Below are 57,671 nucleotides of genomic sequence, written 5' to 3'. Positions count from 1 at the left end.
GACGAGCAGTTTAACCTGAGCGAAGAGGCCATAGCGCGCGCGCTGCATGTACTGCAACAGTTTGCAGCCACGTTACAGGACTTTGATAAACACAGTGTGCAAGTGGTTGCCACTTATACACTGCGTAACTGTCGCAATATCCGTTATTTTTTGGCCAAAGCAAAACAAGTTTTTCCTTTTAAGATCAATGTCATTTCCGGACAAGAAGAAGCTCGTCTCATCTATCAGGGTGTGGCAAACCACATTCACAGCGACGACAACCGTCTGGTGATCGATATCGGTGGTGGCAGTACCGAACTGATCATTGGTAAACATCTGGATCACAAATTACTCACCAGCCGAAATATTGGCTGCGTGACGCTCAGTAACAGTCATTTCAAGGATCTTAAACTGACGGCCAAACGCTTTGCCAAAGCCGAAATAAAGTCGGAGCAGAACATCGAGGCCATTTCCGCCAGTTACCGCAAGGCCGGCTGGCAAACCTGCATCGGCACGTCGGGCACCATTAAAACCTTATGTGCCATCGCTCAGGAACTATTTAACCAGGATACCCTGACCCTCACAGTGCTGGAACAGATCAGACAACGTCTGATTGAAGCCGATTCCCTGAGTGCGCTGAATCTTAAAGCGCTGCCCGAAGAGCGGTATGCCAGTATTGCAGGCGGACTGGCTATTCTGATCGGGGTATTCAGGCAACTCAACATCGACGAGCTGAGTTACTGTGATAACTCATTACGCGAAGGCCTGTTGCAGGAAATGGCGCAAAATGACGAGTTTGATATTCGTGCCCGCACCATCAGCGCGGTCGGAGATCATTATGCCGTTGATAAGCAACATGCAGAGCATATTTGCGACACCCTGAACCAGATGTTTGACATGGTGCGAGCACATTGGGCACTCAATGAAGTCGATCTGCAGATGCTGCGCTGGGCCGCGCGACTACACGAAGTGGGACTGGCAATAAACTCGTCAGGGATCCACAAGCACAGTGCCTACATAGTGTTAAATGCACAGCTGCCGGGATTTACCCAGGATCAACAACAGCTGCTGGGCACCTTGATCCGTTTTCATCGCAAAAAAATCAAACGCGCAGAGCTATCGGCCTTAGTGGAAGCCGATCTGACACACTTTGCTCGCCTGCTCACCTTGTTGCGCCTGGCTATTCTGGTGCATCAAAAACGACAAATTGATCAGGTGGCTAAGTTCACAATAGAAGCGCTGGATAACAGCCTGCTGCTGACGTTCGAGCCCGACTGGCTGGCTCAGCACTCTCTGTTTGTAGCGGATCTACAACAAGAACAGGCATACTGGAAAACGCTGAATATGACGCTTATGTTCCCGACAATGAGTTAGTACCAACTTACATTCACTCACGTTAAATGTGAAGGAACAAATATGACGCTAACGGTGTTAAAAGTTTCTCCGCCGGAAACAATTAGGACTCAGGCCCGTAAACGGGCCTAGGCGACTTCTTCTTTTACAACGGCGTAAATTTCATCAGCATAGACACGACTGTCCAGTGCCAGCGAAAAGAGCAATTCGATACTGGACGCCGGGCGAATGGCATTGAGGATCAGTTCGGCTTCCTGAATATTATTGCGTTCAACTTCAATCGCCAGACGCAACGCCCCACCGATCAAACCCTTATAGCTTAACAGCGCGCTGCTGAGGTCCGGATCCAATGAAAACTCATCGACAATAACGGAAAGCTCTACATCCAGTACAGCATCAAGCACCGACATCAGACCAATCAGGTAGCCTTGTTGTGCCATTTCATCGCCGCCTGGCAGCAAGAATTGTTCAAGAAACTTCGCCCGTGCCAGGCCAAGCTTAGTCAGTTCACTGGGCTTATCTGCACCCAGTTCACTTAAAGCCAGTACTTTGACGAACTGACGGATCGCATCCTCCCCCAGATAGACTACCGCCTGGGCGATAGAGCGGATCTCAATTTTATCTTCACCTGCTTTAGCATTAGCAAGCTTAAGCACTCGTGCCGTCAGGCTCAGGTCTTTGGAGATCCTTTGCTGAATTTCTTTAAAACATAAAGACTGCTTGGCGGTACAACGTAATAAGTCCAGAACCACCAGTTTTGACGGTTCAACATTGCCATGGTTCAGCATTTCCGGTACTGCGAAGAAAAAGCCCTGGAAGTAATCTGCCCCGGCACTTTTGATAAAGCTGTAGTGCTCCATGGTTTCAATCCGCTCGACAATCACTTTTGCATCAGGAAAGCGACGTTTGAGCTTTTTCAGCATCATGGTGGTTTTTATCACCGGCTCAAGGACTTCTATTTTAATGTAGTCCATCAGTGGCAGCAGCACTTCCCAACGCTCGTCACCATCGTAGTCATCCAGGGCAAAACGATATCCCAGCTTTTTTAGTTTAGTCACAGTGGTGACCAGCTCTGATAAATTCGTGGAGCGCTCGACAATTTCGATTACCAGCCCTTGTGGCCGGAGTAATTTGGGAAGTTCTTGCAGTAAAGTTTCATCTGACAGATTGATAAAGGCAGGCGCACCGGCAGCCAGCCGCTCGACACCAATAAAGAGCAGAGAATTAAAAAACAGCCTGCCTGTCGCCTGGCCATCGCTGACCCCGATAGGAAAGGCGTTATTGTGTGAGTCCCGATACAACAATTCATAGGCAGCCACGCTCTGTTCACGATTGAATATGGCCTGGCGTGCTATATATTGCACCGTGTCTTTTTTTGACTTGGCAATATGACCGCTCATTAACATCCTTAACTCTTGTACTTTAAAGGCTTCCGTTGTCCCAGCATATGAAAACTCACGCCCTTGAGCAATCTATTTTCTCACCATTGTGGTAACAACAAAGTTACCTCAGGTGGTTGCCGAGACTGTCACTCTTTTACTATTATAGGTCTTATGAGTGTTACACTTATTTCGCATTTTTGCATCCTGCTTTTTCTTATCCCGTTGCTTTTTAGCAGTCAGGGGGTTGCAGCTTTGTCTGAGCATCACAGCACGACTCAAACGCAACATACTCTAAAATATAGTATCAGCGGCTCAGGCACGTTTTACCCCTACTTTACTAACGACCCCCATCATCCGGGTATCCTGCCCGATTTAGTCGCGCGCATACTGGCTCAGGCATCGGTGCAAGGCGAGAATATCGTACTGCCAGCAAAACGCACCAACCGTTATCTCGCGAGCGGTAAAATCGACTTCGACCTTATCAGCCCCGCCTGGCTAAACTCATCCCAACGCACCGATCCGCGGTTTGTTTTTTCAGAAGCAATTCTGCCTATTCGCGAGTACGTTATAACACGCACACCCGTAGGGCCTCTCACCAGTTTGTCAGGTCAAATGGTCGGTACAGTGCGTGGTTACTATTATCATGACGATGATGTTTTTACCCGAGTAGACTTTGAGTCCGAGCGCGCGTTGTTACAAGCGCTGAATAAAGGGCGGGTGGAGCTGGCCATCGTTGGCGACTTGCCCGCAAAATACTGGTCAGAACAGGACAAGGTAAATTTGCACTTCAACCAGTTACATTCACAGGGCCTGCTGCATATTCGCCTGCGAGCCGAGCATGCCCATCTGTTGCCCCGACTCAACCGGGCGATTCTGACACTTCAGCGATCGGGTCAAATCGCCCGGATAGAAACCTACTATCTGGAGCATGCATTCACGGGCAGGGATCAGGGCGAGTAGGCTGACACAAAATCAGCTTACTCGGCCACCAACTGTTCACAGCGGAAAAACCCGGAGTCTGAGGATAAGCACGTCACCAGTTCAGGCAAGACTTCATCCATGGTCGCTTTGAGTGTCCACGGCGGGTTGATGACAATCATACCGGATGCTGTCATGCCACGCTCTTCGGTATCCGTCTCGGTAGCCAATTCAAATAACTGGATGTTTCTCACACCGGACTCAATCAGAGTCTGTTCCATCTGATCGATCCGCGCACGATCCACAACCGGATACCAGATCATATAGGTCCCCGATGCAAAACGTTTGTGTGCCTTGATAATAGAGCGAGCCGCAACCTCGTAATCAGACTTGATTTCATAGGGTGGGTCCATCAGTACACAGGCGCGACGAGATTGTGGCGGTACCAGTCCCATCAGGCCTTTAAAGCCATCTTCCCCTTTCACCCGCAAAGAGCGCTTATGCCCTGTATTTTTTTCCAGCAGCTTGAGATCCTGTGGGTGCAATTCAAAAAACCAGCCTTTGTCCTGTTTACGCAAAAACTGCTCTGCCACTTTGGGCGAGCCGGGATAATAGGCCAGAGTGTCGCTATTCAGTGATTTAACCAGTTCAACATAATCCTGAATCGCACCCACCTGGCCGGAATACTGCCACAATTTCGCAATGCCCAGCAGATACTCTTGTGTCTTTTGCGCATCTTTGGCTGCCAATTCGAATAATCCGGCACCAGAATGCGTATCGATATAATCAAAAGGCTTATCTTTACGTGTCATATATTCCAGCACTTGAGCCAGTACCAAATGTTTAATGACATCGGCAGGGTTACCTGCATGAAATGAATGTCGATAACTGAGCATTATCCGCTCCTAATTAGGTGGGCATTGTCCATTTCTTTGGCGCATAAAGCCGCGCTTTCTAAGCGCTTCGGCTGAACCATAAATGAACAAAATTGTTAGTATTGGGTATTATCGCTTAAAACGAGACAAAAATCAGCATAACCTGCCCTAATCACTAGCTTTGCAGCGCACTTTGCTTTACATTTGCATGACATAATCACAGTGATAATGAGCGCATTTAAAATGAAAGAAATTCTCCCTCAACTCGAGCAACTGATTGATCAACTTATTGCACAAAACAATACTCTGGCTGAGCAGGTAAACACACTCAAAGAGCAAAACAGCAAATTAATTGATGAAAATGAGACGCTGCAGCTTGAAGTACTGGAAAGCGAAGAAAAGCAAAAAGAAACCAGCTCTACACTGAGTGGGTTGTTAGAAAAACTGCAGAGTGCTAGTCAGGCAGGCTAATGTCAGAATCGCCCGAACAGGTCACCGTCACCCTGCTGGGAAAAAGTCACCAGTTTTCCTGCACGCCAGGACAACAACAAGCACTGATTGATGCCGTAGGCCTGCTTAACGGGCGGGTCGACGAAATGCGTCAGCGCGATACAGTGCGCAGCGATCACAATGCCTTGTTGCTCGCTGCATTACACCTGTGTCATGAATTGCTGGCATTGCAAAGTGATACCCAGCAAGTGGAACAAACGCTACAACAGCTGACTCAACGTATCAGTACTCAGATGGAACGTGCTTAAGTGCTTCGCCTGGTCTGTGTATTCTTCACCACACTGATGCTGGCGCCAACAACGTTTGCAGCCAACTGGCATACGGTTTCTTCTCAGATAACCCTGATAGAACCACAAGCAAAAGCCCGCTTTATCTTACCGAATATGGCGCTTATACAGGGCAAAAACTGTAGCGCCCTGATAGACAGCCACGGAGACTTTGTGGCGCTGGAACAGGTGATTAACCAACTCAAAGAACGCCTGAACACCCCTTTGTGTTATTTAATCGCCACTACCAGCGAGACCCACCAGCTCACCGGGCTGGCACTATTAAAACAGGCATTTCCGAATGCCAGCGTACACCTGCCAAAGGCGCCACAGCTCACAGATCATACGCTGCGAGTAGCACTGGATACACAGCTCGATAACTTTGCCAAAAGCATTGAGCTCAGTGAGCAAAGACTGAGTAAGTTATCTGCTGAACAACAAGCTGCATGGCCACAACGGCTGGCGCTGGCCAAACAACGGCTGGCCCGCTGGCAAACGTTGCAAAGTACGGCTGTCACGAACGAGACTACAGCGCAAGCTGATTTGGAACTGGGTGGAGTCACATTAAAACTCAGCCAGTTTCACGGTCAAAGCGGCTACGACCTGAGCGTATTCAGTGTGCAACATGGCGCTTTATTCGCAGGACAGAGCGTAAACCTGCTGCCCTATGTCCGCAACACAAGTTGGCACTCTGCTCTGCTTGCCTTGCAGCACAGCCCTCAACTCGACTGGGTCTTGCCTGCTTTTGGTAAGCCCTACAAAGCCCGACAACTCAGTGTGCCAATCGCATTTTTAACGCTGGCACATCAACAGGCTGCGCAGGAAGATACCCGTCTCCCCAAAACACTCTCTTCTCTTTATCAGGACTTGCCCTACAACCAGATGCAATTGACTCAGCATTTCTCTCAGGCTGTCAAAGTTCTGGCCCGCAAGAAGACTTTGAATAAATAATCACCAGCAAGTATAGTGGACCTTATGAGAGATTCAGGCCGTTTTTTCTATGTCTTGGTGGCGCGTACTTAGTTCGTTACGCTGCGGTGTCATCGTCTTGTGCTCAGTGATGCTGACAGCATGTCTCAGCTCCCCGGAACGTCATGCTACCCCCGCGGATATCAACCTGGCGTTGAACCTTCCCAGCGAGGAGTTGCCAGCACCCGAAGCTGAGCAATCGGGCGCCACTGCACCTTTGCCGGTGATCACTGAACAGCCGCAGCAATATCAGGAGCTCTGGCAATATATCGCCGCAAACCTCAGCTTTGATATTGCCCCCAATGCACGCCTGCAGAAGCGGGTTCAATGGTATCTGTCACAACCCAATTACTTGTTGAGCGTGAACGAACGGGCTGCCCCTTATCTCTACCACATAGTGAAAAAAGTGGAACAACGCAAACTGCCGATGGAATTGGCACTGCTGCCCTTCGTAGAAAGTGATTTCCGGCCCACGGCACGCTCTTCTCAGGGTGCCGTCGGAGTGTGGCAACTGGTTGATGCAACCGCCTACCATTTTGGCCTGCAAAGCAATGACTGGTATGACGGCCGTCAGGATGTACTGGCCGCAACCGATGCGGCACTTGATTATTTAAATTATCTGCGACAGAGGTTTAATGGTAACTGGTTACATGCACTGGCAGCCTATAATTCCGGTGAAGGACGAGTCAAAGCTGCGATAAAATACAACCAAAAGCACAAGCGTAGCAGCCATTTCTGGCACCTGAAACTCCCCAGAGAAACCGCCGACTATGTGCCAAAATTGCTGGCTTTGAGCTACCTGTTACAGCATCCAGAAACAGGCCTGAAACGTCCCAGTTTACCCAATGAAGCGCAAACGACCGTGTTAGACGTAGGGCAAGCGTTTAACTTTGGTATTTTGGCTGCATTACTCGACATTGATAAGCAGCAACTACATCAGCTCAACCCTGGATATTTACGTCATCAGAGTCCGGCTGACGGGCCATTTAAAGTACTATTACCTATGGATCAACAGCAGCTGTTCGCCACCGACTTCTACCGCCGTCAGTTCAGCACGCACTATCAGGTAAGACTCAATGACACCCTGTACGGTATCGCCAGACGACATAACACCAGCGTTGCGCAGTTAAAACAGCTCAACAATAAAACCCGGGATCTTATTCGGGTTGGTGAAACACTGCTGATCCACCGCGCTCATGCCAAAGACGACCTCACAGTGGATTATGAGATCAGCCCCTATTTACAGCAACAACGGCCAGCTAAAGTCGCAACCTATGAAAAACACCATGTGATTCAGGAAGGAGATTCTCTTTGGGCCCTCAGCCGCCAATACCAGGTGCCGATGAAAGATTTGCTCGACTGGAATCAACTCACAACGCAAAGCCTGCTATCCCCTGGCGATACGCTGATCCTTCACTTGCCAGTAGAAGCCCCTGCAACGCCTCAGCCTAACGTAGGTACAGGGAGCGGCAAAGATTACCTCGATGAACTAAAAACACTGGTCAAGCCGAAAAGCGATCCGTAGAATGCCTGACACTACAACACTACGAAAATGAAGAGATTACTATGCAGATCGCAAAAAATACTGTGGTTGAGTTCCACTACACCCTGAGCGAAGCCGGTGAGCAGCTGGAAACCAGCACCAATCAGGACGCACTGGTATACCTGCACGGTGCCGAAGGTATGTTGCCAGGCCTGGAAGCTGGATTAGAGGGCAAAGCGGCAGGCGATAAACTGACCCTGACTCTGGAACCAAAGGATGCCTACGGTGAGTATCAGGAAGGCCTGACTCAGCGCATCCCAATTAAACACTTGCAGGGTCTGGGCAACGCTAAAGTCTGGAAACCAGGTATGACAGCTATTGTTGAATCTAACCAAGGCCGCCACCAGGTACAGATCATTAAAGTAGGCCGTTTCAACGCAGATTGCGATCTTAACCATCCTTTTGCAGGCAAAACACTGACCTTTGACATCGAGATCTTGTCTGTGCGCGAAGCCACAGCGGATGAAGTGGCGCATGGCCACGTACACGCTGAAGGTGGCTGCGGCCACAACCATTAAGGAAAACACATGCAAAAAGTTGCCATTGTAACCGGTGGCAGCGTCGGCATTGGTAAAGCCATTGCCGAACGTCTGCTAATTCAGGGCTATCAGGTGTTCAATTTGGACATTCAAACTGCATCACATGGAGAATATCGCCACTGTGACGTCAGTGATGTAAGCGCAGTGCACGATACCATCGCAGACATCATTGCCACTACAGGACGTGTTGATGCACTGGTGTCTAACGCAGGTAAACACCTCAGCGCCACCATAGAAGACACCGATGAACATACCCTGGATCAGCTTTTTGCCCTCAATGTCAAAGGAGCCTACAGCGCCATTCAGGCTGTGCTGCCAACCATGAAAGCGCAAAATGATGGCAGTATTGTCCTGATCTCCTCTGATCAGGCTTTAGTAGGCAAGCCTAACTCGTTTGCTTATAACCTGACCAAGGCTGCACTGGCCTCCATGGCCAAGACCACAGCACTGGATTATGCGGGCTATAATATTCGCGCAAATGCGGTGTGCCCGGGCACCATAGAGACACCTTTGTTTCATCAGGCTATCGATCGATACTGTGAAAAAAGCGGTGCCGATAAGCAGGCTATTGTCGCTGAAGAAGCGGCGCTCCAGCCATTGGGCCGATTAGGCCAGGCAAATGAAGTGGCAGCCCTGGTGGCATTTTTAGTAAGTCCCGATGCCAGCTTTATTACCGGCAGTTTGCAAACCATAGACGGTGGATATACAGCACGATGAACAAAATTATTGACCCGCACCTTCACTTTTTCTCACTCCGGCAGGGTCAATATCACTGGCTGAAACATAACCCGCCTGGTTGGCCTAATCTAGACCTGATCAGGCAGGACCACCTGCCCGATGCGCTCTTCAGTCTGAGTGACTTTTCTCTTGAAGGGTGCGTCCACATTGAGGCGGGGTTTGACAACGAGCAACCACAACGCGAGCTGGACTGGCTGGCACAGCTACTTCCGGCCACACGTTATAAAGCAGTTAGTTATGCACAAATCGACGCCCCAGCGGCACAGTTTCGTCGTCAGCTGGAAGCACTAAAACACCCCAGTTTGGTAGCAATACGCGACATCACTGAGGGCCAGGATGCAGCACGCCTGCTCCCCCCCCAGGTTGCCGATAATCTTGCCTTGCTGAGTGAAAATGGACTGCACTTTGAGGCCCAGTTTGAGCTCACTCAGCATAATGTGGTGACGCACCTGTGTAACATTGCACGCCAGCTACCAAATTTACGTATTATGCTCAATCATAGCGGGCTGGTGGGTCAGGCAGACAGCTGGCTGGAAAATGCGGCCTTACTGGCAGCACTCCCTCATTGCGCTATCAAATTTTCAGGGCATGAATTGCTGGCAAGCCCTTTGCCTTTACAGGACCAACTCACCAGCTTACTGGACTTATTTGGCACGGAGCGAGTCATGTTTGCCTCTAACCACCCGGTGTGCCTGATCAGACATGATTACCAGGGTGTCTGGCAACAGTATTTAGCCCTGTGCCGGCACGACGATGCACTCTGGCATCAGCTCAGCTACGCCAATGCCAAAAATTGGTATGGGTTTAACGGATCTTAACGAGATCGTATTCGGCCAGACTCGGGACTATGCTTTGTAGCCGGGTCTCTGTTTTGTCTAAGGCGTTAAGACATTCACAGTATTCATCTGCCTTTTCTTCCAATTGATAGGCCTTCTTCTTAAGCGACTTGTCGATTTCACTGGATATAATTTCCATGCGCTGGCCCATGTCGCTGAAACGATCTTCAATATTGCCTTCTCTGGCTTTAAACGCGTCCCCGACAGACACCAGTATCGCCCCCAAAGATCCATGTACAGCGGAATGGATCCGCTCGCTGATCTCCTTGGTAAAAAAGTCATCAATCTTAGAGAGGGACTGCGGCGCGATAAAATAGAAGTCTTCACCACGCTTAAACTTATCCATCAATGCGCGCTCAACATATTGCAGCTGGGTTTTCAGCACTTCCGGATCGTTGTCAGACATGCCCTCTACGACCTGCTCTATGGCGCTCAAGCCAAGATTGACACCGTCTGTCGCCAGATTAACCAGTTCAGGAACAGTGTCGCGGATCCCAAGTGCATATTCATTCAGCAGCAGAGTGTCCTGATCACTAAGCTGGATCCATTTACCTTTGATAAGCAGCTGATTATCATTGTTGATCTGCACCCGGGTCTGATTTTTATCGACGATGCGAATGACCGAATCTGTGATGATCAAGCCATGGCCCAGTTCGACATCACATTTACCTGCCGCCTGAGAAAGCGCCGGCATTAGCCATAAAGCGGATATAAATAAGAATTGTAAAATGCGTACACAGAACACGTGCTACCTCCACCTTAAGATAATGTGAGCGTAGCAAATTTAGTGAGGCCAACCCACCTGTTTGCGGCGGGACTGGCCAATTTTTGCGCCTAACGGCACCAAATGTGCCTCAATGAACGTCTGTGCTACTCGCAGAATGCGTAGCGAACCAGCCTGACATAAGCGGTGGAGTTCTTACTAAACACATTGCTCACTTTACCATCGCCAAAAGAGAACAGCCAGGCATTGCCTGGCGTACCTTCCACTGTGGTACTGGACCAGTAGTTTTTCTCCAGGGTTGCGAGAAAAACTTCCTCGTTAATAGCGGGCTTGACGCAGCGATGCTCTACAATGCTGGCCAACTCCTTCACATTGGGCAGGTGCCAGTCGCTGTAACCGGCAAATTCCTGCGCGTTGGCAGTTTGTAGTGCCTGTTGCCAGCTCAGCTCTTGTGCAACATTATCGCAGCTGCCACTGTCACTATTGTAAATCTGACCGAATGAACAGCGCTGCCACATCAGGTTAGTTTGCTTATCACAGACGGTACCATCGTCTTTTATTTCAAACTGTGCCTTTGGCGTGGTGTCAGGTACCAAAGCTGCTGACGCACAAATTTGTGAAGCAAGCGCGCTATAGCTAAAGCTGGCAGACGCGATTGCGGTTAAGATCAATGCTCTCATTAGTCTTCCTCCCCGTAGCGACGCACCAGTCTGACATAAGCGGTTTGCGACTTATTGCGTGTCACGTCGTTGCCGGTTTTCATGTCAATAACCAAAGCCCGAACCAGGTTTGCATCTTTTCCGTCAGTCCCGTCCACACTCGTCTGAGTAGTCCAATAGTACTGGTGCCCCAGCAATGCCTGATCCGGCACATTGGGGAAGTAAGTGGGGTCAAGCAAATAGTCACTACTGCTGTTGTGATCGAGCAAATTTGCCAGCTCCATATAAGTCGGCAGACGCCAGTTATTACCGCCACAGAAACTGGCTTCATTCACCGCGTCGATCAGGGCTTGTACACCGCAATAATCATCCTGCGGGCAAGTCGAGTTGGGTGCGCCTGGTGTGACATTCGCTTTGCCCGCCAGGAACCAGGTGTAGTGGTTTTGTGCGTTACGCACACTGGTGTTGGGCAAGCTCCCCGCGGTCGCTTCTTTGACCTCCCAGATCAACCCCGTGACATTGTCCAATACACAAGCAAAGCTGTCTTCACTATTTGGTAGCGGTTCAAATTCCTCACTAAACTTCGTAAAGTCAAAAGCCTGGTTGCCCTGACCACTTTTAGGGATAAACTGCACCACGGCATCCCGTCCAAGCTCAGCGTCCTGCCCCGGAAAATCACTATTGCCACAACTGATCTGTGCTGTGTTGTTGTAGCATAAAGTGGTGCCGGTATCATTTAGGTTGCCAAGCGGCTTAGGCAGGATCTCTACGTTTACGGTGTCTGTACCGGTACGCTGTGCGCTGTCGGTCAGCGTCACTTTAAAGTCTATCGAAGTGGCCTGATTACCGCTTTTAAGCGGCGCCATAAAGGTGGTTTTACACGCTCGCTCATCTGCAAGGGTGACAGCACTGCCATTACTTACCTGCTCCCACATACAGGAAAACTGACCATCAACCGTGACACTGCTGCTGGCATCCAGGGTTACCGTGTCGAGCTCCTGAACTTGCTGGTCGCTCCCCGCATTGGCCAGTACCAATTGATCATTTGCCAACAATGAAAGCCGCTTCGTTGTGGCACCGGTCCCCCCTTCGTCGTCGGTCACGGTGAGTTCCCAGATGACCGAGCTTGGCGAGGCCAGCAAGGGATGTACAAAACTCAGAGTGGCCTGATCGGTGCGCTCGGTGGTAATGGTACTGGGCCCATCTAGCATCTTCCACTGATAGGCTACTATGCTACCATTTTCATCCCGGTCACTGGAGTCCACGCCCGACAGGGTGATGGTATCAGCATATTTGGAAGTCCCGCTTTCTGGTGCGGTTTGCGTTATTTGAGCTTTAGGATCTAAATTAACGGACAAGACTGTGACAATCACAGTATCGCTGGCCGAGGTGCCATCCGGTGCTGTGTAACTGACTTTAAGTTCAACCGGGCTATTTCCTTTAACATCCGGTGCGGTCACTGTCAGCTCCTCACCTTCTTGCGGAAAACCCTCAATGTCCGGGCCTGAAATCACCTGCCAGCTAAACACACCACCGGAAGGAGAACCCAGCGCTTTGAGTGTAAATTCGATTTTTTCATTGACGGTGATATCTAAACCCGCGTTCACACTGACGCTGATATTCGGGCTTTCATCACCACCGGAGCCGCCACCGCATGCGCTTAACACACTCGCAAACCCCAGAGCCAATACTGACTTCTTCAGCATGGTAACTCCCTAAAACGTGACTTATTCATTGTGCAGCATGTCAGTGCTGCCAACGGACGATTGTACCAAAACCAGGGGATGGTGCACTGCAGGCAAGGTCATCCCCTGCTCTGCATGCAAGTGTGGTGTACGTTGAAAAGCTTAGAGGTAACTATCCTGGTGGATCCGAACAAATAACTTAGTGCCTATTTTGCTGTAATCTACCTTGTACTCACGCCCGTCAAGCGCCTGAATAAACAACAGTCTCTTTACTTCACCAAACACATCCACGCTGGCCACGTGAACTACCTCTAAGTAACGCTCTTTGGCTTCGCGACGGTTTCTTGGCAGTTCTTCTTTGAACGGCACTAAACCGGTCGGAGTCACCTTAATCTTTGGGTGATTTTCTCCATTCACGACAACTAAATCGAGCTTTTTCTCTTTATGGATAATGGTGTTGCGACCACTTTTAATAAAAGCTTTCTCAAAGCTCATGTATTTATCCTGTTACTTCATTGCTGAGGTAGCCAACTCACTATGCAAGTTTTTGACCACCTCTTCGGGTGATAACTTCCAACGATTCATGACAGTGGCAAATTGCCAGATATCCCTGTCGAGTACGTTAGCAGGCAACATCAAGTCGTAGCCTGTCAGCGTTTTAAAGTTCTGCATCCGATTTGCGAACATCGCCATTAATCCAGAATATGCTTGTCCACTTGGAGAGGTGTAATTCGCCTCTTCGATCAGCCATTCTGATGGGCAATTGCCATTACTGCAATGTATTTTAACAGCTTGTAAAAAAATATTCCGCTGTTCTATCAGTAATTTTCCAGCCAACCTGGGTGTCAGGTCGGATAAAAATACATCGATATCCTTTAGTTTAATACCTACAACATTTAACTCAAGCGTTTCAACTCCTTGAGTGACACTTGGCACGCCACTTGAGTGAAAATTATGATGCTCGAGCAAGAATTCACCAAACTTATGATAATAGACAAGCCGCTGCGGACTCATTTCGATACTATAATAAGGCTGCTGACTTTTTAAAAAGCCAAGCATAATCGCAACTATCGCGGCGCTTGCCAGTGCAATTTCAAGCAAACTGATTGGCGTTGCCCGTAAGGTAACAAAGACCATGATAATAACCAGCGCTATTGCACCAACCAGCATAAACTCAATGCTGTGGCGATTGGCCAGCGCACGTAATCTGACGGGTTCAACCATAACTATAAAACCACAAATAAAAACCGTACATAATGATCCCCCAGAACACCATTTTACGTATTTTCATACACCTCGGGCATGGTTTCTTTTTTTTCATAATGCCTTAATTTTTGGGTACAAAGTTCAACATACCGTGGGCCATATTGCTCGCTTTTCGTTTAACGCACAAATATACAGGACGTTCGACAATATGCTCTATTTGGAATTTTTGTACACTAAAGCCCCGCAGTCAACGAGAATCAATTATGCGCGCCAGTCAATCGGGTAAAGCCCTCTTTCCTTTTATAATTTTAGTGCTTATTGCACTTTGCGGCTATCTCTATTTACCTGCCAGCAATGGCAAAAGCAAATCATTTTCCGGCGCCCCGACTCAGGTTGCCGCGGTGACGGTCGATCAGCAAAGCCGAGACATTACCATTAACGCGATTGGCTCAGCCCGTGCGAATCATGCTCTGAACATCACCAGTGCACAAAGCGATTATATCAGTGCGTTATACTTCGATGATGGGGACAGGGTAAAACAAGGTGATAAACTCGCCCAACTGCAAGATTTGAAAGAGCAGCTAGCAGTGCAAGAGTTAGAGGTCAATCTTAAAGAAGAACGCCGTCAGCTCAAACGCTTAACTGAATTGTCAAAAACTCAGTCCGCTGCTCGTTCACAGTTGGACAGTCAACATGCCGTTGTCGATGCGCTGGAAATTCAGTTACAAACGGCTCGAACAAAGCTGGCAGAAATGGCCATCTATGCGCCCTTTGACGGTATACTGGGTCAGCGTCTGGTATCGGTGGGCAGCTTCGTCAATAACAACAGTGTACTGACCACTCTGGACGATATCAGCATCATCAAAGTTGACTTCCAGGTACCTGAAAAATACCTTGCTCAGCTTAAACTTAACATGCGCGCAGCTGTATCCAGCGATGCCTACCCAGAGAGCACATTTGAGGGCATCATTACACATATCGACCCACGCATTGATGATGCAACCCGCAGCATTCGCGTGACAGCCAGCTTCGACAATCCAAAAGATTTACTCAGACCCGGTATGTTGTTGCATGTCTCGCTCTTTTTGGGCGAGTTAAACGCCCTGATGGTGCCGGAAAAAAGCCTGATCCCGAGACAGGATAAACACTTTGTCTTCACCATTAACGACGGCAAGGCAAAACAACAACAGGTTAATGTCCTGTCTCGCTTCCAGGGCTGGGTTGCTGTTGATGGATTGTCTGCAGGTCAGCAGATCATCACTGAAGGCACCACCAAGATTCGTAATGGCAGCACCGTTGTGGTTAAGGGGTAAAACGTGCGGATCACAGATACAGCCGTAAAACGGCCGGTTTTTGCCATTGTCATTAACTTATTACTGCTGACCTTTGGCTTGGTTGCTTTCACTATGCTGCCACTGCGCGAGTACCCAGACATCGAAACACCAATTGTCAGTGTTAGTACCGATTATACCGGTGCGTCTGCAGAGGTCGTAGAAACCAAAATCACTCAGGTGCTGGAAAACCGTATCTCAGGTATTGAAGGGATCAAAAGCATCACCTCTTCCAGTCGTAATGGTCGTTCAAACATCACCATTGAATTCAACATTGATCGGAATATTGATGCCGCCGCCAATGATGTGCGAGAGCGGGTATCAAGGGCGCTGGACCGGCTGCCTGAGCAGGTTCGTCCACCTGAGGTTTCCAAGTCTAACAGTGATGAAAGCCCCATAGCCTGGTTCGTGCTGAACAGCGAAACTATGGATACGCTGCAACTATCCGACTATGCCCAGCGCTTTATCGTCGACAGATTGGCGGTGGTGGATGGTGTGTCAAACGTACGCATCGGTGGCGAACGTAAATATGCCATGAAGATCTGGTTGGATCGTCGCGCAATGGCAGCCCGAGATATCACCGCCAGCGACATTGAACGTGTACTACGCAACGAGAACGTCGAGCTGCCAGCTGGTGAAATTGAATCGCTGGACCGCGACTTTGCCGTACGTATCGCCCGCAGCTACAAAACCCAGGAAGACTTTAATAATCTGGTGATTAAACGCGGCGCTCAGGGTTACCTGGTGCGGCTTGGCGAAGTCGCTGACGTCCGCCTGGAAGCAGCAGATGTTGAAAGTACTTTCCGCGGTAACGGTAAAAACATGATAGGTCTGGGGATTGTTAAACAAGCCAAAGCCAATACACTGGATGTCGTCGACAATGCCCGTAAAGAACTGGAGAAAATCAAACGTAACCTGCCAGAGGGCACTACCATTCAGGACAGTTACGATTCCTCCGTGTTTATTCGCGAATCCATTATTGAAGTGTATCGCACACTGGCCATCGCCATGGGACTGGTAGTCTTAGTGATATTCCTGTTTTTAGGTAACATCCGCGCCACCCTGATACCCGCAATCACGGTACCCATCGCGTTGATTGCCACTTTTACCTTCTTGTTTGCTATGGGTTACTCCATTAATCTTCTGACACTACTGGCGCTGGTGCTCGCCATCGGCCTGGTGGTAGATGACGCAATCGTGATGCTGGAAAACATCCACCGTCGTATCGAACTGGGCGAACCCAGATTGCTGGCAGCCTATCGCGGAGCACGAGAAGTGGGCTTTGCCATCATCGCCACCACCTTAGTGCTGGTTGCCGTTTTCGTCCCTCTGGTGTTTATGGAAGGGCGCATCGGTGCCCTATTTACCGAGTTTGCTTTGGCAGTCAGTGCGGCCGTGATCTTCTCTAGCATTACGGCACTTACCCTGTCGCCCGCTTTGTGCTCTAAAGTACTCAAAGCCAGCAATAAAGAAAGTAAGTTTTCTCAGTGGATGGACAACCAATTTGGTCGCCTGGAGTCTGCCTACCGTAATGTGATCAGCGACAACATCACTCGACGTTACAGCTTGATGCTGACACTCGCACTGGCTGGCTTTGCAAGCTACGCCTTGTTCCAGCAGATCCCATCAGAACTGACCCCAAAAGAAGACCGGGGGACTTTTTTCATTATGATGAATGGCCCTGAAGGCGCCAGCTATGAAAATAATGCCGCTAATATGGCCGAGATTGAACAGCGCCTGCTGCCGTATGTCGAAAATGAAGAACTGAGCCGTGTTCTGGTGCGTGTGCCTGGCTGGGGAGGCCGAGGTGGTGTGGCTATTGTCGGTATGCCTGACTGGGACGAACGTAAACGCTCAACCTGGGAAGTGATGGGTGAGATCAGTGGCCAGATGCGTGAAGTCACCGATGTGCGTGCCTTTGCCATTATGCGCCGGGGCATAGGTGGAGGGGGTCAGTCCCGCCCTATCGAGTTCGTTCTGCAGGGGAATGACTATGACGAACTGGTAGACTGGCGTGATCGTATTCTCAACCGTGCCCGCACGAATCAGGGGCTGGTCAGACTCGACCACGACTATAAAGAAACTTTCCCACAGTTTTTGATCAGCATAGACAAACTCAAGGCCGCCGATCTGGGCGTCTCGGTCAGCGACATTGGCCGCACCTTAGAAACCATGCTGGGCCAGCGTCGTGTTACGACCTTTATTGACCGCGGTGAAGAGTATGATGTGATCCTCAAAGGGACCAAAGCAGACTTTAGTGCACCACACGACATCGCCGACATTTATGTCACTTCTCGCAGCGATCAACTAGTGCCGCTGGACAGCCTGATCACTATTCGCGAAGAGGCCACGGCTTCACGGTTAAATCGCTATAATCGAATGCGAGCCATTACAATTACTGCAAACCTGGCACCAGGTTATACACTGGAACAGGCACTGGATTTCCTGAACCAGGTTGCAGCGGAAGAAAATGACATTGACGGGGCCGTCGACTACAAAGGCGAATCTCAGCTGTTTTATGAAGGCGCGTCGGCCATGACCTACGTCTTTATTTTGGCTCTGACCGTGACTTTCCTGGTACTGGCCGCACAATTTGAAAGCTTTGTTCACCCACTGGTGATCATGCTGACGGTACCACTGGGCCTGGTCGGTGCTATGTTTGGCCTGTACGCCACCGACAGCTCGCTGAACATCTATAGCCAAATCGGGATAGTGATGCTGATTGGACTCAGCGCTAAAAATGGTATTCTGATTGTTGAGTTTGCCAACCAGCTCAGAGACAAAGGTGTAGCATTCGAACAAGCAATCATCGATGCTGCGGTGCAACGTCTCAGACCCATAATCATGACCTCACTGACCACAGTGATGAGTGCCATTCCGCTGGTGCTGGCTTCAGGCCCGGGCTCTGAAAGCCGTATGGTGATCGGGGTGGTCGTGTTTGCCGGGGTGAGTGTTGCGACCATCTTAACGCTGTTTGTGATCCCCTGTGCGTACAGCATGCTGGCACGCCGCACTCAGTCACCACAGGCAACCAGCGACAAGCTGCTGGAACAGCATGACGCCCACCCGCAAACACAACAGGAACGGGAGATTTAATGATGAGCCAGCAAATTGCCACATTTGGTGGCGGCTGTTTTTGGTGTATTGATGCCGCCTTTCGCAGAGTCCGGGGTGTCACGCAAGTAGCCTCTGGTTATGCCGGCGGTCATACCGACAATCCGACTTATGAGCAGATCTGCACCGGTCGAAGCGGCCATGCTGAAGTCGTTCAGCTCACCTTTGATCCCCAGCAGGTAGACTTTTCTGTGCTGCTGGAGATGTTTTTTGCGCTGCATGACCCCACCCAGCTAAACCGTCAGGGCAATGACATAGGTACTCAATACCGCAGCGTGGTGTTTTATCATAGTGAAGAGCAGCAAACGTTAACTCAGCGCTATATTGATGCGTTAGCGCCCACTATGGGCGCGCCCATAGTGACCGAAGTGTCAGGCAAAACACACTTTTATCCTGCTGAGCAGTATCATCAGGATTACTATACCAATAACCCTAATCAGGGTTACTGTAGCGTGATGATAGCGCCTAAATTAGCCGCATTCGCTGAGAAGTTTGCCACATACCTGGACGAATGAAATCCGCCCTTTAGATCAAAAAAGGAGGCTAATGCCTCCTTTTAACTGACGTTTAGAAAGTCACGCGAGCACCCACGTAAACCTGACGGCCTGGCGGCTGATAAGGCAGTAAAGCCCCATCTGGCGTTTTACCGGCAACTGAGTTGAAGTATGTTTTATCAGTCAGGTTTTCCACCCTCATTGTAAGTGCAATCGGTTCAAGCAACTGGTAATTGGCACTCAGATTAAATACCGTATACGACGGCAGGTCGGTATCAAAGTAGCTGATCGACGGACGCTTATCGCGGTACTGCATAGCCAGTCTCACATCTAGTTTATCCCACTGCTTAGACAGGACATAGTTGAACGCTTTACCAGGACGGCGAGGTAAATCTTCACGCTTTTCCTGGTCTCTGGCATCCATTAAGGTCAGGTTAGCTGCATGTTCCAGACCCAATGCTGAGAATTGTGCACTCAGCTCAATGCCTTTCATCTGTGCACGACCCACATTGGCGGGAATATACTTGCTGGTTTGTGCATCAAATTCATTGCTGATCAGGTTATCGATACGATTGTCAAAAATGGCCACATCATAGCGCACATTGGCGGTATCTACCGTCACACCTACTTCATTATAAGTACCCTCTTCCGGTTTGATTTCGCTATTTGGTAAGTACCAGGGGCTGTCTTTGACAAACGCATTCGTCAGGCTGGGCGCGCGAAATGCGGTGCCATGGTTAACCCGAAAAGTAACGATATCCGACGCTCTGAAGCCAAGGTCAGCGGTATACGTATTTGCGCGACCATGGTGCTCATAATCATCACTGCGTGCGACGGCGTTCAGCAACCAGCGACCTTGATCGTAAAACGCGGCCGCAAACACAGCCGTGTTATCTCGCTCAGCAATCGAGAACTGAGCGCTCGATGAAGACAAATCTTCATTCAGACGGCTCACGCCCCCCATCAACTGCAGAGACTGCGTCATTTTATAACGGGCACGGTACTCAATTTCATCTCGCTTAGTGCTGTAAATGTCATTTGGCGGGGGTGGCGTACCGTCATCAGGCAATACAGACAGGAACTGTGTATTTTCCTCCTGTGCCAGACTAACAGACGCTTCCTGGCTCAACACATCCGATTGTTTCTGCCACACAAGTTTAGTGGTGTAATTATCAAACTCGTAAGCATCGTTGCCATAGGAGGAATCATAGTCTGCCTCCCCTTCGCTGCGCTGTGCATGCAAAGCAAGCTGCCCATACTGAGCCAGATCATAATTCAGTTTTACACCCATATTGGTGTTGTCATAGCCGTCACGATCATGCTCTTTGGTCCGAGGAAATGCCGGATCTTTGGCCGTCACGTCGTAACCATCTGTGGTTTCATAGCCAAAATGATAATTGACCGTCAGTTTATCTGCCTCAAACTGCCCAGCCAGTTGAGCGCCGCCATAGTTGCGGCTGCCAGAGCTCAATGCCAGCTGATGCCCTTTCTGTTCCCGGGTAATAATGTTGATCACCCCAGCAACCGCATCTGAACCATGAATAGCGGCACGCGCCCCCTTGAGGACTTCGACACGTTCAATACTGTTAACCGGAATATTGGTAAAAGACACGTCACCCGAGTTTGCATCACTAATACGCACGCCATCAACCAACACTAAAGTGTATTTAGTCGCCGCACCACGCACAAACACACTAGCTTTTTGGCCGTAACCACCACTGCGTACAACATCGATACCTGCGAGGTTGTTCAGCAATGTCGGCAGGTCACGTACGTTAGCTCGTTCGATTTCTGCACGCTCAACCACTGCCACAGACGTCAGCGTATCTACACTGGCTTGTTCGAACTTGTTCGCCGTAATCGTAATATGTTCAATGTCTTGTGCGCAAAGCGCAGAAAAAGGTAACACAGCCAGCAGAGCTGTGGTTAAAGCAGATTTTTTAAACATGAGTTCCCCTGATCCACGCCCACCGCGTGAACTACAACTATTGAGTGTGTTTCAGGGCCGGTTTCCGGACTTACCTGTAACCGCCGGAGGGACTGTCACAGGTTCACCGTTGCGGGGGCAGTGCTGGACTATTACCGACTCCATAGGCAGTCACCAGCTTCCCGATTATTCAGATCTTTGAGAGACTCCAGGCTCCTGATCTGACACCCTGAAAAGTTGGCGCTATTGTCGGAGATTTGAGAACAAAAATCAATGGACGTCTAGCATGCTAAAGTATTGGTAATATTTAGCATGCCAGATGTAAGAAGGTAAGCTGAGAGGTTAATCTCGGAAGTTTTTAAACTGGAAAGGCTGACCAAGTTCGGCACCGCGGATCAGCTGCATGGTTTCCTGCAGATCGTCACGCTTCTTGCCAGTAACACGCACGGTTTCACCCTGAATAGACGCCTGTACCTTAATCTTAGAATCTTTAATGGCCTTAACCACTTTCTTCGCCATCTCTTTGTCGATCCCCTGTTTCAGCATCACTTTACGTGACACATACTTACCCGACTTTTCAACGTCTTTCAGCTCAAAGCTGGCCACGTCCAGACCACGTTTTGCGGCTTTGCCTACCAGCATGTCGAATAATTGCATCACTTGCTGCTCAGATTCACTTTTTAACGTGATCACTTCGTCCTTCAGGTCAAACGACGCTTCTACACCACGAAAGTCAAAACGCGTGCTCAGTTCACGATCCGCGTTATCCACCGTGTTTCTCGCTTCAGTCATATCAATTTCAGACACAATGTCAAAAGAAGGCATATCTAGCTCCTGGATAATGTTTTTCCGGATTATAGCAACCCAAAGGCTGTGACGCGACCACACTCTCAGCGCTCGTTTTCAAATTTGGAACTGACAGTCCCTGCTTCATCCTATTTTCAGATTTCGATGATATACTGGCCTTTTAATCCCTGATGATTTGGAAGTATTTGTGGCACGCCGACTCTACCAATGCCTGTTATTACTCTCTCTGGCTGTATGCACGTTTCTGTTCGCTAAAGAAATTCAGGCCAGTCAAATTGTGAAATTCGCTCATGCAGATAAGGTGGCACACTTTGGCGTGTTTTTTGTCCTGGCGTTTTTCTCTCATCATGCGTTTCGTTTTCGGATCTGGTTTCACCTGATGCTTCTTACATTTTACGGAGCAGGGATCGAGTGGATGCAAGACTCCTTACCCTACCGACAAGCTTCGTGGGGGGACTTTATGGCTGATGTCGCAGGTGCCATAAGTTACTTTTTTGCTTACTGGGTTTATTGCCGTAAAACCGGAAAGCCCTATGTCTGAAGTATTCATTGTCGGCAAAGGGGCAGTCGGTTTATTACTGGCCGAGCGACTGGCAAAAACCCATTCCGTTACCCTGATCACAAGATCGCCAACACAAACCGTTTTTGCTCAACATGCCGAATGTACTCGTCCTCTCGCGGTCAAATGCCTGAGCTGGCAGGAGCTGGCAAAACGCAACATCCGCATTGCTTTGTGCATCGTGCCCGTCAAATCGTATCAACTCAGCGCGGCATTTACGACGCTCAAACCACACCTGAATCCGGATGCCAACGTTATTTTCAGTCATAACGGGATACAGGCACTTGAACCTGTTACCGCTGAATTATCAGCTCAGCAGGGGCTGTTTTTTCTGTCCACCAGTATGGGGGGCTGGAAACCTAACGCTAACACCGTCGCGTTCACCGGCCCGGGTTTAAGTGTCTTTGGTCCCTGTAATCCGGTGGCTCAACAGCGAGTTTCGTCGCTGTTTGATACGCTGATAAAGCCTCACTTTACCCCCGCACAATTGTCCGACGATATTCAGCTACTACGCTGGCAAAAGCTGTGTGTTAACCTGGCCATTAATCCGCTCAGTGCCCTGTCCGGACAGAAAAATGGTCGCCTGCGCGCGCCCTGTTATGCGTCGGAAATTTTGGGAGTGCTCAGTGAAGCGTGTGCCGTTGCCAACCACATTGGTGTGCCTCTGCAACTGCATGAAGAGCTACAACGGGCGTATCAGGTTATGACGCTCACTGCTGACAACTTTTCGTCCATGGCACAGGATGTGAAACACCAAAGACGTACTGAGGTAGACGCGATGTGTGGCTATATTGTTGAGCAGTCAAAGCAATATGGACTATCCGTGCCGCACAATATGACGTTATTAAACCGTGTGCGAGCGTTGCATCCGGCTGAGAACAAAGCAGAGTTGGGCTGAGCATCAACGCTTTGCTCAGCCACGGTAGAAGTGAGGGTTGTGCTATGGACGATAAACCCTGACGTTAGCAAAGCCATTTTCATGCAGGATCAAAGCTTGCAGCTGACTCATTACACCTTTACTGCAGTACAAGTAATAATCTTTGTCCTGAGGCAAATCACCAAACTTGGTCGCCAGACGGAAAAATGGCAGATGGATCACTTCAATACCATCCAATTCTAATGGTTCGGCATCTTCTTCTTCCGGTGAGCGGATATCCACCACGACAGCACCTGCCGGTAACTCGCTGACACTCTCAGCTTCTTTAACTTCTTCTTTCGCTTCGGCTTCAATCTCACGAATGTCTTTCACAACGGCATTTTCTACCACAGTGTCCAGCACATCAAAGTCAAACTTGCTTTCTTCGGCCTCGATTTTTTCCAGCTTGGCTTTTACTGTTGGCTTTTTCGAGATTACACCACAGTACTCCGGCATCGACTCAGCCATTTCACAAGTCCCAATCTGGCGCGCAATACGAATGATCTCTTCTTTATCATATTGGATAAGAGGACGTAAAATCAGTGTCTCGGTGACGCGATCAATCACATTCAGGTTTGCCAGTGTCTGACTGGACACCTGACCAATACACTCACCGGTGACCAAAGCCTGAATACCAAAACGCTCCGCCACAGCGGACCCCGCTCGCATCATCATGCGCTTTAGCACCACGCCCATCTGGCTGCTTTCAATGTTTTCCAGGATCTCGGCGACCACAGGCTCGAAGTCCACGGTAATAAAGCGTACTTTATGGGTTGAGCTGTATTGCTTCCACAGATAGTGGCTGACCTGTTTCACCCCAATCTCGTGCGCCGCCCCCCCTAAGTTAAAGAACAGGAAGTGGGTTCTCGCGCCTTTGCGGATCATCTGGTAACTTGCCACACCAGAGTCAAAGCCACCCGACATCAAAGACAGTACATCTTCCTGCGTTGGCAATGGGAAACCACCCATGCCCAGATGTTTAGTCGTTACGATATAAGCACGGTCGCCTTTTACCTCAATTTTAACCGTCACATCCGGTTTGCGCAGCTGCACGCGTGCACCCGGCACATGCTGGTTCAGACCGCCGCCAACATATCTTTCAACATCACTGGAGGTAAAGTCATGATCGCCCTGACGCTTAACTCGTACACAAAAGGTCTTGTTTTCGATCTGCGGGCCAACCAGAGGTAAGGCTTTTTGATAAATGTCGTCCAGGGTTTCAAAAGTGGTTTCCTGTACTTCCAGAAACTGAACAATGCCGGGGATACGACCAAGGCCACTGATGAAGGCTTTGCGGATTGCAGGGTCTTCACTCTGCGTCACCACCGTAATATTGTCCCAGTTGTTCTTTACCGTCACTTTTTCATCAAAGCGGCAAAGCACCAGTTTAATGTTTCGCTCGAGTACCATAGTAAAACGTTTGCGAACCGATTTACTTTTGATCACGATTTCGGGGTGCAGTTTGACGATAAATTTAAACATAGAAGTCACTCTTGGTTTGGACATGAATGCGCAATTGGCGCGCCGACAACGGGCGCGCGATTATAGCAGACTTATTAAAGACTAGGAAATATACAGAGGATAACCAGCTTTTTCTGGTGCGGGCTCAGGCAATACTGGGGAGTGCGGCATCTGCCATTGCCTGGTAGTGCTGTTGTAGTTGTTCGATTTTGTCCCGGCTGAGCGTAGTGGCGTAAGGTTTAAACAACATTAATACCTTCACAATGCCATTATAGATATCCTGTTGTTCTAACACGCCAGTCATTCTGCGCGCTTTCACATAGGGCGTCCAAAAGCTCACTACCATTTTTAGCATATGTGCTAACTCATTGGCATCGTCGTTACTGATGGCAATCACATCCACCTCGCGCAAACCCAGGACGACCGCTTTCACTTGCTCGAATAGCCGTGCCTGAAAGGCGATATAGTCTTTTTTCAGCACATCATCACGCGCCAGGATATCGTTCAGGTTGTCGTAGAAAAAGTGGTAACGCCACATCAGTTCAAACAACGAATCCAGATACTGAGTCAGCTGCTCAACCGGCTCGTCATGAGCTGCCAAGGGCTTAAAGTGGGTACTCAGGTGTTCACTGTACAAGGCAAAAATATTGCGAATAATGTCTTCTTTGTTTTTAAAGTGGTAATACAGATTACCAGGACTGATCCCCATGTTAGAAGCGATGTGATTAGTAGTGATTGTTCGCTCGCCATGTAAGTTAAATAAGGCGATACTGGTACGAATAATTTTTTCCTTGGTGTTCATATTCGGTTCTCTGATAACACGTAATTAATGAGGCAATAATGACCGTTCGGTTATAACGCACAGTGAAAATAGCACTAAATGGGAATAACATTAAATTTTCATTTTGAAATCAGACCAGTGATATTGTGCCGCAAGCTTGATAATATAAACCAAATTTGAATTGTTATGATCTAAACATGCAAGTTACCGCTTTATATCCGGGCACCTTTGATCCACTCACCAATGGACATGCCGACTTAATCAAACGCGCGGCCAAAATGTTCGATACTGTCATTTTAGCCATCGCACACAACCCCAACAAAAAACCCTGCTTTACTTTGGAAGAACGTGTCGCTTTGGCCAAAGAGGTCCTGGCGGCACATAACAATGTTCAAGTCATTGGCTTCACCGGGTTGCTGGTCGATTTGGCTAAACAACAACAGGCCAATGTGCTGATCCGTGGGATCCGGGCAGTTTCCGATTTTGATTATGAGTTTCAGCTGGCCAACATGAATCGCCGCCTGTTCCCTGAGCTGGAAAGCGTGTTTTTGACTCCATCCGAGAAAAACTCTTTTATTTCATCTACTTTAGTCAAAGAAGTGGCCTTACATCATGGTGATGTCAGTGAATTTGTCAGCCCACTGGTGGCCAAAGCCCTTGAGGAAAAGTTACACGGATGAAACTCAACTATTTAATACTCAGTAGTCTTGCACTGGCTTCAGCACAGGCCGTATCTTCCCCCTGGATTGATGCACAGCAAAGTCACCTCAAACACTCTATCGACCTGCTGGTCAGTGCAGGTGTGATTCAACGACCGGTCAATCAGTACCCGCTGATGTGGAATGGTCTGGTGGATGATCTCTCGGGTGTAGACAGCGAACAATTACCGGCAGACGCACAGTTTGCCCTGCAACATCTCAATCATGCATTGCGTCTGGCAAAACAAAGTAAAAACTCTGGCTTTTTGACTCATTACAGCGATGAACAGTCAATGCCAGCGGGATTTGGACGACAAACTCGTTCACGCAGCGGCGTGAGCAGTTATGGGCAAATCAAGGGAAGTAATGTCAGTGCGCGGGTACAGGTGAACTATGCGGACAATGCGCAGGATGGTAAGCAGGTTAACCATCATGGCAGTCACCTGGCTGTCTTGCTGGGGGACTGGGCAATCAGTGCCGAACGGCTAGATTACTGGTGGGGCCCGGGCAATGAAAATGCCCTGCTGCTGTCTAACAATGCCGCGCCCATGAAAGCGCTGCGCGTTAGCAGAGCAAATACCAATTACAGTGGGCCAAGCTTTTTGTCCTTTGTCGGTCCCTGGCAAATCACAGCCATTGCAGCCAAACAGCACCCCCGATTAGCGGTGGATGAAGAAAAAGATTTCTGGGGAGTCCGCGTGTCTGCTTACCCCTTACCCGGGCTTGAAATTGCGTATTCAACCACCGCCAGTGATTTTGTCTATCAGACTACCCCAGATGATGAGTCTGAAAATCAGCAGCGCCTGAGCAGTGTAGATTTCAAATACTCATCGCGCATAGCAGGGTTGCCTGTGGCCGTATATGGCGAGATGAGCGGAGACAATGACAGAGGTGTTTTACCAGAACATCGCTTGTTTACTATAGGTGCAGAAGCATTCTGGGGCACACAGGAATACCGTGTGAAGTCTTACCTTGAGTACAGTGATACTGAGACAGATTGCCAACCGCAGCAAGCCAGCTTCCAGTGTCATTTTGTGACAGCAGGTAAGGGGAGTGATTATTTTGAACGAGACCGCTGGCTGGGTGCTCACATGGGCCCCCAAGCCAAATCTGTCAGTCTGGGCGCTGATTATTACGGTGTAGGTGGCTATGGTGGTTATGCCAAATTGAAGCGGCTTGAATTTGGCGCGCTTGATGTAGACAGAGATTTATTGCAGGTAGGTTACCAGCAGGGACTGTTTAATGGTTTATTGAAAGTCGACCTAGCGTACTGGCGCGATAAAGGCGCGACTGACTCAAATAACGAAACATCCGCCTCAGTTAGCTGGGAATACCGCTTCTAAAATCCGCAAAAAGCGCCCGAACGGGCGCTTTAGCTAATAACAGTGGGTTCAGGCCACAAACTGGCAGGGAATACGCGCGGGCTCTGCAACCTGCAACATAAACTCCATTGCCACTTCATCACAATTGTTTTTACGCAAACACAGCTCACAGTCTTTCATTACTTTTTCAGGAAGGCTGTCCTTATTACACCCACTAAAGCCTTGTTTATCAAAAAAGCCTGGCACCCGAGTCAGTACAATAACGCGCTTCAGTGCCAGACGCCTGGCCTTATCCAGCAAATGCGATACCAGCAACTGCCCCTGGCCTTTCACCTGCACCGACGGGTCGACCCCGAGTGAACGGATCTCGGCCAGACCCGTGTCATAAATGTACAGCGATGCACAGCCGGTCACCTTGCCATCGACCTCGGTCACAGCAAACTCATTGATACTGTGGATCATATCGCTTTTGGCCCGGGGCAGGTTTTCACCTACCTTAGCCCAGTATTGGATCAGTCCGGCAATGGCTTCTACATCGTTTAACGTGGCATCACGAACCGTAATTTGCTGTTTTTTTTTCACTGCACTGATGGCTGCTGACACTTGCTGTAAAGAGGTTCCCCCTTTGGCGTTGCGTGCCGCAATACAGGCATCCAGTTGCAGTACCGGGTAGACATCCTGGTCGACCTGCGCACACACAGACTGAAATTGAGCCAGACTCAGATCTTCGAGGTTTTTACCCTCGCTCAACGCCAGTTGTACCAGCTGACCAACAATATGGTGCCCTTCACGGAACGGGATCCCTTTTGCCACAAGGTAATCTGCCAGCTCAGTAGCATTTGCATGTCCGCCCTGCGCTGCCTGTTTGCTCTTGTCGCCATTGACCTTAACACTTTCGATACAGGACTGTGCCATATGCAATGCTGCCAGCCAGGTTGGCATGGCATCGAATACGCCTTCTTTGTCTTCCTGCATATCTTTGTTGTAGGCCAGCGGCAGTGCTTTTAGCGTCATCATCATGGCGCTGAAGGCCCCAAACACACGGCCGATTTTACCCCGGATCAACTCCAGAGCATCGGGGTTTTTCTTTTGCGGCATCAAAGAGGAGCCAGATGTCACATTATCTCCCAGCTCAATAAAGCCTGCCTCGCCAGAGTTATAAAAAATCATGTCCTCGGCAAGTCGTGATAAATGCAACATAGAAATAGACGCACAACTGAGTAACTCCAGCACAAAATCTCTGTCAGATACCGCATCCAGACTATTGCGCGTGGCACAGCTAAACTCCAGCTCAGCAGCCAGCTGCTCTCTGTCGATATCATAGGCGGTACCAGCCAGTGCACCGCTGCCAAGCGGGCATTCGTTCAGGCGTGTTACGGCATCCTGAAGACGCGATGTATCACGCTCCAGCATTTCCACATACGCCATACACCAGTGACTAAATAACACAGGTTGTGCCCGTTGCAAGTGGGTATAGCCAGGTAAAACCGTACCAAGCTCCCGCTCTGCCAGCGCAACAAATGCCGCTTTTAACATGTCCAGTGCTTCAAGGATTTTGTAAGCGCTATCACGACACCATAAACGAAAATCGGTGGCCACCTGATCATTACGACTACGACCTGTGTGCAGCTTTTTGCCCAGATCGCCAACTTTGTCAATCAGACGCGCCTCAACGTAAGAGTGAATGTCTTCATACCCAGCCGTCGCTATGGCGTGCGGATCCGCATTGGCTTCTTCCAGTAACGCTTGCAACGCCGCGACCAGTTGAGCATGCTCATCGCCAGTCAGGACCTGAACCTGTTTGAGCGCGCCCGCCCAGGCAATCGAACCAACAATATCCTGCTCTGCCAGCTGATAGTCAAACGGTAAGGAATCGTTAAATTGTTTAAAGGCCGCATCCGGCCCAGACGAAAAGCGTCCACCCCACAGTGCCATGTTACTTTACTCCTCTGCTCACCGTTATTTAACCGACTTTTGCTTGTTCAGTGCCGCAATGCGACTCGACAACGAGAACAAGCGGATAAAGCCTTCGGCATGAGACTGGTCATACACATCGTCCTCACCGAAAGTCGCAAAATCTTCGCTGTACAGGCTGTTTTGCGAGCGCTTTTGTACCGCGCTGACCTGACCTTTATACAGCTTCAGAACCACCTCACCGGTGGCCACCTGAGCCAGTGACTGAGCCGCCGCCAGTAAAGAGTCTTTTAACGGTGTAAACCAACGCCCGTCATACACTAAGTGAGCAAACTCACTGGCCACCGTTTCTTTCCATTTACGACTGGCTTTGTCCAAAACCAACTCATCAATGGCCTGAAGCGCCGCCACCATAACCGTGCCTCCCGGGGTTTCGTAACAGCCCCGCGACTTCATACCCACCAGGCGGTTTTCGACAATATCAATACGGCCCACGCCATGTTTGGCGGCAATTTCGTTAAGCGTCAGCAAACATTGATAAGGTGTCAGAGGCTGGCCATTGACCGCCGTTACCTGACCGGCCTCAATCTGCACACTGACCAGTTCAGCCTCATTGGGTGCCTGCTCAGGCGAAGCCGTCCAGGTCCAGACCTGGTCGCTGGGCTGATTCCAGGGATCTTCCAGTTCGCCACCTTCATGAGAAATATGCCAGGCGTTGGCATCACGGCTGTAGATTTTGGTTGCGGATGCTGCACAGGGAATATTGCGCTCGGCCAGATAATCCAGCAACGACTCCCGACTAGATAGTGACCACTCACGCCATGGAGCGATCACCTCCAGATCAGGCGCAAGCGCGGCAAAGCAAGATTCAAAACGCACCTGATCATTGCCTTTGCCGGTACAACCATGAGACAGTGCATCCGCACCCACTTTGCGAGCGATCTCAACCTGTGCTTTGGCGATAATTGGCCGCGCCATGGAAGTGCCCAGCAGATAAGTGCCTTCGTATACCGCACCGCTTTGCAAAGTCGGGTAAATGTACTCACTGACCAGCTCGGCTTTCAAATCGACGATGTGACACTCACTGGCACCAGATGCAAGCGCTTTTTCTTCAACGCCCTGAAGCTCTTCATCCCCCTGGCCGACATCGGCCACAAACGCAACAACGTCGCAGCCGTAGTTTTCTTTTAACCAGGGCACAATGGCCGACGTATCCAGACCACCTGAGTATGCCAGAACGACTTTTTTGATATTTTTCATGATATTTTTACCTTAATTCTTGAATCTTATTGGCTCAGACGAGCTGCTTATTCATCAGCGCCAGTAACAGAGCATTTTGTGCATACATGCGGTTTTCTGCCTGTTGCAGGATCCGCGCTTTAGGACCGTCCATCACCTCTGAGGTGATCTCATAGCCCCGGTGCGCAGGCTGGCAATGCAGTACTGTACTGGCCCCGGTTTGTTCGAGTAGTGTTTGATTAAGCTGATACGGCATAAAGGTGGTTTTTGCCTGCTCCAGTGACGTGTCGCTGCCCATTGAGACCCAGGTATCTGTGTACAAAGCGTTGGCACCGACTGCGGCTTCAATGCGATCACTGATCATCACAGACGCGCCATTTACCGCAGCAATTTGCTCTGCCTGTTTTACTATTTGCGCATCAGGCGAATGTCCTTTGGGGCACACAGCGACAAAATCTGCCCCCAGCGTTGCCCCCAGCAGCAATAAAGATTGGCAAACATTGTTTCCCTCACCCAGATAAGCCAGTTTTATCTGGCTGACATCGCCAAATACTTCCTGCAAAGTCAGAAAGTCTGCAAGCGCCTGACATGGGTGGTATAAGTCACACAAGCTGTTCACCACCGGGATATCAGAATGCTCAGCCAGCACCTCAAGGGTGTGATGGGAAGAAACACGCGCCACCAATGCATCTGCCCAGGTAGCAATGTTCAGCGCAAAATCCTGCACGGATTCACGGCTGCCCATTGCGCCGTTTTGCTGATCCAGATAGACCGCATGGCCGCCAAGCTTGTTGATACCAATGTCGAACGACAAGCGGGTTCTGAGACTGGGTTTTTCGAATAAAGTGACCACAGATTTGCCCGCCAAAGCATGCGCAAATTCCTGTGGCTGCTGTTTGATATCGCTTGCCAGCGCAAGGAGTTTCAGAGCCTGGCTTTTATCAAATTCCAGACCGGTAATAAAGTGAGTCGACATAAGGCTTCCTAAGGTAAAATGTGAGTACCGACGTGCTGCCCGGCTATCAGGGCAACCAAGTTATCTGGCTTTTGCCAGCTGGAGATGTACACCCCACGTCGTAAATGTCGGGCAGCGTGAAGACTGGTCTTAACTTTGACCTCCATCCCGCCCACAATCACCTTCTGTGCTATCAGTTGTTCTATCTGTTCACTATTTAGCTGTGCTAGTGGTTGGCCAGCCCCGTCCAGTACCGCTTCTACATCGGTCATAAAGATCAGTTCGCCGCCCAGCTGATGTGCCAGCGCAGCCGCCGCTTCATCCGCGTTAACATTAAACAGCGCACCATCTGCCCCTATGCCAATTGAACTCACCAACGGCACTCTGCCGGTTGCCAGCAGCTCGGGGACCAAGCTGTCATGATGCGGCTCACAGGTACCAACTTGCCCCAACGCCTTAAGCTTTTGCGAAGTCATCAGGCCCGCTTCATATAAGCTGATCCCAACGGGATTTAAACCCGCCGTGATTGCCTGGGCCATTAACTGCTTGTTTGCACACCCGGCAAGCGCACCGACAATATACGGCATTTGCTCTTTGGGGCTGATCCGTAACCCCTGATGCTTAGCCGTGGCAAACCCGGCATCACTCAACCAGCTGTCTACCAAAGCACCACCACCGTGGACCACCACAAAGTCGTGCGTGCTGTCTTGTTGTGCTAATAAATGAAGTGCTTTGAATAAGTCATGGGCGGCGTGTTCTGAGTTAAGCACTGCGCCACCCAGTTTAATCACCCAGATTTTTTTATCTGTCATAAGTTACCCCATCAACCCTTGTTCATGCGGATACTGACTGGCCAGATTCATACACTGCAGTGCCTGTCCTGCCGCGCCTTTCAATAGATTATCTATGGCCACTGTGACAATCAGTTGCTGCCCCTGCTGCTGCCAGCCAATATCGATAAATGCACGGTTTGCCACCCCTTTGATCGAAGGCATGTTTGCACCTTTGAGGCGGATCAGCGGCTCGTCTGCCAGCACCTGATAGGCTTGTGCAACCTGATGCTCTGAAACGCCCGGCTTGAGTGAGACATAAATGGTTTCCAGAATACCCCGTGGGAAATTCCCCAAATGCGGAGTAAACAACACGGGGTGATCAAGGTAACGCTCAATTTCCGGAGTATGCCGATGGTTAAACAGGCCATAAGGCGCCAAAGATACTTCGCAAAAATGGGTAGTGAGGCTGGCTTTGCGGCCCGCACCGGTCACACCCGATACGGCATTGATGATAATGGTGCTGTCACTAAGTAAGTCAGCCTGCTTAAGCGGTTTAAGTGCGTTCAGCGCGGCGGTTGGATAACAGCCAGGCACTGCCACCAGCTGAGCTTCGCTCAGTGATTCGCCATACCATTCCACCAGGCCGTAACGCGCTTTGTCCAGCCATTGTGAGTAAGGGTGGCTGAAGCCATAGTATTGTTCATAATCGGTGCTGCTTTTGAGCCGGTAAGCCCCCGACAAATCGAAGACTTTTTTGCCCATTTTCAGAAAGGTTTGAGCCAGCTCGACGCTGACTTTATGGTCAGTACAAAGGCAGACATAGTCGACATCGCTGTCGGCTATGTCTGCAAACGTCTCATCCGTCAAAGGGAGCAGGGAGACATCAAGTAAACCTGTGTGTTCAGGATATAACTCACTCAGATATTTCCCTTTATCCAGGCTATTTGCTGATACATAACAGCCACTCAGTTTCAAACCCGGGTGACGGGCCACCAAACTGGCCAGCTCTGCGCCGCTATATCCGCTGGCGCCAACAATTGCTACGTTAAACATCGATAACTCTTATAAATTAGTAAACACAAAACCCATATATCTGCTATTGATGATGTTATCGTCGCATTGTTGCACCCTCTATATTTATGCTGAAAAAATGAATTGATATTCACCTTACATACATATAGATTTTTATGCAACAGGTTTGAATAAATATTTTTAGGATACTGCAATGTCATTACCCGACTTTAAAACTATGTACCGCGAGCTGATTGCCCGGCCCTCTATCAGTGCACTCGATCAGACGCTCAACCAAAGCAACCAGGCGGTCATTGAACTGCTTGCTCAGTGGTGTGAACAACTGGGTTTCAGTACCGAAATCACCGAGCTCCACGCCGCGCCGGGCAAGTTCAACTTACTCGCCAGGAAATGTCCGCCGGGCCAGGCAGACCAAACCGGTGGCCTGATGCTCGCCGGACACACAGACACTGTGCCCTTTGATGACAGCCGCTGGAACTTTGACCCCTTCACCCTCAGCGAACGGGACAATCGTCTGTATGGCTTAGGGAGCATTGATATGAAAGGCTTTTTTGCCTTTGTATTGAAAGCGCTGGAAGATCTTAAAGACATACCACAAAGCGCCCCGATCATGATCCTGGCCACCGCAGATGAGGAGATCACCATGGCAGGCGCGCAGGAGGTTGCACGCCACAGCAACCTGAAGCCAGAGCGCTGTATCATTGGTGAGCCGACCGACATGGTTCCTGTGTACACCCACAAGGGACATATGTCTTCGGCGATTCGGGTAACGGGTCGTTCGGGGCACAGTTCCGATCCGGATCGAGGCTTAAATGCTATCGAGATAATGCAGCAGGTGATGACCAATCTGTTACAGTTAAAAGAAGACTTAAAGAATAAATATTCACTTGAGGATTTTGCAATTCCTTACCCGACCTTGAATTTAGGTCATATTCACGGAGGCGACAATGCCAACCGAATTTGTGGCTGCTGCGAGCTGCATATTGACCTTCGTCCCCTGCCCGGACTCAGCATCGCGGAACTCCAGGCCTTGTTACTGCAGGCCGTTGCTCCGATCAATGCGCGTTACCCCAACAGCGTGTCAGTGATTGACTTGCACGACCCTATTCCCGCCTTTCATGGCACACGGGATTGCTCCTTAGTTAAACTGGCTGAAAAAATTTCAGGTCAACAGGCTGTGGCCGTGAATTATTGTACAGAAGCCCCCTTTTTACAGCAGCTTGGTTGCGAGACGATCGTAATGGGACCCGGCTCCATTGCGCAGGCCCATCAACCAGATGAGTATCTCGCGATGGAAAAAATCAAACCCAGCCAGCAGATCCTGACTGAGTTGATCAGGCAACAATGTTTTGCTTAGCGCAGTGTAATAACATGTAATTGCAAGACGCCCCCTCAGCAACTATACCTGAACAGATGTAACACATAATCGGTATCAGCCTGCCAGCATGCGATCCGTCTATCGCAGCTCAGAGCAGGCTTTTACCTGTTAAAGATGTGCCGTTGCTTTATGGCTGCGGTGCATTCTGGCCGTTCGGGGCCATCGACTGTCAGCATAGGACGCCGCAGTATCTGTCTACTGGCAAGGAAGGGGCAAAAGATGTGCAAACCACTCTGTCATACCAATTACCATGGCCTGTGCCATTGTATCTGTCGTGATCTAAGCCGCTACTTACACAGCATGCGGACCGTCGCTTGCTGTGCTGTTTTCCTTCCTCTGATGTGTGCCGCTCGTACATTTCTCTTATCACTTAATCAGGGGCAAACTTATGTACAGACTGACCGATTTTTATCGTCTCAGTGCCACTCTGACTGGCTACGATCTGGTCGAGTTACAAGGCACGGGCGTGGGTCCCACTTACTGCAAAACACTCAGTCAATGGGTTCGTCAGGACGTGATACAGGAACTTTATCACCGGGCTGAGGAGATTGGTTCACTCGAGTGTGATTCCAATCAGGCACAATTTTACGACCGAATCTGGAACTGCGCCAAACTTGGCCCGGTTGCCAGAAACATCATCAAGATGTGGTATCTCTCCATTTGGTATCAGCTGCCTGCCGACTGGAATGCCCTCTATGGGGTGGATGATTTCAGCTCCGATAAGAAGCCTGTTGAAGACTATGTCATCTCCAGCAATGCCTATATCCAGGGCCTGGTTTGGAATGCCCTGGGCAGTCACCCCATGGGAGCAAAACAACCTGGGTATGGCACCTGGGCCTTTCCCGGCCAATCAGCGAAACCTCTTAATCTGGATTAGGAAAGCAGCATGACACATCATCATACAGAATACGACGTGGTCATCGTCGGGGCCGGCATTGCAGGCGCCATTATGGCTAAACAGCTGGGAGAACAAGGCAAAAAAGTCCTGATCCTGGAAGCGGGCACGGGCACCGATGGACGTTTCTTCGATCAGGGCAAAGAGAAAGGCTATGAGTCTTATATGTCGCGTTTCTTCACTGCCATGGCCAAGATCCCCAACGCCCCGTATCCCAACAACCCCAATGCCCCGCAACCTTTGGTCACCGATATTCAAAAGCCACCATTGGATAAACCCGTCAGTGATCATGGCTATTTTGTCCAGTATGGTCCTGACCCGTTTGCCAGTACCTACACTCGTAGTGAAGGCGGCACCACCTTGCACTGGCTGGGCACCTGCCTGCGCATGCTGCCCGAAGACTTTGAGCTCAAAACACGCTTTGGCCGTGGCCGGGACTGGCCCATCAGCTATCAGGATTTACAACCCTGGTACGAAATCGCGGAACAACATATTGGGGTCTCGGCCAATGCCGATGTGCAGACCTATCAGCAGATTGATAACCCCAGCGTACAGCTACCGTTTGAAGAAAATTACGATTATCCGATGGAGCAAATTCCGCAGAGCTTTTTGGATCAGTATCTGGCCAAAGGGCTTCAGGGCATGCAAGTTGAAATTGACAACCAGCCCTACCCCATTGATGTGGTTGCAACCCCTCAGGGGCGTAACGGCATGCCGAGGGGTGATTATCGCCCTGTGGGGGCAGTAGGAAACCCGGATCTGGGTCAACGCTGTGCGGGTAATTCTAACTGTGTGCCTATCTGTCCTATCCAGGCCAAGTACTCAGCTTTAAAAACACTGGAACAAGCCAAAAACACGGGTAACGTGACCATAGAGACTCAGGCGGTGGCCTACAACCTCGAAGTGGACCACAAAACGCAGAGTATCTCTAAGGTCCACTACAAACGCTACCACTCTACCCAATCCGCGGCTTATGACGATAAAGCGGTCAAAGCTAAAGTCGTGGTGCTGGCCGCCCATGCCGTCGAAAACGCCAAGCTTATGCTAGCCTCCAATGTGGCAAATTCCAGCGATCAGGTCGGTCGCAATCTAATGGACCACCCGACTATGCTGACCTGGGGCCTTATGCCTTGCAAAATCGGCGCATTCCGTGGTCCGGGTTCCACCTCCGGGATCCCCTCACTGCGCGGCGGGGCATTTCGCGCTGAGCAAGCCGCTTTTCGTATTGAGATAGGTAACTGGGGCTGGAGCTGGCCAGAAGGCGCACCTATCGCCACTGTGCCAGAGCTTATCGATGAGCAAAACTTATTTGGCCCGGCCCTGCGTCACAAAATCGCCGAAGAGTACCCGCGTATGTTCCGCTTTGGCTTTTTGGTTGAGCAACTCCCCGACCCCGATAATCGCGTCACCATAGACGATCAATACCGGGACCAGCTGGGCAACTACCGGCCGGTGATCCATTACAAGGTTACCGACTACACCCGCGCAGGTATGGCACAGGCTAAAGAAGTGTCGGATGCTATTTTCCAGCGCCTGGGTGTAGAGCCTTTTACCAAATACAAAGCCAACGATCCGGGCTATGTGCAGTATCAGGGCAAAGGCTATGTCTACAATGGCGCCGGGCACCTGGTCGGCACGCACCTGATGGGCGATGATCCTAAAACCTCGGTGGTAAACCGTGAGCAACGCAGCTGGGATCACCCCAACCTCTATCTGGTTGGCTGCGGCAATATGCCCACCATTGCGACCAGTAATCCGACTTTAACCATGGCAGCACTGACCTTCTGGGCTGCTGACAACGTGTTAAACGCACTCGACCAGTATGAATGAGGGACCTGCCATGTACCACAAACTGCAAAAACGTCCGATAGAAACACTTGAACAGCTGCACCATGACCTGCAACTGGCCATTGAACTGGAGTTCTCAACATTACCAGTCTACCTCACCGCCTTGTATTCCATTGAGGAAGGCACCAACCAGTGTGCCTGCACACTGATCCGCTCAGTCGTGATGGAGGAGATGTTCCATTTGACCAATGCTGCGAATCTTCTGATTGCCACCGGAGGTAGTCCAGCCATTAACAGTCCGGAGTTTCTACCTACCTTTCCGACTAAGCTACCTGACGGCGAAACCTGGTTTGAAGCGGATCTGCAAAAGTTCAGCCCTGAGGCACTGCAAAACTTCCTCAACATTGAAATGCCCGCCGCTTTGGCAAAAAAGGGGGATATCACCATAGGCGAGTTCTATGTCGGCATTGAAAACGGCTTGCAAACGCTGCATAACCGCTATGGCCCCGCGCTGTTCCCCGCCGACTGCCATGACAAGCAAATCGCGCATAAGTATTATTATGGCGGCGGCGGAGAGATCACCCCAGTGACAGACTTGGCCTCCGCCAACTTTGCCCTCAATGCTATCATAGCGCAGGGCGAAGGGGTCCCGGATGCGTGCTGGAACCCGGATCAGCCCTTTCCATTGGGTGATACCACGGGCATAGACAGCGGCGACCACCAGCTGTTTATGCAACCCAGAGAATTGTCCCATTACTACCGCTTTAACGAACTGCTGCTGGGTTATCGCTATGTCCAGGGTGACACGCCCAACTCAGGGCCGACCGGTCCGGCTATTCCGATTGATTATCATCAGGTTTATAACGTGGTGAAAAACCCCCAACCAAAACACTACCAGCCGTATCCCGCCATTGCCCGGCTGGACACTGAGTTTAACCTGACCCTGAGCCTGCTTCTGGATCAGCTTCACCTGGCTTTTAATGGCCAGCCTGACTTACTGGTTGCTGCCGTTGGCACTATGTTCGGACTCAAGGAAAAAGCCCAAAGCATGATGCGGGTCCCCCTGCCCGATGACAGCGGACAATACGCTACGCCGACCTGGCGTTATATCCCTGCAGAAGATCGTCCGGGAGGATGCTGATATGGCCACTAAGCGCTTCGATCATATTATTGTGATCATGTTTGAAAACCAGTATCGCGGCTATGTGATGAATAATCCGTACATGCGCAATCTTGCTGCGCAGGGGATTGAGCTGACCAACAGTTTTGGCGTAATGCACCCGTCGCAGACCAACTATATTGCGTCTCTGGCAGGCGAGCTGTGCAATGTAACCGACGATGAAGTGCCGCCACGTTTGCCCCAGCGCACTCTGGTTGACCTGATTGAAGATTCAGCTCAGAACCTGGACTGGCGTGCTTACATGGAAAGCTATGTGGCGGGCTGGACGCCCTGGACGGCAACCAACTTCACGCCCGTAAACAGTTATCCCTATGTGCTTAAGCACGACCCTTTTTCATCGTTTTCCCGCATTCTCGACAGCGAAACCCGCTGGCAAAAAATTGGTAACGAAGCACAGTTTTATCAGGACCTGCTCAATGATACCCTGCCCGAGTTTGCCTGGTTTACCCCCAATATGTGGCACGACGGGCATTATTTACTTGGCAGCAAAGACAATGACCTCAAGGGTGAGCGCGCACCGGTATTGGTGGATCAGCAGGCCAACTGGCTGAAGGCGTTTTTTGCGTCGATTAACTTCCCCGGCCCAGACAGCAAGCTGCCCGATAATACGCTGGTGGTCGTCACCTATGACGAAGCCGATTTTGAGTCGGATTACGATACCAGCCAGAAGTACAAGTATTACTACGACGGGCCCAATCAGATTTATACGGTGTTGCTGGGTGATACCCTGACGCCGTCTCAGCAGCATGAAGGTTACAATCATTATTCCTTGCTGCGCACCATAGAGGAAAATTTCTCGCTCGGCACGCTGGGTAAAAATGACGAGCATGCCAACTATTTCCGCTTTTTGTGGGATGAGGCACTGCACTGGCAACCCGCAGCCTGTGTGCCCCACATTGAGCATGCCAGTGAGCTGCAAACCGCCAGCCTCGGTGACTTGCTCTATCTGTTTTACACTCGGGACGACAGGCCCGGGCATCTGTATTGCATCAGCTTTGATGGTCATGCCTGGTCTGAACCTTTACTTATGCAGGAAGATTGCAAAGATCAACTGCAACTGAGTGCGCAGGACGATACCCTGGTGCTGGGCTATCGCGATCAGGACCTGCGGGTCACTTTGCAAATGCTGAGGGCTAACCAAGGCTGGCAATCCCTGGCTGCACCCAGCGATAGCTGTGTATCTGCGCTTGCACTTCAGGTGTTGCCGCAAAGTCAGGAGCTGCTTTTAGTTTATCGCGACCAGCAAGGCACCATGCTGGCACAACGTTATGCTCAGCAACAGTGGCAAAGCCAGCCACAAACGCTGGTGTGCAGGCCTGAAGGAATTTTTACTCTGGCCTCACTGGGCAGCAATACTTTGCTGATTTACCGTGAGGGCAGCACCCATGCACTGACCTGCCTGAGCTACAACAGTGCCGAGTTTAATGTCACCGATGTCAGCAACAGCGCCTACGCCGGTCCTCAGGACAATGCCGTGAGCCATCAGTGGTCAGCTAATGGATTCGGTATTGGCCATTTTTCTCAGGCACCCAGTAAACTCACACCCGACGAGCCCGAACCCCAGGAGCACAGTTACCAAAGTGAGGGACGGCTGGCCGCCGCCACACTCGATGGCGTGCTGCACTTGTTCCACAACGCGCCGAACAGTCAGCAACTTTTGAGCGCCAACTTCTCTATTCCCGGTGTACTCACCAGCCAGCTACCCGTGTCGTATAACCCGGCCAAGGCAGACACCACCAGCAATGGTTATGGCACCATGGCCGAAGCGGGCTGGAGTGAACAGCGGCCGCTCAACAATGTCCACAGACAACCGGACACGCCACTGTGCGCCACGCGTTATCGCGACCAGCTGTGGTGCTTTTATCAAAGCAGCCGAGACCAGCGGCTGCGAGCGCATATGGCAACTTACCGGTCGACGCAAAGACACACAACGGTGGAATGAGACTAACATACGACAAAGCATGAACACGATGAATTACTGAGTGCAGACGAAGGCGACCAGGGATCCCGTTGCCTTCGTGCAGTCACTGAAGGGATCAGCCTATGGCACTCGGGATAAGCCCCCAGATGCCAGTAGCAATCAATGAGGAGACCACTATGACTGATGTAACGCCCCCGGATCTTTCTAAGCCCTTGCTGATCGATCCGGCACAGGACAACCCGCCAGCCCCCACCACTGAGCTTGGTCCGCTGCAATATCTGATAGGCACATGGACCAATCAGCCTTTGGGTAACTCTGGCATGGGTGGCACAGATAAGCCATTTTCTTACTGCCTGATGCCACTGCCCCAGGAAGCCAGCTATATTCTGAAAAACTTTTCTTATTACGAAGAACTGACCTTTTCAGCCATTCACGGCACGGCGCCTAACCGGGGTGGTTTAGGCACTCAGGTTGCCAATACCCTGTTTTATGAGCAGCGCGTCTACTTTGCCGATGGTCCGGCCAAGGATCAGCTGGTGCATGCCGAAAATGGCTCATTACTGTTCCTGACCGATCGAAAACAACTGCTGGGGCCTTATGGCAATGGCGACAAGCCGGGGATCGGAACTGAAACCGTGCCTAACAGTGTGCCGCCCACACAAGCCTATGACTTTATCAAGCAAATGTCGGTGCCACATGGTAACTCCATTCTTGCCAGCGGCCATTTCCAGTCTGGCACAGGTGTGCCGACCATTCCAGTGCTGAGCAAGAGCGACGTACTCCCTATGGGTCTGCCCCATGATGTCAGCACAGATCAGTACAGCACCAAAAGTGTCGGTAATCTGAATCCGGACTTTACCCTGAACCCCAACCAGCCGCTGACCAATGCACTGGAAGTTTCGCCACCGAAGAAGTTCATTCTGCTGGAAGTCGATACCGCCCACTCAGGGATTCCGGTCACCAACATTGGCTTTGAACAACAGCACGCCAACGTCAGCCGTTACGCCATCAGCTACTGGCTGGAATCACTCGATGGCAGTGATAACTTTACCCAGTTACAGTACTCGCAAAATATCACCATGGAGATCCCCATTCAGGGGCAGACTGTCACCTTCCCGCACATCACTACCAATACCTTAGTTAAAAAAGTCTAAACTAAGCAGGCATAAAAAAACCGGACTGCACTCAGTCCGGTTTTTCTCTAAACTCGCTTAGATGGGCGAGCCCGGCGGCATCGGCAAGGCTTTAAAGCCCGCAGGCCATTTGCCGCTTTTCAGATACTGTGCCACCCGATCAGCCAGATAGGTTTCAAACGCATCCGCTTTACTGGTGCCACCAAACAAAGAGTCGTTGCTGTATTGCTCCACCAGCTGGTTAAGGTAATAACGCGACTTCGCCTGAACTTCTGGTGCCAGCTTATCGCTGCTGCTAAGCGTTGCCAGGTGATAAGCCGTTAGAAACTGCACTCGCTGCGCAAGCTTAGTTGCCATGCCCGACTCCGCTTTCGGCTGAAAAACATGCTGATACACCGTGTTCAGCAGATCGTCACTACTGAGGTTGCCATCATTGCGCGCCCCCTGTTGTGCCAGGCGATTCAGTCGCTCTGGGTTCAGCAATAAGCTCAAAGTATGCTGCGCCGCTACTTCCGGCAACGCCATGGCATCCAGCGTCAGACCCGTGCGACCTTTCACGCTCTCCCGGGTCTTATACTCGCCATAGGCTTTGGGTGGAATAAGTGCTAATACCGACTCTGGGATCATCAGCTGTTCAGGTGCCAGGGTATCCAGTAATGCGGCCAATGCAGCCTGCTGCTTGGCTTTGCCAACCACCTGTGCCCCTTTTGGTGTGTGCGCCCCCCGTACTTCGTAGTCATAGTCTACACCGCCAATCAGCTTCACTGCCGACTCAACCTGATAGCGATGGAACAAGTACAGCGGCACCAGCTTTTCTTCCAGCTGTGACAGGGCCTCGCCGGTTTTGATGTTATTCAGGCCAAAACGGGCCAGCGCCTTTTGACGAATATCCAGTACCCGAGTCAGCTCAGCAGCCGGGTCGTCACCGTTATCCCACAAGTGGGCGGTCGGGTGGGCGCCACCTTTCGGGCGGGCATCAGCATCCGAGATAAACTCCAGGCCCTTGCTCTTGTTCTCAGCAAGAATGGCGGCCAGTGCCTGGGCTTCGTCTTGTGCGGTAAAGTCACTGTATCCGTATTTGATCACCTGGGTATCCCATTCGCCCATACCGGTGGCATAGCCTTTGCTGATGTCCAGTTCGCCCTGATCGTTCATGCCCACCAGCGGGTGCGGATAATCCATTACCGAGGCGCGCTCTTTTACCGACGCCGAGAAGTTATGGGCAATCCCCAGGGTATGACCAATTTCGTGGGCACTAAGCTGACGAATACGATCCAGCGCCATGGCATGCAGACGCTCCGTCACTTCATCGCCTTTAACAAATGGCGCGGCTAAGGCTTCGGCAATCAGAATATCCTGGCGTACCCGCAATGAGCCAAGCGTCACATGACCTTTGATGATCTCGCCGGTGCGCGGATCTATCACCGATGCACCATACGACCAGCCGCGGGTAGCACGGTGAACCCACTGGATCACGTTGTAACGAATATCCATGGGGTCAGCATTTTCCGGCAGCACTTTGACCTGAAAAGCATTTTTGTAACCCGCCGCTTCAAAAGCCTGATCCCACCAGCGTGCACCATCCAGTAACGCAGTCTTCACCGGCTCAGGTACGCCCGGATCCAGGTAATATACAATCGGCTCAACCGGCTCAGATACTTTTGCCGTCGGGTCTTTTTTGTTTAAACGGTGGCGCGGGATATAGCGCACATACATAGACTCGCTCAGCGGTGCCGAGTAGTCTTTATGCTCTATGCTCCAGTAACCCGACTGCGGATGAAATGCGCGGGGCTGATAGTTATCATCCGGCAGTTCGATCAATGAGTGGTGCTGGTGGACTGTGACCGCATAAGGGTTCGCCGCCGCCTGCTTCACATACTCACCGGGCTTGCTGCCCTTAAAAGTCAGGACTGCTTCCAGTTCGGTATTTTTCATAAAAGCTTTAGAGCGCGGCATATAGGTCGCGCTGCGGCTGGCGTCCAGGCTGTAACTGCCCTGCTTGCGCGCCGCCAGGGTGCGAGATACGCCATGCACATCCGATAATAAGTAAGGGGTGTAGTCAATCAGCACGCTGTCGTCATCTTCGGCTACCACCTTAAAGCCGTTTAAAATGCTCGAGGCAAACGCCTCTTTCAGGCTTTGCTGCTCCGCCGGATTGTCGGCACTGGCACGAAAATAGGTATTCAGTGCGCGCAACATCACCTTGTCACCAAAGCGTTCGAACTGCACCAGATACGTGCTGCCCAGCTGACCTCTATCCAGGCCTATGTCGTTTGAGCCGACGCCATACGGCAAGCTGTGCTGCAACAAAAATGGCTGTGAGAGCTTGTCCACATCCAGATAAATCTTGCCACTGGATGGGTCACTGTAAAACGCATAGAACCCGGGAAAATGGTTGAAGTTGTCAGTAAATTCATCAATAGACTTAATTGCGGCGTGCGCTTGGGGTATCATAGCCAATAGCAAAGCCGAGAACATGTGAGGTGCAAAGCGTGTTTTTCGCATTTTCTTATCTTTGTTGTTTGAGGTTAGATGACTGGTACCCCTTTTGTATATTAAATCGTATACAAAATACAGTTATTTAGGACAAAATTCAGCGCTGTTTGCGGCCTGCTCTCTCACTCTGTCGGGGCTGCAACATAACCGTTATCAGGACTAAAATTTATGCGTAGACTTCCACCGGTGTTAATTGAAGACGGCTGTTCCCGTGAACTGGTTTCACTGATCAGAACCATTCTGGCTGCCTGTAAAGAAATCTCTTTCCGCGTCGGTCAGGGCGCACTGTCAGGCGTGCTGGGTTCAACGCTGGATGAAAACATTCAGGGCGAAACTCAAAAGAAACTCGACGTACTGTCTAACCAGCTACTTAAAGACATTCTGCTGGAGTCTGGCTATGTTAAGGCCATTGCCTCGGAAGAAGAGGAAGGCACGGTAGCAGGCAGCCCGGATGCCAAGTTTATTGTGGCATTCGACCCGCTGGATGGCTCATCGAATACCGATATCAATTCACTGGTTGGTACCATCTTCTCTATTATGGAAGCGCCGGCAGATGCCGATCCGGCCGATCCGGCTATCTTTATGCAGCCAGGTCACAAGCAAGTTGCCGCAGGCTACGTACTGTACGGCCCGTGCACCACGCTGGCACTGACCACAGGTAAAGGCACCCGTATCTTCACGCTGGACAAAACCCACGGCAGTTTCCTGCTGACCGAAGAATTTGCCAAGATCCCGGCCGACACCAAAGAGTTTGCCATCAACGCGTCAAACCAACGTCACTGGCAACCGGCCATGCAAAACTACATCAATGACCTGCTGGCAGGTGACACCGGCCCGCGCGGTAAAAACTTCAACATGCGTTGGATTGCAGCCATGGTAGGTGACGTACACCGCGTGCTATGTCGCGGCGGCCTGTTTACTTACCCGGCCGACACCAAAAACCCGGAAAAGCCATACAAGCTGCGCCTGATGTACGAAGCCAACCCGATGGCCATGCTGGTAGAACAAGCCGGCGGTCTGGCTCACACCGGTGAGCAACGCATTCTGGATATCGACCCGGAACATATCCACCAACGCGTAGCGGTGATCTTAGGCTCGAAAAACGAAGTCGAAGCGTGTCTTGGGTATCATAAGTAAGCCCCGTACCTAACGAGAATAAGTCTTACTTGAACTGCCAGATTTGATTTCAGGGTTGAATCAGATCTGGCACTCGGCTCTAACTTACATTTGTCCCAAAACTGTTTAGCATCAAAATTCAAGTAGACTCTTTCTTCTGCTCATTGACCAAATTTAACTAATGGCTGATTATGTTACCGGTAGCATATCTACATGTCAGGAATGTTAATAGCTTGTACTTCATACCTTTCTTTTAGCAGACTAACTTGATGATAACTTTCAAGAGCGAATTTTGTTTTTATGAATCAGCCCCTTTACCTCGAACGCAAACTCTTTAGTGGTGATAGAACATACTCAGAGACTGAGTTGCTAGAAACTTCGAATTACATTGTCATTTTGGCTGAACCAGGGGGTGGGAAAACGGAGCTTCTGAAGAGTCTGGCTAAACAACTAGGAGGGAGAGAGGTAACTGCAAGTGTATTTAGTTACGTAGAGACAAACCAAGAAGGAGTTCCTCTGGTTATCGATGCATTTGATGAACTGGCTAAGATTGATAATACTGGTATCCATAAGCTACTTGCTAATGTTTCAAAGGCAAACCCAACTAATGTAATTATTTCAAGCAGATCCAGTGAATGGGACAACTCAGCCACAAGTATTTTTGAACAGTTTATCGGCTACCCCCCTTTGGTCGCTAGGCTTTGCGAGTTTGATGAATCAGAGCAACGGGAGATTTATAGTCACCATTCAAATAGAGGTGATTTTGTAGAGTTTCAGGCTGAAGTTGCTAGGTTTGCGTTGGAACCACTACTCCCAAACCCACAATTCCTCAAGATGTTTGCAGATGCATATATTGAGAGCAATAAACATTTTGCCAACAAGCGTTCGATTTTTACTCAAGCCGTTACACACTTGGCGAGGGAGGTTAATGCTAAAACCAAGCCTAATTCAGCTCTCCCAAGTGACAAAAAAATCAGCCTATCTTCAGAAATTTTTGCAAAACTCTTGTTGTCCGGTGCTGAGGGAATTGGAGTAAGCGAAGCAAGCGAAAACAGGATGTACCCGTTAGTTGGTTCGTTATTGAGCTCTAATAATGTCGACGTCAACTGTATCTTAGCAACTCGTCTTTTTAAGCCCGGAGACAATGCAGACCAGCATCGCCCTGTTCACAAAATAGTTGCTGAATATTGTGCGGCAAACTATCTCATCGAGCGTATATCCAACCCATCAGATCCTTTAACGTTCTTTCAATGCTTGCCTATTATAGCTCCAAACTCCACGGTTCGAGATGAATTGCGTGGCTTGCTTGGTTGGATCGCTGCATTGGGCGATAAAGCAATTGAAGAAGCCGCAATTGAACTTGATTCATATGCTGTGCTTGCGAATGGTGACCCTTCTCAACTGGAGCTATCGTCAAAAAGGCTTCTATTATCACGATTGAGGGAAGTTGAAGCTTCTGACCCGTATTTTCGAAGGGGAGACTTCTCGCGTAGATTTAGCGTTGCGGGGTTATTTACACAAGAAACCATAGAAGAGATTAAGCCAATTATCACTGATGAGAGTGATGGGCACTTGAGATGTTTGCTTCTTGAACTCTTAATAGGCTCTAAGGCCGCAAAGTGGTTAGTCAAAGAGTTACGTCAGTTATTATTAGCATCAAGTGAAACTAAACAAGTTCGAGTATTAGCTAAGAGCTGCCTGTTAATGATTGATGATTACGACTTCCGTTTAGATTTGAAAGAATTGATTGCTGAAGCTAGTCATTCATCTCTGAATATAGCAGCAGATGTAATCAAAACACTTGGTCCAGACACATTTAGTCCGGATGAGCTTGAAGTGTTCTTTCTAAGTTGCATCAACCTATATCCTAGTCATAAAGAGCGTTTTGAGAGAGAAATAGGAGGGCGTTATTTTGTTAAGCGTTTAATATCTTGTTTAACTTTGGAGGTCATCGAATGGCTGTTAGATTCATTGAGTAAAGGCTTAGCCTGCACCTGTGGAAAAAAAGCGTATGAATGTGACTGTCGAACTGGGGTGAGCAAAATCATTGGTTCAATGCTGGATCGCTATTTTGAGTTAGCTAAACCACCTTTTGAGCCGTTGCGTGTCTGGCAATGGATTGAAAATCTTAATTTTCCAGAACAAGTAAATACTCAAGATATCAACTCGGTTAAATTACTTCGGGAAGATAATGCCCTACGTCAAGAAATTATTGCTCATGTTTTCGGTAAGCTAACTGATAGAGATCAGATTTTCCAAACTAAAGTACACAAGTTTGGTGGGCATTGCTCACATGCCGGTCTTCGTCTAAATCTTGATGATCATAAGTTTATTGTTGATTTGGCGTTTATGAGCGATAACCTCGAATTGTGGGTGAGTTTTATGCCGCGACATAATTATCACCGTGCACAGGAAGACTTAGGGCCTGATTATTTGCGTCGACATATGCGTGTTCAAGCCTCTAAAAAAACTGAATTCATGAGGCGCTGGGCTTTTCAAAATAGGCAAACGGCTATTTGGGACAAAAAGGAAGATCGAGAGTGGAATTTCAAACATCGCCGACTAATAAAACGCCATGACAAGAAAACTAGACAAATTCATGTGGAAAATATCGAATTTGTTCAGGAAAACCGTGCTCTGATTGAAGGTGGACGACATTGGCATTGCTTGGTTCGTTTTGCTGGACTCGTACTGGAGCAACCAGAGCGTATAGAACCTGAGTTTGGTGATGAAACGCTTGTTCGAAATGCGCTGAGAAACTGCCTCGACTTTATTGAATCAGATGTTCCTAATCTGCAAAAGCTAGCTGAATTGCAATGCGCTTCTAAGGGCTTATTCGTTGAAACCATCCTTTTCGCGGCTTGCCTTGAAATCATGCGTGATTGTGGAAACTTGGAAGGCGTCAAGTCTTCGTTGCTAATTGCACTGAGAACAAACTTAAGTATGGGACATTCTGCTGTTGATGAAGGTGAACGCGATGCTCTTAGAACTGAAGTTGATCGCTTAATTTTTCCTGATATTGAATCTGCCGAGCAATTTCTACGTCAATACGTTGAGCCTCAATTGGCGCAATCTAAGTGTGCCCACCCTGAGGTCGACTTATTAAAGTACGACAACATATTCAGTCCTTTACGAGCAAAGTTATCAATTGAGTGGCTTGGTCGTTTCAATGCGATTGAACCCTATGCACTGGACTCTCTTTTTGAACTCGCGGCTCATTACGGAAAACGAGAAGAACTGAATGAAATCATTCTTGTTCGTTGTTCTGAATTTTTATCTAAGTGGCCCGATGCAACAGCTGATGAAAAACTCGAACAAAGGCGTAAATTCTGGTTTGTTCGAGCATTCTACTTCCTGGATATAGAAGTGGCAAAACCGTATTTGAATTGGTTAAGGTCTGATAAAAACTCAGTACTTTTGTTTAATGAGCGTTCAGGTCGAATGAATCGGAGCCACCATTCATATTGGCCTGAGCTAACATCTGAGAAGGTAGAAGCTATTCTTGAAGCCTACTTTAAACAATGGCCAAAGGTGTACCTTCCTAGCAGTTGGGGAACTGGAAGCCCTGTTGGAGAAACGGCATATAGGTTTCTGACAGAGCTCATTTGGACAATTGGTAACGACAGTCACGATGCAGCAATCTCTGTTCTTAGTCGACTTTTAAAAGATAAACGTTATGTTGATATTTATAGAGAGTTAACAAGCATACAGGCAGAGCAGTTGCGTAAGAAAGCTCTAAGAGATTTCGCCCCCCCTACCCCTCAAAAAATAGCAGATTTATTGAACAATAACGCTGTAGTTACGGTTGAAGGATTACGCCAACTCGTTATTCAAGAGTTGATAAACTATCAAAAGGATATTGACGGAGGCGAGTTCAATACGGCAAGTCGTTTTTATACGAAAGATAAAAATGGGTGTGATATACATTTAAATGAAGTTAATTCTGTCGAGATCATTGCCGAACGACTGAACTTGGTACTCCACCCTCAAAGTATCTCAGTTACGCCCGAACATCAGACCAAGAATCAAAATAGGATTGATATAACTGCAACTAAGATGATTGACGGTAAAAGGCGGTTACTCGTTATAGAGGCAAAGGGACAATGGCATAGTGAGTTATATTCGGCTGCCTCTGCTCAGCTATTCGAACGTTACTCAATCCACCCTGATGCTGAACATCAAGGTATTTACCTTGTTATTTGGTTTGGTGTAGATGAAGAGGTTGCAGGGCGAAAAAGGCATGAGATAAGTAGTGCTCAGGAACTAAAAAGCAGTATTGAAGAACAATTGCCCGCAGAACTAAAAGGGCTAATTGATGTCTTTGTTCTGGATGTTTCTAAACCTAAGTAAAACTGATGTAGCTTGTAGGTTTTGCCTCTGGCTCTTTAATTTATTGATACTTTTTCTAATCCATATAACTAGTTATTGAGCAATTAATCTATCACGTTTCTGTCCACAAACGTGTTTGTCAGACTGTCCGTTTCTCGCTCATACTGCCTGTCAGATGAAGTCTAACCTACTCACTAGAACAGCAAGAGCAGGTATGGAATATCACATGCTCTAAACGCCATGATAAGTCCGCCATGGCGTTTTTATCTCCCTCTTTTTTTCTCCTTATAACCTTCTTTTGCAGTTGGCAGAAGTGGCTAATCACCACAGCGCTTCACTAGATGACGACCCCATCCAGATTCGCTGTAATCAGGTGCCATGCCACACAGATCAAAAAAGCCATGGTCGCTTGCGCAGGCCATGGCTTGCCCTTAATCAAATTGCGTCATTACTGACAATTGGCAATTTCTTTCCATGGGCCCAGTGAGGCCGGGTTATTACCCTGCGTCCACCATTTAGCTTCATAGGTTTTGCCTTCAAAGGTCACCTGATCGCCCGTCGTATAGACATCTGCTGCATTCCAGGGTGCCGGACAGGCATTACCAGGTTCAAAGGTCACCTCTACGCTGTGCGCAGCAGACAGTGCCGGGAAGGTGTAGCTTGACTGCGCTGTCACGCTCACGCCATCGACTTTCAATGTCGCAACGCGATAACCGCTGTCTGGTACAAAGGTCAGTGTGAAGTCGGTGTTGCCCTTAGCGCTGATCACCCCGTTTGCATCTGGTGTCGGCGAAATGCTGCCACCCGTACCCACCACTGTGGCCGTGATGTCATAGAATACCGGTACGTCAATCACCACGTCAGTAAAGTTACCAGACACATAGTCAAAGTTGGCAGCACTCAGACTGTTCACATCGGTGTTTTTCAGTACCAGACGTTTCTGATCGCCTTTTGATGCCGTTTCGTCCAGTGTGATCACCGTATCCGCGCCTTCCTGCGTCAGCACCAGCATAGAGAAGGTATAGTTGAACAGCGGCATGCTGATCACAGTTTTGGCCGGGTCAAAGCTGTTCACGGTCAGTGCCATATTCCAGCCCCAGTTCTGACTGTTCAGCGGCACAATAAAGCCCAGACGGTCGTAACCACCGGTGACGTTATCAAACATGTCTGGTGTCAAGTCAGCAATCGTCAGACCAACCAGCTCAACCGAACTGTAGATACCACCATCTTTGGCCTGCACACCCACCACTAATGCCGTATCGGTCTCATACGCTTTAAGATGTTTAAAGCCAATGCCCGCCGTGCCACGAATTTTATCCAATTGCGGATTAAAGCCGGTCACAGTCTGCTTGCCTGACCAGGCAATTTCATAGATATCCGACTGGGCAATCACCGCTTCGGTGTTCACATTAACGGCAGCAGCCGATACGCCTTCGAGTACCACACGCTGACCGGCAAATGCCAGCTCAGCACCGGCAGCCACATCAGAGACTGACAGGTTACTCAGCGGTGCAGCCGTTTGCCAGTCGCGCAGAATAATACGGTCTTCACCCACGGTGAAATCGCGCACTGTGGTCACAGAGCCGCTTTGCTCATGCAGCTCGATAACATCCACACCACCACCGGGCAGCACTAAATCGTTACCCCAGCCCGCAGACAGCTTTTCATCGTACTTTGACCCTTCAATCACATCATCCGCTGGCGTGTCGAAGATAGTGTTGTAACCACCAAACTTGTGTACATACTTAGTGATACAGGTGCCCAGCTCATCACAGGTGATTTCATCCTTGGTCAGCAATCGTGCAGTACCCCAGGCGCCACGTAAGTGAGCCGCAGCCAGCAAGCCAGACATAGTCGCCTGCACTGTGATTGGATTACCATTGTCGTCTGTGCCCGGCCAGCTCTTCGCCAGTGCCTGCTCCCAGGTCATGTTGGCATCGGTCAGCAACTGCGTCATCACGCCATAGTTAAACCGCATGGCATCGCGCATCACCAGTTCCTGATTATCCGGGATCAGCAGGTCAGCGAATGAGTTGACGCCATTCTTACCGACAAAGGTGCCTTCCCAGCGGTTCACATCTGTTGCCTGGATCTGGTTACCACCAGAGCCGACAATCTCAACCAGGGCCTCGGTTTTACAGCCAATCCAGGTGCTGTCTTCCACAAACACGTAGAAGCTGTCGTACTCTTTGCCATCAATCGTCACCACTTTCGGGCTATAGTAGCCAGCATCAATCAGAACGGCTTCACCCAGCTGATAACCCACAAATCCCCAGGCATTCATGGAGTTATACTGCATAGTTTTAAACATCTCAGCACTATACGGAGTTTGTGAGTTATAGATTCCGTCAATACCCAGCTTGGTAAAAAACTGATTGATGGTGGTATCTTCAGGGATCATGCTCCCGGTCGAGCAGTCACGCACCATACGACCGGGTGCAGAGACTTTGGCATACTTGTAAACCGGGTTATTCAGGTTCTTCAGGTAAAAGTCTGCAAGCGCAGGGTTAATACCCGATTCGAAGTTTCTTAAGCTGTCCAAAAAATCCTGCACGCCCGTTCCCGCTGACGCGGAACAACTTAAGATCACGGCGGCTGCACATCCTGTCATTTTCAATTTCATTAGGTGTTTCCTCATTATTTTTTTAATCGAAACAAACCCAGCAATACCAACCCGATTAGAGCAACAATTTTAATGAACAACCGCGACCCAACCCAAGCCGCCTACCAATAAACCCGCATTAATTATCTATTGCGGGCTAATATCACTGAGGCAGTGAGCAAGCCTATCTTGCTTAATGTGCAAAACAGGCATTTCTATTTGCTCAACTAATATACAAGCTAGCGCTCACAAAATAATAAGTCAATTGTTTTTACAAAATTTATTGCAATAAAGTTTCACGTATAAAATCAATTATAAAAAGGCAAGAAATAAGGCAAGCCGGGCAAACCTGCCTTAACCGAGTAGAAGTGTGGGTACACAGAACCTGTCCGGCAAAGATGCCGGAAATATCAGGTTTGCACCCCTATCCGCGCACCTGTAAAGTCTTCCTTGCCAGGTTACGCGCGGATTGACCAGTTAAAACCGAACTGGCCTAAGGGAAGCGGGCACCTCCCTTATTCAAACACCAGACAGCTTAGGTTGCTGCCCGGAAAACTGGGAGTTAGAAGCGCACGCTTGCCCCCACAAAGTAACGGGTACCAAATTCATCTACAGCATGAACAATATTACCCGCAGTTGGCTGTCTGAGTACCAGCGCTTCATTGAGCAAGTTAACCGCTTCCAGCGACACATCGATGTTGTCTGTCACATGCCAGACAATAGAGGCATCAAGCTGATCATAAGCATCGTTCAGGCTATCCAGGCCACTGCCGTTAAGTTGCCTGACCCAGTTATCACGATAGTTATACGCCAGGCGCACGCTGAACAGGTCGTTTTCGTAGTAACCCGACAGGTTGTAGGAGTTTTGCGATACTTCCTCAATCGGCATTTCCTTACCCGTCGAGTCGGTGCGGCTGCTATCGGTATAGGTGTAGTTTGCCTGCACCCCAAAACCATTTTCAAATGCATGCTGATATTGCAACTCAATACCACGTACATCGGCCGTGCCAACGTTACGTGAACGCGTTACCAGACAACCTTCGCCACATCCCGGATAAAACTCAGCAGCAGTCGTTTGCTCAATATAGTCACTGATGTTCTTTACAAATAAGGTTGCCCCAAGGACGGATGACGGATTAAAGTACCATTCAACGCCCATGTCGTATTGATCTGACTTATACGGGTCCAGATCCGGGCTACCGACATTCGCCGTTTTAAAGCTTTCGGAGATGATATCTGCCACTTTCATGTCATCATAATCAGGGCGCGAAACCGTTGAACCGGCAGCAAAACGGAAGATCATGTCTTCACTCAGGTCGATGGCTAAGTTAAGGCTTGGCAGATAGTTGGTGTAGGTTTTATCCACTTCACCTTTTACGCCATTGATTTCGCCTTTAGAGAGAATGTCGGTTTCCACTACTCGCAGGCCCAAGTTACCGCGGAAACCTTCGCCTGAGAAATTGGCCTTCACATAAGCTGCGGCAATGTCTTCTTCAATGGAAAAAGCATCTTTGACCGTGACAGTACCAGGCGCATTGCTACGCGCGTAATCCCACAGGGCACGTGTCGCAATCGGGAACGACGACAAACTGCCAGCACGTCCTTGCGCACTGTGCAGGCCAGAGACAAATCCGCCGTTAAAGTCGCCCAGCGTCAATCGCTCGCCACCCGCACGAATAGCATCAACACTCAGGTCCTGGTTGTTTTCCTGATAAGAGAAAACCTGCTCCTGAAACTTAATCCCTGTCTGAATAGAGGTGATCACTGGCGAGTCCAGCTCAAAAGTGAAGTCGGCCTGAATATAATCTATTTCATTATCGCGTTCATAGTTGATGTAAGTGTATTCATGGAACAGCTCCAAGTTATCGTGGCTGCTCAGGTAGTCTGAGTTGACAGGTTGTAATTCCAGCGGCCCATCCACATTGTAAGAAAAGCCTGAGTTAGCACGCTCGGTAATGTCACCCCACCAGGTACTTGTCTGGCCGATACGACCTTCGGCAGTTGACTTACCCAGCACGAAGTCTGCCGACCAGGTGTCGGACTGATAATTGGCGGTAAAGTTGAGCACATCCGATTGCATCTTGGGCGTACGCAATACGCTGTTATTAAACAATGGCGCACCACCCGGGCCCGAGGCCGTCACAGTCGCGCCGGTCACTATGCCCTGTTCATTGACGCTGACGGTGTCACTTTGCAACGTTCCCGAACTCATGATGGCAAACATGGCCGAGTTAATGTGATCGTTTTCCAGCTCAAACAAATTGTAATCCAGGCCTAATGTCAGTGTCTCGCTGGGCGCGTACTGAACACTGATCTGGCTGCTGCTACGCTCCCTGTCTTCGTCAAAGATAATCGACGAAGCACAGCATGAGGTTTTTCTTAAAATACCAGCGCTGTCTTCCAGCTCAGATGCACCAGGAGGCCCGAACGTCGACAGGGTTTCACGGTATACTTTCGACTCTTCATTTGAGTAAGCTACCAGAATACCGAAGTTTTCTTGCTCATTTTTCCAGCTCGCCAGACCTGAATAGGCAGGAGACCAGTCTTCTGCATTGCTATGATAGGCATTTTCTACCGACGCAAAAACAGTGCCTGAGTCCATATCGAGCGGCTTACGGGTCTTCAGGTTGACTGTTCCCCCCATCGCCCCTTCGTTGATATCAGACTCAACGGATTTATAGACATCCATACCCGAGATCTGCTCCGATGCCAGCATCTCAAAGTTAAAGCTACGGTTCATTCCGCCTAAGTCAAACCAGCCAACACTGGCTACGTTCTGACCATTAAGCAGCACCATACTGTGCTCCGGCGCAGTACCACGAACCGTTACACCGCTCACTTCACCAAAGGTTCTGACCACAGTCACACCCGGGATCCGCTGCATTGCATCACCGATGTTCTTATCCGGAAACTTACCTATGTCTTCAGCAGAAATCGAGTCAACGACAGAATTAGCAAAACGCTTAGTATTCAGCGCCTCGGTCAGACTGCGTCGGATCCCTCTGACTTCAATTGTTTCAATTTCCTTATTCGCACCTTCCTGTTGTTCAGCCATTGCACCAAACGACATACCAGATAACGCCGTTGCTACACATACCGCCAGATAACTAGATTTCAGATAACTGATATTTACCTTTGAGCCCTGATTTTTCATGCTCTTCTCCCCTTTGCCTTTTTCCCAAGCCGTTCATTCCCAGTGAGTCGACGGGCTTGTATTATTATCAAACTGTCATTTTTTATTAGTAAAATTGATATACTAAGTATTTATTAAATCATTTTGACTAATTGTCAAGCACTTATTATTTCGTTTTGCTGCGCTTTTTAAAGCAGCTCAGCCATTGCCCGGGCGCTGACGGCTCGGCTCGAGTATGCACAAACATAAGTCGATAAATCAGTATATTGCGTCACCTCATAGTCAGAGCGCATGGCAATCACAATGACGTTATCAGACCATTTTTGCAGCGCCTGTTTTACACGCTGTTGTTGCGCAGCTACGTCGAAACTCTCTCCGGGCAGCGGGTAGTCTTCTGTGATGAGCACCAAAGGCTCAGCCATAGGTTCAGTCGGTGCCTGAAGTGCAGCCAGCAGCTGATCGTGCTGCCAGAGTCGGTACTCACGCCCCCGTTCAGCTAATGTTTCGAGGATCACATCTCGTGCTGAATTAGGATCGTTCGGACCTATTCCCCGGCTATTTACTATGCTGTCATAGCCTTTGGGATCTGCGGCAAATGCCAGGGTAAACGCGCGGCCAGCCAGCGGCCACTGCTGATGACGATTACGAACGACCCGAATGGCGGCCTCAGCCGCTTCGCGTGCAAGTTGATTGGCCCCTTCCAGAACACTGGCGGTCGGGTTAGGTGCAGCCGCAAAATGTTGATACTTAAATGCCAGTACCTGCTGCAAACGTGCATCGACGACAGATTCTGGCAAGCGACCTTGCTTCACCGCTGCAATGACGCCATCAATGGTTTGCGCCTGAATGGCTTTATACGGTGTGGTACTGTTCTCGTAGTGCTCTTCACTCAGCATCACCAGATTGGCACCAGCCTGCAAGGCCAAAATGGCTGCTTCTTCCGGGGCATAGTTTTTGCGCATCGACCACATATTCATGCTATCGGTAATGATCAGGCCTTCAAAGCCTAATTGCTGACGTAACACCCCCTGCAAAATCGTCGATGATAAGGTTGCAGGATGGTCGGCATCAATTTGCGGATAACTGATATGACTGGTCATAATCAGCGGCACACCCGATTCAATGGCAGCCTTAAAAGGTAAGAGATCTTCGCGCATCAGCTGCTGCAATGATTTATCCACTACAGGGAGAGTCTGATGTGAATCGCTGTGGGTATCTCCGTGCCCCGGAAAATGCTTAGCACAACTCAAACTACCGCTGCGCTCTACACCGCGTACGGCGGCTGCAACATGCCGGGCAACATGATGACTTTGCTCACCAAAGGCGCGCAGCCCAATGATGGGATTGTCGGGATCCGCATTCACATCCGCACAAGGTGAAAGCAGTGTGTTGTATCCCACTTCCCGCATTTGCTCCGCAAAGACCTGATACATATCTGCGGTGAGTGCCGTGTTGTCGGCCTTACCCAGACCCAGATTACCGGGTCCCAGATCGGTATACTGAGTAAGGATCCCCCAGGAGCCCTCCTGATCGACGGCCAATAACAAAGGTGCATCGCAGGCTCTCAGTGATGCCTCGTGTTGTAAGTCCTGCGCTAACTGCGCTGCACTTGTGGGGTTGGCTGCATTGTCGTCGGTAATATAAAACCCGCCGATATGACGCTCCTTGACCAGCGCCTTTGCGTAGTCCCGGTCCTCTCCGGCAAATGCCAGTACAAACAACTGTCCGACTTTTTCTTCTATGCAAAGCGTGTCTATGAGTTGTGCAACTTTCTTTTCAATATCCATACTGCCCTCTGATTTTCGGCAAAGCAAAGCCCTCAGCGCCACTGCGCCGATTTAAACAATGTTCAGATTAAAGGAGTGCGCAGTTGCACCCCGAGGTTGATATCAATCCGTGTTATACATCCATCAATTTTTCAGTGCGCACAAAGCGTCTGTCACTGCCATTTAATTGATAAAACTTGTTCGGGATCGATAAAAGTTATGCCGCAGATTTGGCACCGGTGATCAACCCGACCAGATCTTCTTTGGTCACATCACTGACAGACACATCTGCCACCGATTGACCCTGATAAAGCACTACTGCACGATCGCAGGTTTCTACAACATGTTGCATGTTGTGGCTGATCAGCAGCACCGCTACGCCCTGCGAACTGATCACATTGATAAGCTCATTGACCTGGGCACTTTGCT

Annotated in this window: 45 protein-coding genes and 1 riboswitch (2 of these 46 cut by a window edge); of the genes, 24 read left to right on the top strand and 21 right to left on the bottom strand. The window is 49.7% G+C overall.

All coding sequences use genetic code 11. From position 1 onward, the window contains the following. On the top strand, positions 1-1,353 hold the 3' portion of the coding sequence (locus NH568_RS13730; protein ID WP_253048182.1) for an exopolyphosphatase. 135 nt of this gene lie to the left of the window's left edge; 1,353 of the gene's 1,488 nt are visible here — the last part of the coding sequence; its start codon lies beyond the left edge, outside the window; its stop codon occupies positions 1,351-1,353. Positions 1,354-1,460: 107 nt separating this feature from the next. On the opposite strand, the gene NH568_RS13725 is transcribed toward NH568_RS13730, so the two are convergent. Next, positions 1,461-2,738 (bottom strand): HDOD domain-containing protein, encoded by a 1,278-nt coding sequence (locus NH568_RS13725; RefSeq protein WP_253048180.1) that lies wholly within the window; start codon positions 2,736-2,738, stop codon positions 1,461-1,463. A gap of 147 nt (positions 2,739-2,885) precedes the next feature. Here NH568_RS13725 and NH568_RS13720 point away from each other — a divergent pair, with 147 nt between their 5' ends. Then, positions 2,886-3,674, top strand: coding sequence for a transporter substrate-binding domain-containing protein (locus NH568_RS13720; protein ID WP_253048178.1), 789 nt, complete (start codon positions 2,886-2,888; stop codon positions 3,672-3,674). 17 nt (positions 3,675-3,691) lie between these two features. Here NH568_RS13720 and rlmJ read toward each other — a convergent pair whose 3' ends face one another. Next, the gene (gene rlmJ, locus NH568_RS13715) at positions 3,692-4,528 is read right to left on the bottom strand and encodes a 23S rRNA (adenine(2030)-N(6))-methyltransferase RlmJ (RefSeq protein ID WP_253048176.1); all 837 of its coding nucleotides are present in this window, start codon (positions 4,526-4,528) and stop codon (positions 3,692-3,694) included. A 222-nt stretch (positions 4,529-4,750) separates the two neighbouring features. Between rlmJ and NH568_RS13710 the strand changes: the two genes are divergently transcribed. From NH568_RS13710 to NH568_RS13680, 7 genes are read left to right on the top strand one after another with little or no spacing between them, the layout of a single operon-like run. After that, positions 4,751-4,978, top strand: a complete 228-nt coding sequence (locus tag NH568_RS13710; RefSeq protein WP_253048172.1) for a DUF904 domain-containing protein — start codon at positions 4,751-4,753, stop codon at positions 4,976-4,978. After that, a complete protein-coding gene (locus NH568_RS13705; RefSeq protein WP_253048170.1) occupies positions 4,978-5,265 on the top strand; it encodes a cell division protein ZapA in 288 nt (95 codons plus the stop codon). Before NH568_RS13710 ends, NH568_RS13705 begins: the two co-directional genes overlap by 1 nt. After that, positions 5,266-6,234, top strand: coding sequence for a hypothetical protein (locus tag NH568_RS13700; protein WP_253048168.1), 969 nt, complete (start codon positions 5,266-5,268; stop codon positions 6,232-6,234). A 49-nt stretch (positions 6,235-6,283) separates the two neighbouring features. Next, the gene (locus NH568_RS13695; protein ID WP_253048166.1) at positions 6,284-7,777 is read left to right on the top strand and encodes a transglycosylase SLT domain-containing protein; all 1,494 of its coding nucleotides are present in this window, start codon (positions 6,284-6,286) and stop codon (positions 7,775-7,777) included. 41 nt (positions 7,778-7,818) lie between these two features. Then, on the top strand, positions 7,819-8,313 hold the full coding sequence (locus tag NH568_RS13690) for a peptidylprolyl isomerase (protein WP_253048164.1): 495 nt from the start codon (positions 7,819-7,821) through the stop codon (positions 8,311-8,313). 9 nt (positions 8,314-8,322) lie between these two features. Beyond that, positions 8,323-9,051: an SDR family oxidoreductase gene (locus tag NH568_RS13685; RefSeq protein WP_253048163.1), complete on the top strand. Its 729-nt coding sequence runs from the start codon at positions 8,323-8,325 to the stop codon at positions 9,049-9,051. Next, positions 9,048-9,890, top strand: a complete 843-nt coding sequence (locus NH568_RS13680) for an amidohydrolase family protein (protein WP_253048162.1) — start codon at positions 9,048-9,050, stop codon at positions 9,888-9,890. Before NH568_RS13685 ends, NH568_RS13680 begins: the two co-directional genes overlap by 4 nt. Here the strand turns inward: NH568_RS13680 and NH568_RS13675 are convergent. The 5 genes from NH568_RS13675 to NH568_RS13655 all read right to left on the bottom strand — a co-directional run bounded on the left by NH568_RS13675 (position 9,877) and on the right by NH568_RS13655 (position 14,200). Continuing rightward, the gene (locus tag NH568_RS13675) at positions 9,877-10,602 is read right to left on the bottom strand and encodes a YggN family protein (protein WP_138549912.1); all 726 of its coding nucleotides are present in this window, start codon (positions 10,600-10,602) and stop codon (positions 9,877-9,879) included. The genes NH568_RS13680 and NH568_RS13675 overlap by 14 nt on opposite strands. Positions 10,603-10,778: 176 nt before the next feature. Next, positions 10,779-11,312, bottom strand: a complete 534-nt coding sequence (locus NH568_RS13670; RefSeq protein ID WP_253048161.1) for a DUF1566 domain-containing protein — start codon at positions 11,310-11,312, stop codon at positions 10,779-10,781. Beyond that, positions 11,312-12,997: a DUF1566 domain-containing protein gene (locus NH568_RS13665; protein ID WP_253048159.1), complete on the bottom strand. Its 1,686-nt coding sequence runs from the start codon at positions 12,995-12,997 to the stop codon at positions 11,312-11,314. Before NH568_RS13665 ends, NH568_RS13670 begins: the two co-directional genes overlap by 1 nt. A 141-nt stretch (positions 12,998-13,138) precedes the next feature. Beyond that, positions 13,139-13,471, bottom strand: a complete 333-nt coding sequence (locus NH568_RS13660) for a hypothetical protein (protein ID WP_054014369.1) — start codon at positions 13,469-13,471, stop codon at positions 13,139-13,141. Positions 13,472-13,483: 12 nt separating this feature from the next. Further along, positions 13,484-14,200, bottom strand: coding sequence for a DUF2982 domain-containing protein (locus tag NH568_RS13655; RefSeq protein ID WP_253048157.1), 717 nt, complete (start codon positions 14,198-14,200; stop codon positions 13,484-13,486). A 245-nt stretch (positions 14,201-14,445) separates the two neighbouring features. On the opposite strand from NH568_RS13655, the gene NH568_RS13650 reads away from it, so the two are divergent. The 3 genes from NH568_RS13650 to msrA are packed head-to-tail and all read left to right on the top strand — an operon-like array spanning position 14,446 to position 19,142. Continuing rightward, a complete protein-coding gene (locus NH568_RS13650) occupies positions 14,446-15,495 on the top strand; it encodes an efflux RND transporter periplasmic adaptor subunit (protein WP_253048155.1) in 1,050 nt (349 codons plus the stop codon). A 3-nt stretch (positions 15,496-15,498) separates the two neighbouring features. After that, positions 15,499-18,609 carry an efflux RND transporter permease subunit gene (locus NH568_RS13645; RefSeq protein WP_253048153.1) on the top strand — a complete coding sequence of 1,037 codons (3,111 nt, stop codon included), beginning with the start codon at positions 15,499-15,501 and terminating at the stop codon, positions 18,607-18,609. Beyond that, entirely contained in the window at positions 18,609-19,142 is a 534-nt protein-coding gene (gene msrA / locus NH568_RS13640; protein ID WP_253048149.1) for a peptide-methionine (S)-S-oxide reductase MsrA, read from the top strand. The genes NH568_RS13645 and msrA overlap by 1 nt, the downstream gene beginning before the upstream one ends. Positions 19,143-19,194: 52 nt before the next feature. On the opposite strand, the gene NH568_RS13635 is transcribed toward msrA, so the two are convergent. Next, complete coding sequence (locus tag NH568_RS13635) at positions 19,195-21,069, bottom strand: TonB-dependent receptor (RefSeq protein WP_253048147.1); 1,875 nt, start codon at positions 21,067-21,069, stop codon at positions 19,195-19,197. 37 nt (positions 21,070-21,106) lie between these two features. Beyond that, positions 21,107-21,295: riboswitch (cobalamin riboswitch) on the bottom strand. 95 nt (positions 21,296-21,390) lie between these two features. Next, positions 21,391-21,873 carry a YajQ family cyclic di-GMP-binding protein gene (locus tag NH568_RS13630; protein WP_253048145.1) on the bottom strand — a complete coding sequence of 161 codons (483 nt, stop codon included), beginning with the start codon at positions 21,871-21,873 and terminating at the stop codon, positions 21,391-21,393. A gap of 169 nt (positions 21,874-22,042) precedes the next feature. Between NH568_RS13630 and NH568_RS13625 the strand changes: the two genes are divergently transcribed. After that, positions 22,043-22,396 (top strand): VanZ family protein, encoded by a 354-nt coding sequence (locus NH568_RS13625; RefSeq protein ID WP_253048143.1) that lies wholly within the window; start codon positions 22,043-22,045, stop codon positions 22,394-22,396. Continuing rightward, complete coding sequence (locus NH568_RS13620; protein ID WP_253048141.1) at positions 22,389-23,312, top strand: 2-dehydropantoate 2-reductase; 924 nt, start codon at positions 22,389-22,391, stop codon at positions 23,310-23,312. The genes NH568_RS13625 and NH568_RS13620 overlap by 8 nt, the downstream gene beginning before the upstream one ends. A gap of 42 nt (positions 23,313-23,354) precedes the next feature. On the opposite strand, the gene thiI is transcribed toward NH568_RS13620, so the two are convergent. Both thiI and NH568_RS13610 read right to left on the bottom strand, forming a co-directional pair. After that, positions 23,355-24,812, bottom strand: a complete 1,458-nt coding sequence (thiI, locus tag NH568_RS13615) for a tRNA uracil 4-sulfurtransferase ThiI (protein ID WP_253048139.1) — start codon at positions 24,810-24,812, stop codon at positions 23,355-23,357. Between the two features lie 124 nt (positions 24,813-24,936). Then, complete coding sequence (locus NH568_RS13610; RefSeq protein ID WP_138544597.1) at positions 24,937-25,593, bottom strand: TetR/AcrR family transcriptional regulator; 657 nt, start codon at positions 25,591-25,593, stop codon at positions 24,937-24,939. A 176-nt stretch (positions 25,594-25,769) separates the two neighbouring features. Between NH568_RS13610 and coaD the strand changes: the two genes are divergently transcribed. Beyond that, positions 25,770-26,252, top strand: coding sequence for a pantetheine-phosphate adenylyltransferase (gene coaD / locus NH568_RS13605; RefSeq protein ID WP_253048137.1), 483 nt, complete (start codon positions 25,770-25,772; stop codon positions 26,250-26,252). Further along, positions 26,249-27,613 carry a capsule assembly Wzi family protein gene (locus NH568_RS13600; RefSeq protein ID WP_253048135.1) on the top strand — a complete coding sequence of 455 codons (1,365 nt, stop codon included), beginning with the start codon at positions 26,249-26,251 and terminating at the stop codon, positions 27,611-27,613. Before coaD ends, NH568_RS13600 begins: the two co-directional genes overlap by 4 nt. Before the next feature lie 48 nt (positions 27,614-27,661). Here the strand turns inward: NH568_RS13600 and argH are convergent, their stop codons facing one another. From argH to argC, 5 genes are read right to left on the bottom strand one after another with little or no spacing between them, the layout of a single operon-like run. Continuing rightward, positions 27,662-29,527 carry an argininosuccinate lyase gene (gene argH, locus NH568_RS13595; RefSeq protein ID WP_253048133.1) on the bottom strand — a complete coding sequence of 622 codons (1,866 nt, stop codon included), beginning with the start codon at positions 29,525-29,527 and terminating at the stop codon, positions 27,662-27,664. 24 nt (positions 29,528-29,551) lie between these two features. Continuing rightward, a complete protein-coding gene (locus NH568_RS13590; protein ID WP_253048131.1) occupies positions 29,552-30,766 on the bottom strand; it encodes an argininosuccinate synthase in 1,215 nt (404 codons plus the stop codon). Positions 30,767-30,800: 34 nt separating this feature from the next. Beyond that, positions 30,801-31,721, bottom strand: coding sequence for an ornithine carbamoyltransferase (locus NH568_RS13585; RefSeq protein ID WP_253048129.1), 921 nt, complete (start codon positions 31,719-31,721; stop codon positions 30,801-30,803). Between the two features lie 8 nt (positions 31,722-31,729). Continuing rightward, complete coding sequence (argB, locus tag NH568_RS13580) at positions 31,730-32,512, bottom strand: acetylglutamate kinase (RefSeq protein WP_253048127.1); 783 nt, start codon at positions 32,510-32,512, stop codon at positions 31,730-31,732. 3 nt (positions 32,513-32,515) lie between these two features. After that, positions 32,516-33,526: an N-acetyl-gamma-glutamyl-phosphate reductase gene (gene argC, locus NH568_RS13575; RefSeq protein ID WP_253048126.1), complete on the bottom strand. Its 1,011-nt coding sequence runs from the start codon at positions 33,524-33,526 to the stop codon at positions 32,516-32,518. 172 nt (positions 33,527-33,698) lie between these two features. Between argC and argE the strand changes: the two genes are divergently transcribed. The 6 genes from argE to NH568_RS13545 all read left to right on the top strand — a co-directional run bounded on the left by argE (position 33,699) and on the right by NH568_RS13545 (position 41,821). After that, entirely contained in the window at positions 33,699-34,862 is a 1,164-nt protein-coding gene (argE, locus tag NH568_RS13570) for an acetylornithine deacetylase (protein ID WP_253048125.1), read from the top strand. Positions 34,863-35,271: 409 nt separating this feature from the next. Further along, the gene (locus NH568_RS13565; protein ID WP_253048124.1) at positions 35,272-35,760 is read left to right on the top strand and encodes a hypothetical protein; all 489 of its coding nucleotides are present in this window, start codon (positions 35,272-35,274) and stop codon (positions 35,758-35,760) included. A gap of 9 nt (positions 35,761-35,769) precedes the next feature. Then, positions 35,770-37,608: a GMC family oxidoreductase gene (locus NH568_RS13560; RefSeq protein WP_253048123.1), complete on the top strand. Its 1,839-nt coding sequence runs from the start codon at positions 35,770-35,772 to the stop codon at positions 37,606-37,608. 10 nt (positions 37,609-37,618) lie between these two features. Beyond that, positions 37,619-38,707: a ferritin-like protein gene (locus NH568_RS13555; protein ID WP_253048122.1), complete on the top strand. Its 1,089-nt coding sequence runs from the start codon at positions 37,619-37,621 to the stop codon at positions 38,705-38,707. A 1-nt stretch (position 38,708) separates the two neighbouring features. Next, complete coding sequence (locus NH568_RS13550; protein ID WP_253048121.1) at positions 38,709-40,688, top strand: alkaline phosphatase family protein; 1,980 nt, start codon at positions 38,709-38,711, stop codon at positions 40,686-40,688. 101 nt (positions 40,689-40,789) lie between these two features. Next, a complete protein-coding gene (locus NH568_RS13545; protein WP_253048120.1) occupies positions 40,790-41,821 on the top strand; it encodes a heme-binding protein in 1,032 nt (343 codons plus the stop codon). Between the two features lie 57 nt (positions 41,822-41,878). Here NH568_RS13545 and NH568_RS13540 read toward each other — a convergent pair whose 3' ends face one another. Next, positions 41,879-44,305 carry a zinc-dependent metalloprotease gene (locus NH568_RS13540; RefSeq protein WP_253048119.1) on the bottom strand — a complete coding sequence of 809 codons (2,427 nt, stop codon included), beginning with the start codon at positions 44,303-44,305 and terminating at the stop codon, positions 41,879-41,881. Positions 44,306-44,464: 159 nt separating this feature from the next. Here NH568_RS13540 and NH568_RS13535 point away from each other — a divergent pair, with 159 nt between their 5' ends. Next, entirely contained in the window at positions 44,465-45,433 is a 969-nt protein-coding gene (locus NH568_RS13535; RefSeq protein ID WP_253048118.1) for a class 1 fructose-bisphosphatase, read from the top strand. 279 nt (positions 45,434-45,712) lie between these two features. Continuing rightward, a complete protein-coding gene (locus tag NH568_RS13530; RefSeq protein ID WP_253048117.1) occupies positions 45,713-49,762 on the top strand; it encodes a hypothetical protein in 4,050 nt (1,349 codons plus the stop codon). 427 nt (positions 49,763-50,189) lie between these two features. Here the strand turns inward: NH568_RS13530 and NH568_RS13525 are convergent, their stop codons facing one another. The 4 genes from NH568_RS13525 to NH568_RS13510 form a co-directional block, all read right to left on the bottom strand. Further along, the gene (locus NH568_RS13525; protein ID WP_253048116.1) at positions 50,190-52,364 is read right to left on the bottom strand and encodes a carbohydrate-binding protein; all 2,175 of its coding nucleotides are present in this window, start codon (positions 52,362-52,364) and stop codon (positions 50,190-50,192) included. 541 nt (positions 52,365-52,905) lie between these two features. Continuing rightward, positions 52,906-55,497, bottom strand: coding sequence for a TonB-dependent receptor (locus NH568_RS13520; RefSeq protein WP_253048115.1), 2,592 nt, complete (start codon positions 55,495-55,497; stop codon positions 52,906-52,908). A gap of 167 nt (positions 55,498-55,664) precedes the next feature. Then, complete coding sequence (locus NH568_RS13515) at positions 55,665-57,263, bottom strand: glycoside hydrolase family 3 protein (RefSeq protein ID WP_253048114.1); 1,599 nt, start codon at positions 57,261-57,263, stop codon at positions 55,665-55,667. A gap of 196 nt (positions 57,264-57,459) precedes the next feature. Then, on the bottom strand, positions 57,460-57,671 hold the 3' end of the coding sequence (locus NH568_RS13510; RefSeq protein ID WP_138544617.1) for an ATP-binding cassette domain-containing protein. 562 nt of this gene lie beyond the right edge of the window; only the last 212 of its 774 coding nucleotides appear in the window; the start codon falls outside the window, past its right edge — the gene reads right to left on this strand; it ends in the stop codon at positions 57,460-57,462.

It is taken from the genome of Pseudoalteromonas sp. XMcav2-N (assembly GCF_024124545.1).
GTDB lineage: Bacteria > Pseudomonadota > Gammaproteobacteria > Enterobacterales > Alteromonadaceae > Pseudoalteromonas.
The sequence above is the reverse complement of the archived record's forward strand: the minus strand, read 5'-3'. Positions and strand labels throughout refer to the sequence as shown.

Excerpts from the sequence above, each read along its gene's own strand:
- NH568_RS13725 (WP_253048180.1), bottom strand. The coding sequence starts at position 2,738 with ATGTTAATGAGCGGTCATATTGCCAAGTCAAAAAAAGACACGGTGCAA.
- NH568_RS13720 (WP_253048178.1), top strand. The coding sequence starts at position 2,886 with ATGAGTGTTACACTTATTTCGCATTTTTGCATCCTGCTTTTTCTTATC.
- rlmJ (WP_253048176.1), bottom strand. The coding sequence starts at position 4,528 with ATGCTCAGTTATCGACATTCATTTCATGCAGGTAACCCTGCCGATGTC.
- NH568_RS13710 (WP_253048172.1), top strand. The coding sequence starts at position 4,751 with ATGAAAGAAATTCTCCCTCAACTCGAGCAACTGATTGATCAACTTATT.
- NH568_RS13705 (WP_253048170.1), top strand. The coding sequence starts at position 4,978 with ATGTCAGAATCGCCCGAACAGGTCACCGTCACCCTGCTGGGAAAAAGT.
- NH568_RS13695 (WP_253048166.1), top strand. The coding sequence starts at position 6,284 with ATGTCTTGGTGGCGCGTACTTAGTTCGTTACGCTGCGGTGTCATCGTC.
- NH568_RS13690 (WP_253048164.1), top strand. The coding sequence starts at position 7,819 with ATGCAGATCGCAAAAAATACTGTGGTTGAGTTCCACTACACCCTGAGC.
- NH568_RS13685 (WP_253048163.1), top strand. The coding sequence starts at position 8,323 with ATGCAAAAAGTTGCCATTGTAACCGGTGGCAGCGTCGGCATTGGTAAA.
- NH568_RS13680 (WP_253048162.1), top strand. The coding sequence starts at position 9,048 with ATGAACAAAATTATTGACCCGCACCTTCACTTTTTCTCACTCCGGCAG.
- NH568_RS13675 (WP_138549912.1), bottom strand. The coding sequence starts at position 10,602 with ATGCCGGCGCTTTCTCAGGCGGCAGGTAAATGTGATGTCGAACTGGGC.
- NH568_RS13670 (WP_253048161.1), bottom strand. The coding sequence starts at position 11,312 with ATGAGAGCATTGATCTTAACCGCAATCGCGTCTGCCAGCTTTAGCTAT.
- NH568_RS13665 (WP_253048159.1), bottom strand. The coding sequence starts at position 12,997 with ATGCTGAAGAAGTCAGTATTGGCTCTGGGGTTTGCGAGTGTGTTAAGC.
- NH568_RS13660 (WP_054014369.1), bottom strand. The coding sequence starts at position 13,471 with ATGAGCTTTGAGAAAGCTTTTATTAAAAGTGGTCGCAACACCATTATC.
- NH568_RS13655 (WP_253048157.1), bottom strand. The coding sequence starts at position 14,200 with ATGGTTGAACCCGTCAGATTACGTGCGCTGGCCAATCGCCACAGCATT.
- NH568_RS13650 (WP_253048155.1), top strand. The coding sequence starts at position 14,446 with ATGCGCGCCAGTCAATCGGGTAAAGCCCTCTTTCCTTTTATAATTTTA.
- msrA (WP_253048149.1), top strand. The coding sequence starts at position 18,609 with ATGATGAGCCAGCAAATTGCCACATTTGGTGGCGGCTGTTTTTGGTGT.
- NH568_RS13635 (WP_253048147.1), bottom strand. The coding sequence starts at position 21,069 with ATGTTTAAAAAATCTGCTTTAACCACAGCTCTGCTGGCTGTGTTACCT.
- NH568_RS13630 (WP_253048145.1), bottom strand. The coding sequence starts at position 21,873 with ATGCCTTCTTTTGACATTGTGTCTGAAATTGATATGACTGAAGCGAGA.
- NH568_RS13620 (WP_253048141.1), top strand. The coding sequence starts at position 22,389 with ATGTCTGAAGTATTCATTGTCGGCAAAGGGGCAGTCGGTTTATTACTG.
- thiI (WP_253048139.1), bottom strand. The coding sequence starts at position 24,812 with ATGTTTAAATTTATCGTCAAACTGCACCCCGAAATCGTGATCAAAAGT.
- NH568_RS13610 (WP_138544597.1), bottom strand. The coding sequence starts at position 25,593 with ATGAACACCAAGGAAAAAATTATTCGTACCAGTATCGCCTTATTTAAC.
- coaD (WP_253048137.1), top strand. The coding sequence starts at position 25,770 with ATGCAAGTTACCGCTTTATATCCGGGCACCTTTGATCCACTCACCAAT.
- NH568_RS13600 (WP_253048135.1), top strand. The coding sequence starts at position 26,249 with ATGAAACTCAACTATTTAATACTCAGTAGTCTTGCACTGGCTTCAGCA.
- argH (WP_253048133.1), bottom strand. The coding sequence starts at position 29,527 with ATGGCACTGTGGGGTGGACGCTTTTCGTCTGGGCCGGATGCGGCCTTT.
- NH568_RS13590 (WP_253048131.1), bottom strand. The coding sequence starts at position 30,766 with ATGAAAAATATCAAAAAAGTCGTTCTGGCATACTCAGGTGGTCTGGAT.
- NH568_RS13585 (WP_253048129.1), bottom strand. The coding sequence starts at position 31,721 with ATGTCGACTCACTTTATTACCGGTCTGGAATTTGATAAAAGCCAGGCT.
- argB (WP_253048127.1), bottom strand. The coding sequence starts at position 32,512 with ATGACAGATAAAAAAATCTGGGTGATTAAACTGGGTGGCGCAGTGCTT.
- argC (WP_253048126.1), bottom strand. The coding sequence starts at position 33,526 with ATGTTTAACGTAGCAATTGTTGGCGCCAGCGGATATAGCGGCGCAGAG.
- argE (WP_253048125.1), top strand. The coding sequence starts at position 33,699 with ATGTCATTACCCGACTTTAAAACTATGTACCGCGAGCTGATTGCCCGG.
- NH568_RS13565 (WP_253048124.1), top strand. The coding sequence starts at position 35,272 with ATGTACAGACTGACCGATTTTTATCGTCTCAGTGCCACTCTGACTGGC.
- NH568_RS13560 (WP_253048123.1), top strand. The coding sequence starts at position 35,770 with ATGACACATCATCATACAGAATACGACGTGGTCATCGTCGGGGCCGGC.
- NH568_RS13555 (WP_253048122.1), top strand. The coding sequence starts at position 37,619 with ATGTACCACAAACTGCAAAAACGTCCGATAGAAACACTTGAACAGCTG.
- NH568_RS13550 (WP_253048121.1), top strand. The coding sequence starts at position 38,709 with ATGGCCACTAAGCGCTTCGATCATATTATTGTGATCATGTTTGAAAAC.
- NH568_RS13545 (WP_253048120.1), top strand. The coding sequence starts at position 40,790 with ATGGCACTCGGGATAAGCCCCCAGATGCCAGTAGCAATCAATGAGGAG.
- NH568_RS13540 (WP_253048119.1), bottom strand. The coding sequence starts at position 44,305 with ATGCGAAAAACACGCTTTGCACCTCACATGTTCTCGGCTTTGCTATTG.
- NH568_RS13535 (WP_253048118.1), top strand. The coding sequence starts at position 44,465 with ATGCGTAGACTTCCACCGGTGTTAATTGAAGACGGCTGTTCCCGTGAA.
- NH568_RS13530 (WP_253048117.1), top strand. The coding sequence starts at position 45,713 with ATGAATCAGCCCCTTTACCTCGAACGCAAACTCTTTAGTGGTGATAGA.
- NH568_RS13525 (WP_253048116.1), bottom strand. The coding sequence starts at position 52,364 with ATGAAATTGAAAATGACAGGATGTGCAGCCGCCGTGATCTTAAGTTGT.
- NH568_RS13520 (WP_253048115.1), bottom strand. The coding sequence starts at position 55,497 with ATGAAAAATCAGGGCTCAAAGGTAAATATCAGTTATCTGAAATCTAGT.
- NH568_RS13515 (WP_253048114.1), bottom strand. The coding sequence starts at position 57,263 with ATGGATATTGAAAAGAAAGTTGCACAACTCATAGACACGCTTTGCATA.